We start from the raw sequence: 50843 nt of genomic DNA on the forward strand, positions 1-50843 counted from the left end.
GGGGCCGCCTCTCGGCGGCCTTGCGAAAAACAAATCCAAGTTAGACCATTTCAAATGGTTCGATGTCTGCCCGGATGCGACACATCTGGTGTGTCCATCCTCGCAGTATCCGGTTCTCAAGGTGCACGCCCTCGCGGCTCATCCGGTTCGACCGGGCCGCGCGGCAAGGAGATATATTGCCAGACCGGAGGGGCGCCGGGGGCGGGAATCTGGGCGTACACATTTCCTACACATCTTTGAATCCGACTAACGTTTGCCAGCCGTTACCTACCGCTCGCCGAGCATCTCTTTATATAAGGCAGTCTCATGGTTAAAGCGGATACGTCCCCCTAGCTAAAGCACAGCCAGCATCGAGCAACTCATCACGTTCTTCCACCGAGAACCCCTCGGCGTAGACGCGCACCACTGGTTCGGTCCCGCTAGGACGGACCAGCAGCCACGTGTCATCCTCGAATGCCAAACGCAAGCCATCCATATGACTAACGTTTTGCGGCACCTTGCCACAAATCGACTTGGGGTTTACGCCCGGCAGCAGGGTTCGCAACGTTTCGGCATCTTCGGCCTCAAGGCGCAAATCCCGTCGACCGTAACTCGTCTTACCAAAACTGTCCTCGAGTTGGTCGACCAGAACGCCCAAAGGCGCGTCCGTCTTAGCCATAAGCTCACACAGAATCAGACAGGCGAGGATTCCATCGCGCTCGGGCATATGCGCGGCGATGCCGATACCACCGGCTTCTTCACCGCCTATGAGGACGCCGCCCTTCTTCATCTCCGCCGCTATATATTTGAAACCGACTGGTTTGACGGTCACGCGGCAGCCAAGCGCCTCGGCAATGCGACGCACGAGCGTCGAGCATGAAAGATTGACGACGACGCGCCCCTCCAAATTACGAAATTGAACCAAGTCGCCCAAAACGAGCGCCATGATCTGATGCGGATGTATATATCTGCCGCGCTCGTCAACCGCACCGATACGGTCGGCGTCGCCGTCGGTCACCAGACCAGCGCAAGCTCCGTCATCGATAACCGTGCGCTCGCAAGCGTCCACCCAAGGCTCAACGGGGTCGGGGCAGATATCTTCTTGGTCAGACGCCTGCCCGGCGTGAATCTCGTGCACCTCAACGCCAAGCTCGCGCAGCAAGTCGGCTAGATAACCCTGGGCTGCGCCGCCCATGGGATCGACAACCACGCGCAGGTGCGCGGCGCGGATGGCTTCGGCATCGACAAACGATGCCACCGCCTGCATATAGTCAGGAATGATATCCGCGGTGCGATATTGCTCCTCGATCCCCATTGGCTCGGGAGCCATGGTCTCTTCGAGCTCTTCGATGACATCCTGGTTGGCGGTTGAGCCGTCACCCATGCGAATCTTGAGGCACAGATAACCCTGCGGATGATGGGACCCCGTCACCATGAGCGCGCCGCACGCCTCACCGTCATAAGCCGCCGCCCACGTAAGGGCAGGGGTCGGGACAGGTCGCGAAGCGAGCACGGCGTCTAGCCCGTGCGCTGCTAGCACACCCGCCGCAAGCTCAGCGAACTCGCGCGCCAGGGGTCGGGTGTCGAACCCTATATATACCGTTTTGCCCGGATTGGTCTTTTGCCACAATTCGCCGACGGCATCGGCGATACGGGCAACGTTATCGGCAGTGAAGTCCTCATCGACGCGAGCGCGCCAACCGTCAGTTCCAAAATGAATTATCGCGCACACGCGCAGACACCTCACAGTGTTTGGATCATGGTACGCATGAGGTATACCCGCGATACACACTCGGCAACCTGCCGGCACCAGCATTCACCATTTGGGCAAATGCTGCCGAGGACATGCAGGCAATAAAAAAAACCGCCCCGTATGGAGCGGTTTTGCCCTTTATATATCGAGCGCCTCGGCCATCGCTGCCGTAGTGATTGCCGTGGTTCCACAGCAACTGCCCACCATTGCGGCACCGGCATGTCTCCATTCGATGCATGCGCGCGCGAAAGCTTCGGGGTTCTCGTGCCATACGGGGCCATCCTGAGTCTGGACCGGATCGCCCACGTTGGGACGCACCGTGACGGGAGTAGTCGCCGATGCAACCATCCTGGGCACCGCCGCGTTCGCGGCCGCAAGCGAACAGCAATTAACACCAACCGAGTTTGCGCCGTGTTTTTCGGCGTACAAAACGGCTGCCTCGATGTTGAGGCCATCGCCCAACAGGTCGCCTTTGTCATCAACGACAAAACTCACCAGGACAGGCATGCCGTCAGCGGCATCTCGAGCGCCGGCAAGCATGGGCTGCAAATTACGGATAGACGTCACCGTCTCGATCAGCAGACCATCAACACCAGCATTGAGTAAGGCGTGCGCCTGTTCGCGCGCAATGCCTCGGATCTCACGAAACTCGGCAGAGTCCTCGGCAAACCACTCAATACCGATCGGACCCATCGAGCCCAGCAGCAGCTGAGGGTGCGCCTGGCGGGCATCGTCGACGGCCCCGCGATTGACCTCCGCCACGGACGGCGCAATCTGGTCGTGCTTGAGGGCATAGCTCGATGCCTGAAAGGTATTGGTAATGAGCACCTGCGCGCCGGCGGCGACATACAAGCGATGGATACGAGAAACGGTCTGCGGCTCTGCCAGATTCCAAAACGCCGGTGGAATGTCGGCGGCATCGTACTCACTCAACAGAACACTGCCCATGGGGCCCTGCGCCAACAAGGTCTCGCTCGACAAGCGGCGCGTAAGTTCCTCGGCACCAAAGCGGTTGTAATAACTCGTATCCATATATATCCCGCTATTCCTCGACGCTGATTCCCTGCTTTTCGAGATAGGCGAGCCAGCGGCTCATCGTGTCCTCGGATAGCGCATGCTCCATCATGCAGGCCTCGGAATCGGCTCGCTCAAATTCGACACCGAGCTCCTGAACCAAAAACGTGCGGATGAGGCGATGACGGTACCAGATAGCCGTGCCAACCTCGCGGCCGCGATCGGTCAGGATCACCTTGCCGTAGTGCGATTGCTCGACAAGCTCGGATGCCTTGAGCGCCGAAACCGCTTTATTGACCGATGCCTTGGAGACGCCAAGGCGCTGCGCGATGTCGACCGATCGCACGCCGTTGGTTCCCCCTCTTCGCTTTCAATGCGAACCATGCACTCCAAGTAGTCTTCGTTCGCCACCGTCAGATGTAGTTCGCGCGAGCTATTTGTCGTATCCATGATCTTCCGTCCCTTCTGCATTCAATGGCTGATTCTACCCCATCCAAGCGTCGTGGTATGCCGTGGCATACCGTGCTAGAGTTCTTGTTGCACACGACGACCAAGATTGGAGCGGTCTTTATGGAAAACACCACCACGAGCCCCGATGTCCTCGAACGCTTTTTGCGCTACGTCCAGATCAACACGCAGTCCGAGGATGCAAACTGCGACCAGGTACCCTCGAGCGCCGTTCAGTTTGACCTTGCCAACGTGCTGGCTGAAGAGCTGCGCGAGCTTGGTGCGGAAGATGCCCACGTGACCGAGCACGCCTATGTCTGCGCGCATATCCCCGCAAGTGCGGGCGCTGAGGACAAGCCCGCCCTGGGCCTGATCGCCCATCTCGACACCACCGAAGTTGCACCGGGCGCCGGCGTGAAGCCGCACATCGTACACTACGAAGGCGGCGACCTGGTCTGCGGCACGGTTGACGGTAAGCCCGTTGCCATGGGTACCGCCAAGCTTCCCGCCCTGAATGACCTCGCGGGTGAGGACCTGGTCTGCAGCGATGGCACCACGCTGCTGGGCGCGGACGACAAGGCGGGCGTCGCCGAGATCATGTCGCTTGTCGCGCGTATCGCTCAGGACCCTTCTCTGCCCCATCCCGCACTCGGCATTTGCTTCTGCCCTGACGAGGAGATCGGCCACGGAGCCGAGCTGTTGGATATCGATACCTTTGGCTGCAAGTACGCCTACACGGTCGACGGCGGCCCCATCGGCGAACTGGAGTGGGAATGCTTTAACGCCGCCGAGGCGACCGTCTGCTTTGAGGGCCAGTCCATCCACCCGGGCGACGCTAAGGGCCGTATGGTCAACGCAGGCAATCTGTTCTGCGACTTCAACGCGTTGCTCCCCTACGTACAGCGCCCGGAGTATACGGAAGGCTACGAGGGCTTTTATCACCTTGAGGGTGTATCTGCGACCGTCGATCACGCCACAGCGCGCTATATCGTCCGCGACCATGACGCCGCCAAGTTCCAGCAGAAACTCGACCTTATTGATGCCGCTGCCTCGATGCTCAACCAGCGTCTGGGTGAGGAGCGCGTGACGGTCGAGATTAAGCAGCAGTATCGAAATATGGCCGAGATCGTTCGTGACTATCCCGAGCTTATTGATGTTGCCAAGGAAGCCTACCTTGCCTGCGGCGTTGAGCCCCAAGTGCTGCCAATTCGTGGCGGCACCGACGGCGCCCAGCTGTCGTTCCGCGGTCTGCCCTGCCCCAACCTTTCCACCGGCGGCTATTGCTACCACGGCGTCAACGAGTTCGTCCCGGTCAGTTCGCTCGTCAAGATGACCGACGTGCTCCAGGAGCTCGTCGCCCGCTTTGCATAGGGAACTCGAACAATCTAGGTAAGCAAAACCGCCCCGTCCTCAAAACCGAGAACGGGGCGGTTTTTGGTGCAAGGGGAGTAGTCAGCACCGCAGGTTGAGCCAACGTCAGCGAGCGACGTCCAAGGCGAACAAGTTGGCATGAAAAAGGCAGGGCATTGACCTTCTGGTCATGCCCTGCCTTTTGAATGACAAATTGTCGCCTTGGGCGGCGCGCAGCGTCGAGCCGTTACGGCGTTTGGTAAAACGCCGTAACTTAGTAGTTGGCCTCGTAGCCGTTACCGTCGCCGGTGGGCTCTTCGTAGTAGTCCGAATCGCTCGAATCGCCTGAGTCATCGGAATCGTCAGAGCTGACCGATGAAGTTGCGGTACCGTTTGCGTAGTCGTCAGACGTGTTGTTGTTCAGGTCGCCGATCGTAGAACTGGAACCGTCGGAAAGACCCATGGTGTTGGGACCCTTGGGATCCTTGCCGGCATCGACGCGCTCCATCATTTCCTTGAGCTCGTCCTCGTAGACAAAGACGTAGCTCACACCGTCGATCATGGTGCTGTCGTCGGCGTACGAGGGCAGGTTGGCCGAGTAGATACCGTCGACATCCATACCGCGCATGGCGTTGACCGTAGCCACGATATCCTGAACGCTCATATCGGTTACGAGCATATCGGACAGCGAATTAACCAGGCCAAAAATCTTCGTGGCATCGAAGTTATTGAGAATCTGGTTGGCAAGGGCGCCAAGCACCTGACGCTGGTGGCGCATGCGCGTGTAATCGCCGTCGGCATAGGTGTAGCGGCAGCGGGCATAGGTAAGGGCGGTGGCACCGTCCATATGCTGCTGGCCAGCGGTAATCTTAATATCCAGGTGCTCGGGGTCGTCAACATCATCGGTTGCGTTAATGTCGATACCGCCAACCGAATCAATCAGCGCCTGCATACCGTCGAAGCTGACCTCGGCATAGTGGGAAATCTGAACACCGCACAGCTCGTTGACCGCCTCGACCATGGCCTCGGCGCCGCCAACGGTATGGCAGGCGTTGATCTTCATGGTCTCGCCCTTGTACTCGACCTTGGTGTCGCGCGGAACGGAAATGAGCGTCGCCTGCTTTTGCGTGGGGTCGATGCGTGCCAGGATAATCGAGTCGGCACGATACGTATCCTCGCCCGGACGGCCGTCGGTGCCAAGAAGCAGCACGTAGAACGGATCCTTTGCCTCATCGGTGTCAACCAGAACCCGACGCAGATTATCGGTAATGACATTAGAATCGCCGAGCTTGCCCATAATGGTAGCAAACCACAGGCCGGCAGCGGTAGTGGCACTCAGCAGCACACCAAGCACGACAATGAGCGCGACGTGACGAATCGTGTGGCTACGACGACGTTGACGAGCGCGCTCGGAATAGCGAGCCACGTTATCGCGACTGTAGATCTTGGCCTGCGCACCAGTTGAGGGTCTTCGGGCGGTGGTATCCGCGAGGGGCTTTTTATTAAACATAGGCAACCTGTATTAGTAGATGACGGGATCGGGGACGGAAGCATGCTCGACATGCGCGCCGAGCGCCTGCAGCTTTTCGACAAACTGCTCGTAGCCGCGCTTGATGTGATGGATGGCCGAAACCTCGGTCGTCCCGTCGGCGATCAAGCCCGCTACGACGAGGGCCGCTCCGCCACGCAGATCGGGCGAGGTAACCTGTGCACCCGAGAAGCCCTTGACGCCATGAATCATGGCATGATGGCTCTCGATACGAATGTCGGCACCCATGCGCACCAGCTCAGAGGCAAACATAAAGCGATTCTCGAAGATGTTCTCGGTAATAACGGAACTGCCGTCGGCAAGGGCGGAGAGCACCATAATCTGCGCCTGCATGTCCGTCGGGAAGCCGGGGAACGGAAGCGTCTGGATGTCGACCGGCTTGATACGCTCGGCACGGTTTACATGGACGCCATCCTCGACGCGCTCGCAGTCGATACCCATGAGCTCCATCTTCTTGAGCACCATGCCCAAGTGAATGGGGCAAAAGCCCGTGACATCGACACCGCGATCGTCGGCCATCAACGCACCGGCAACGATAAAGGTACCGGCCTCGATGCGGTCGCCCACCACGCGATGGGTAACGGGATGCAGCTCTTCCACGCCCTCGATGGTCACGACGGGCGTACCCGCGCCGACAATCTTGGCGCCCATCTCGTTGAGCATGTTGGCGAGATCGACGATCTCGGGCTCGCGGGCGGCATTGTCGATAACCGTGGTGCCCTGCGCGCGCACGGATGCCATGATGAGGTTCTCGGTCGCACCGACGCTGGCGAACTCGAGCGTGACGGTGGTACCGCGCAGACCTTGGGGCGCATTAGCGTTGATGTAGCCGTGGGCGGTATCGAACTCAACGCCCAGGGCCTCAAGACCAAGAATGTGCATATCGATCTTGCGAGCACCCAGGTTGCAGCCGCCCGGCATGGCGATCTTGGCGCGATGGAAGCGACCCAGCAGGGGTCCCATCACGGCGGTGGAAGCACGCATCTTGGCAACGAGCTCGTAGGGGGCCTCCCAAGAATCGACCTGAGAGGTATCAATCTCGAGCGTGTGCTCGTCAAGGACATCGATTGTGGCGCCCATACCCTTGAGCAGCTTGCCCATCACGTGGACATCGGAAATATCGGGCACGTTCTGCAGCGTCGTCTTGCCCGGCGCCAGAAGCGTTGCCGCCATGAGTTTGAGCGCGGAGTTCTTGGCGCCCGAAACGGGCACAGAGCCTCCGATGGCGTGGCCACCCTCAACGCGGATAATATCCAAGGTCTACCCTTTCAAAAAGCATGCCCGGGATGGCTGGGCCATCCCGGGCATGATGTGTTCGCAAATGGTCGAACGCTAAATCGTTTGACTATTGGGCAAGCTTGAGCTTACACCATGCGATTTCATTATAGAGGTAGGCGCGGCGTGCATCATCCTCCGACAAATTACCCAGCTTCTCTTCAAAACCTTGAATATCAGCTTTAAGCTTGTCGGCATCGACGGTCGCCAAATCGCAAGCGCGCTCGGCGAGAACGGTCACGACATCGTCCGCAACCTGGGCATAGCCGCCGGCCACGGCAAACGTGTGGTCGACAGTGCCCATGGCCTTATCGGAAACGCGAACGTAACCGCGGTCGATCGTGCAGATCTCGCTGGAGTGAGCAGGCAGAACGCCAAACTCGCCATCCGTGGACGGAATCGACACAAACGCAGCGTCGCCCTCATAGGCGCAGCTCACGGGGCACACGATGCGGATACGCATAACCTACTTCTCCCCCATCTTGCGGGCGCGCTCGCGCACGTCCTCAATCGTGGAAGCATAGCGGAAAGCCTGCTCGGGCAGGTCATCGGCCTTGCCGTCGACAATCTCGGCGAAGGAGCGGACGGTATCCTCGACGCGGACGTAGACACCGGGGTTGCCGGTGAACTTCTCGGCGACGTGGAAGGACTGCGAGAGGAACTGCTGGATCTTACGGGCACGGTTGACCGTAAGGCGCTGCTCCTCGGACAGCTCGTCCATACCCAGGATGGCGATGATGTCCTGAAGGTCGGAGTACTCCTGCAGGAGCTCCTGGACCTTGACGGCGACACGGTAGTGCTCCTCGCCAACGATCGAGGGATCGAGAGCGTCGGAGGAAGACGCGAGCGGGTCGATAGCCGGGAACAGACCGAGCGACGAAATGCTACGCGAAAGAACCGTAGTGGCGTCGAGGTGCGTAAACGTCGTTGCAGGCGCCGGGTCCGTCAGGTCGTCTGCGGGGACGTAGACAGCCTGGACGGAGGTAATGGAGCCCGTCTTGGTCGAGGTAATGCGCTCCTGGAGGTCGCCCATCTCGGTTGCCAGCGTGGGCTGGTAACCAACGGCGGACGGCATGCGGCCCAGCAGTGCGGAAACCTCGGAACCCGCCTGGGAGAAGCGGAAGATGTTGTCGATGAACAGCAGAACGTCCTGGCCGCGATCGCGGAAGTACTCAGCGGTGGTAAGGCCGGCCAGACCGATGCGCAGACGCGCTCCGGGCGGCTCGTTCATCTGACCATAGACCAAGCAGGTCTTGTCGATAACGCCAGACTCGCTCATCTCGAGGAACAGGTCGGTGCCCTCGCGGGTACGCTCGCCGACGCCGGTGAACACCGAGGTGCCGCCGTGCTCCTGGGCGAGGTTGTTGATGAGCTCCTGAATCAGAACGGTCTTGCCGACGCCGGCGCCGCCGAACAGGCCCGTCTTGCCGCCACGGATGTAGGGCTCGAGCAGGTCGACGGCCTTGATGCCGGTCTCGAAGATCTCGGTCTTGGTGGTGAGCTCGTCGAAACGGGGCGCTGCATGGTGGATGGGGTAGAACTCCTCCACCTCGGGCATGGGCTTGCCGTCGACGGGCTTGCCCATAACGTTCCAAATTCGGCCGAGCGTCTTGGGGCCAACGGGCATCTTCATGGGCTCACCGGTATCGGTGGCGATGAGGCCGCGCTGCAGGCCGTCGGTCGAGGACATGGCGACCGTGCGGACGACGCCGCCCGGAAGCTGGCTCTCGACCTCGAGGATCGTGCTCAGATGACCGATCGGGGTCTCGGCCTCGACCGTGAGCGCGTTGTAGATCGGGGGCACCGCGCCGTCAAACTTGACGTCGACGACAGGGCCGATGATTCGCACGATGCGACCATCACCGGCAGTCGTCTTCTTGGTGGCTTCCTCGACCGCAAGCTTTACGGTGTTATTAGCCATTACTGTTCCTCCAATGCTGAGGCTCCGCCGACGATCTCGTTGATCTCGGTCGTGATCGAAGCCTGGCGCACGCGACTATACGTGCGGGTAAGGGTCGAGATGATCGCGGTGGCGTTTTCCGTCGCGGAGTGCATGGCCTTGCGGCGTGCACCCTGCTCGGCAGCCGCCGAATCAATCAGGGCCTGGTAGATGACCGTCAGGATATAAGACGGCACAAGCTTGCCGAGAACATGCTCGGGAGAGGGCACGAACTCGAACGTGGACGAGATGCGCTTAGGGGCGTCGGTCTCGTTCTTACGCGGACCGTGGGCCATAGCGATCATCTCGGGGTCGAGCGGCAACAGATGCTCGACGCGAAGCTCCTGATCCACGCGGTTCTTGGCGTGGTGGTAGACAAGCTCGACACGGTCAAGCTCACCGGCACGATACGCATCGCAGATATGAGAGGAGATCATGCGGGCCTGATTGAAATCGGGCTCAGAGGAGTTGCCCTCAAAGTGCATGACGACGTTTTCGCGGTCACGGAAATACGTGGCCGGTTTGCGCCCACACGTGATGATCTCGCACTCGATGCCGTCGTTCGCCCAAGAAGCGGCGAGCTTTTCGGCCGTGCGCTCCACCGTCGTATTGAAACCGCCGGCAAGGCCGCGGTCCGAGGCAATAACGACAATCAGGCCATGCTTGACGCTCTCATGCTTCTGCAGCATGGGATCGGTGCCCGAACAGGAGGCGTCGCCGGCGACCGTCAACATGACGTCGGTCAGCGCCTCCTTATAGGGCTCGGCCTGCTTGGAGCGATCGAGAGCACGACGGATCTTGGCCGTAGAGACCATCTCCATCGTGCGCGTGATCTGCTTGGTCGTGGTAACCGAGGAGATTCGCTTCTTAATGTCGCGAAGGTTGGCCATGGGGCTTAGTTCTCCTCTGATCCAGAAACATCCGAATGGTGCTTGGCCATGAACTGCTGCTTGAAGTCGCCGATGACGCGCAAGAGCTCAGCCTTGGTGTCATCATCGATCTTCTTGGCGCGAACCTTGTCGAGCAGCGAGCCAAAGCCATTGTCCATGTACTCGATGAGCTCGGCACGGAAAGGCAGCACGTCGGCAATCTCCAGGTCATCCAGGAAGCCCTCGTTGCCAGCGAACAGCGTAACGATCTGCTCGCCAACCTCAAACGGCTTGTAGCGCGGCTGCTTAAGGAGCTCGGTCATGCGGGCACCATGGGTCAGCTGCTTCTGAGTAGCCTCGTCAAGGTCGGAGCCAAACTGCGTAAAGCCAGCGAGCTCCTGATAGGAAGCGAGGTCCAGACGGAGGTTGCCGGCGACCTGCTTCATGGCCTTGGTCTGCGCATCGCCACCGACGCGGGACACGGAAATGCCCACGTCGACTGCCGGGCGCTGGCCCTGGAAGAAGAGCTCGGACTGCAGGTAGATCTGACCATCGGTAATGGAAATGACGTTGGTCGGAATGTAGGCCGAGACGTCGCCGTCCTGGGTCTCGATGATCGGCAGAGCTGTCATGGAGCCGTAACCGTTCTTCTTGGACATCTTGACAGCACGCTCGAGCAGACGAGAGTGCAGGTAGAAGATGTCACCAGGATAGGCCTCGCGTCCGGGCGGACGATGCAGCGTCAGCGACATCTGACGGTAGGCCACAGCCTGCTTGGACAGGTCATCGTAGATGACGAGCACGTGACCGCCGGGGTTGGTCTCGCTGGCGGGCTTGCCGTCCTCGCCGTTGTACATGAAGAACTCGCCGATAGCGGCACCGGCCATAGGCGCGATGTACTGCATAGGGGCGGAATCGGCAGCGGTGGCCGAAACGATGATGGTGTAGTCGAGCGCACCGTGCTGAGCGAGGGTCTCGCGGATGTTGGCAACCGTGGAGGCCTTCTGGCCGATGGCGACATAGATGCAGACCATGCCCTTGCCGCGCTGGTTGAGGATAGCGTCGATGGCAATGGCGGTCTTACCGGTCTTACGGTCGCCGATGATGAGCTCTCGCTGACCGCGACCAATAGGCACCATGGAGTCGATGGCCAACAGGCCGGTCTGAACCGGCTCGCACACCGGGGTACGGTCGATGACGCCGGGGGCCTTGAACTCAATGGGACGACGGTGCGTGGCGACGATGTCGCCCAGGCCGTCGATGGGCTGGCCGAGCGGATTGACGACGCGGCCGAGCATGGCGCGGCTCACAGGGATATCCATAATGCGGCCAGTGGTGCGGCACTCGTCGCCTTCCTTGATGGAGTCGACGGCACCAAACAGAACGGCGCCGATCTCGTCACGGTCAAGGTTCTGGGCAAGGCCGAAGACGGTCTCACCGGTATCGGAGCTCTTGAACTCCAGAAGCTCGCCTGCCATGGCGCTCTTGAGGCCGGAGACGCGCGCGATGCCGTCGCCTACCTCGTCGACCGTTGAAACCTCATGCGTATCGACCGTCGCGGAGAGGCTCGTGAGCTGCTCCTGCAGTTTCTTGGCGATATCCTGGGCATTGAGGGTTTCGGACATTAGGCTTCACCTCCGTACGAATTAGCAGAGTTTGCGAGGGTCTCCTGCGCGATGCGCAGCTGCGTCTTGACGGTAATGTCACGACGCTCGCCGCGGGCCTCGAGCACCAGGCCGCCCACGATAGACGGGTCGACCTGCTCGATAAGGAATACTTTGCGGCTGAAGTCCTGCTCGCATTTCTTAGTGATGGTTTGACGCAGCTCGTCGTCGAGCGGGATCGCCGTGGTGACGGTCACGCCCACTACATCCTCGTCTTCCTCGGCAACATACTTAAAGGCAGCTGCCACCTTGGGAAGAAGGTCGAGCTGGTCGCGCTTGGACATGGTGTCGAGCACGGCGATGATCTCGGGGTTGGCAGAAGCCAAGCGCTCGATCATCTCGAGGTCCTCGAACACATGGTTCTCGGCCTTGGCGGCTTCCAGAAGGGAGCGCGCGTAGGTCTCAAGCACTTTGTCCTGATAGCGGCTAGTCGGCATTCAGGCTACCTGCTTCCTGGATGTAGCGCTCGATGAGCTTCTTCTGCTCGGCCTCGTTCTCGAGTGCCTCGCCCACGATCTTGGTGGCGACGGCAACGGACAGGTCGGCGATGGAGTTCGCGGCACCGGCGTAGATGGACTTGCGCTCGTCCTCGACGGTCGTATGGGCCTTGGCGATGATCTCCTCGGCCTCCTTGTGAGCAGCCTCGATGATACGGGCGCGCTCGGACTCGGCGTCCTTACGGGCCTCGAGAACGATGTCGGCAGCCTGACGACGGGCGTCGGTGACGATCGAGTCGGACTCAGCGCGCTTGGCGATAGCCTCCTGCTTGGTCTTCTCGGCCTCGTCGAGGCTCTCCTCGATCTTCTTGCCGCGCTCCTCCATGGTTTTCATGATGCCCGGCAGGGCGACCTTGGCCAGCACGATCCAGATAATCAGGAAGGCGATAAGCGCCGGGATGAACTCCGCCATCTTAGGGATGAGGATGTCCGCACCGGCGGCGCCGTCCTCGGCGAACGCGGAAACCGGCATGAGCAGCGCGGCCGCGGACGCGGAGAGTGCGATCGCGCTCTTCTGGGATGAAAGATTCATACTTGACGCTCCGTGCTATTTAACGATCAGCGCGACAACGAAGCCGATCAGAGCCAGAGCCTCGCCGAAGGCGGAGCCCATGATGAAGACGGTGAACACGCGGCCCTGGACCTCAGGCTGACGGGCCATAGCACCCGTAGCACCCAGAGCAGACAGGCCGATAGCAAGACCAGCGCCGATAACACCGAGACCGTAACCGATAACTCCCACGATTCCTCCTTTGTCGTGCGTGTCTTATTTCACGCAGGATAACCTTTTTATAACTGCCGGGCTCCATGGGTACGGGCACCGGCGGTTTAACGAATTGCCTTACCTTTACGGCGCGAACGGAAGACTACTCCTCCTCCGCGACCTCCTCTGCCTCGGAGACATACACGGCGGTAAGGACCGTGAAGACGTAAGCCTGGATGGCGCCGACCACAAGCTCGATCGCATAGATCAGGATGAGGATGGCAAGCCAGGCCAGCGAAGGCAGGGCGCCGACGGCGTGGGCCGCGGAAACCTGCTGAAGCAGCGGCTGCATGAACATGCTCGCCATGATGGCGAACGAGCCCATGACCACGTGTCCTGCAAACATGTTGCAGAACAGACGGACGGCGAGCGTGATGAGGCGCAGGAAGGTCGAGAAGAGCTCGACGACCCACACGAGCACGTTCATCGGGAAGCTCACGCCCTGCGGGGCGAGGCTCTTGATGTAGCCGATCACGCCGTGAGCCTTGCATCCGTAGTAGATGAAGTACACGAAGGCGAAGATGGCGAGCGCGGCGGTGGAGCCGATTGCGCCGGTGCCGGGCTTCATTCCCGGGATCAGGCCGATCATGTTGTTGATCAGAATGAACAGGAAAAGCGAGCACAGGAACGGGAAGTGCTTCTTCCAGTTCTCACCCACGACGCCCTTGCCGATATCGTTCTCGACGTACTCGATGATGTACTCGAAACCGTTGACGAAGAAGCCCTTGGGAACCAGGGTCTGCTTCTTCTTGAACACGGCCAGGACGATCAGGAGCACGATCGTGGAGACGATCAGCCAAAACGAGTACTGCGTGATGCCGCAGCTCAGATCGCCCACGACAGGGGTGGAGCTGAACTCGCTGACCAGATGATTAATCTCATCAGGCAGCTTTTCAAAAATTTCCACGACTTACCTTTCGACCTCATGAGGATCTCGCAGCGCCTTGGCGACGCGAACCGTGCAGGCGGCCATAAAGGCCACGAAGCCGATCGCCTCGCCCAGGAGGAACATGCGAAATGCCTCTCCGAACAACACAAACACAACCAAGGTAAAGACGAGCAGGGCGATTGCCGAGACCGCCAGACTCACCATACCCTTGAGCATGTCCGCATTCTGTTTATCGTCAAGAACCGGCTTGAGCGTAAAGACAAAGGGAAGGAAGGCAATTGCGCCCGCGATGGCGCCTGCAACGATAGCGAGCAGATCGGCTATCTGAAACACTGGCGTCCTCACTTTCCTTTTTAACGCTTCACAGAACAGTTCCCGCCAAACATTGGTGACTATTGTACGAGCCAATCGCCAAAGTACAACCGAAAAACAAACGGTTAATACGCACCTGTACGTTTTCTTAAGACCTTCTTTATGCCGCAGTTACGGTAATACGTTTTTTCGAACTCTGCAGAGCAAAACGTCCATTAACAGAAGCGCGCGCAGGCGTCTTCTGCTTGCCCGCGCGCACCATTTCTTCGTAATTGCGGCCGTGGCCGACAGGGCTCAGCGACTAGAGCGTGCCGAAGATGCGGTCGCCGGCATCGCCCAGGCCGGGAACGATGTAAGCGGCCTCGTTGAGATGGTCGTCAATGGCGCACGTATAGATATGCACGTCGGGGTCCTTCTCGGTCAGCGACTTGAGGCCCTCGGGCGCAGCGACGATGCACAGCATGCGGATATCTTTGACACCGCGCTCACGCAGGTAGCTGATGGCCATCTCGGCCGAGCCGCCCGTGGCGAGCATGGGGTCGACAACCAGGCAGATGCGCTGGTCGATATCCTTGGGCATCTTGCAGTAGTACTCGTGCGGCTCGTGGGTGACCTCGTCGCGCTCCATGCCGATGTGGCCCACGCGAGCGGAGGGCACCAAGTCGAGAATGCCGTCGACCATGCCAAGGCCCGCACGCAGGATGGGCACGATGGCGAGTTTCTTGCCGGCGAGCCGTTTGAACGTGGCGGTAGTGATGGGGGTCTCGACCTCGACGTCTTCCATAGGCAGGTCGCGCATGGCCTCGTAGCCGTCAAAAAGCGCGAGCTCGCGCACGAGCTGGCGGAACTGGTTGGTGCCGGTGTTTTTGTCGCGCAGGATCGACAGCTTATGCTGGACGAGCGGGTGATCGACAAGCGTCACGCGGGACGCATCGTAGGTGACGGTCATGGGTTGATTGCCCCTTTCGTTGCGGCCGCAAAACGGCCTTGCTGACAAGGCGCGCAGCAATGTTGCCGCCGCACGCCATGCATTAGTTTAGCGGTTTGTTGTATCGAGCAGCCCATCGCAGCCCTACTGTGAGGTGCTGAGCGAGCGCCTGACTGCATCACGCCAGCCCGCAAGGTTTTGCTCGCGGCGCTCGGCGGACATGTGGGGAAGGAAGGTCCTAACGATCTGGGCATTTTGCTCCAGCTCTTCCAGGTCTTCCCAATAGCCGACGGCAAGACCCGCCAAGTACGCGGCACCGATTGCCGTGGTCTCCACCGTCTCGCATTGCAGCACGGGGATATCCAGCAGGTCGGCCTGGAATTGCATGATGAATTCGTTGCGCGAGGCACCGCCATCGACAGACAGGCGCTCAATCGAAAGCCCCACGTCCTGCTCCATGGCGCGCAGCACGTCGTAGCTCTGATATGCCATGGATTCGCAGGCGGCACGTACGATGGTCGCACGGCTCGAGGCGCCGGTCAGACCGCACACGATACCGCGGGCATGCGGGTCCCACCAGGGAGCGCCCAAACCCGCAAAGGCGGGAACGAAGTAGCAGCCCTCGTTGTCGCTAATCGAAGCGGCGAGTTGTGCCGACTCGCTCACGCTCGAGATGATGCCCATGTTGTTGCGAAGCCAGTTCATGGTGGAGCCGGCAGCAAAGATGGAGCCCTCGAGTGCATAGCTGATCTTGCCGTCCGCGGCGATACCGATGGTGGAGACCAGACCATTCTTGGATTCGACAATCTCGTCGCCGGTGTTCATGAGCATAAAGCAGCCCGTGCCATAGGTGTTTTTGGTCTGGCCGGGACGGAAACAGCAGTGGCCGAACAGCGACGCCTGCTGGTCACCCGCCACGCCCATGATGGGTGGCATGTTGGTCATGATGTCGCTCGCGACGCGGCCGTAGTCGCCCGAGCTCCAGCGAACCTCGGGCATCATGGAACGTGGAACGTCAAAAAGTGCCAGCAGGTCGTCGTCCCAATCGAGCGTATGGATATTAAAGAGTGCCGTGCGGCTGGCATTGGTGTAGTCGGTGGCAAAGACCTGGCCGCCGGTGAGGTTGTAGATGAGCCAGGTGTCGATGGTGCCAAACATGAGGTCGCCCGCCGCCGCGCTCTCGCGTGCGCCGTCAACGTTGTCGAGAATCCACTGCACCTTGGAGGCCGAGAAATACGGGTCGAGCGTGAGTCCCGTGCGGGAGCGCACCAGCTCCTCGTAACCCTGTTCAACCAACGCGTCGATTGCCGGCGCGGTACGGCGGCACTGCCATACGATGGCGTTATAGATCGGCTGACCGCTCACGCGGTCCCAGACCACCGTGGTCTCGCGCTGGTTGGAGATGCCGATGGCGGCAATGCGGTCGGAGTGGATACCGCTCTTAAACTGGACTTCCATCATGACGGCGATCTGGCTGGCAAGGACCGCCATGGGGTCTTGCTCTACCCAACCGGGACGCGGGAAGCTGGTTTTGACGCTACGACGTGCCTGCGCGACGATGCAGCCGTACTCGTCGACGATGGTCGCAAGTACCGAGGTGGTGCCGCAGTCGAGCGCCATGATGTAGGAACCGCCAAAGTTAAACGAGGCATCTTCCATGCCCAGGCTGCCCAGATTCAACGACATCGCTTACACCTTTCTATTGCATCGGGTCGGACAGGACCCGTTCGATCTCTGATGCGGGAAGTGCGCCTTGGCGCAGGATCTGGAGCCCGCCGTGCTGAAACGACACGATGGTCGAGGCGTCGCGACACGGGGTCTCACCGGCGTCGACGGCAACATCAACCCCCTCCAGGATGCGACCCTCGACGGCGGCAAAGCTTGCCGGCGAGGGCGCGCCGTGCGTGTTGGCGCTCGTGCAGGCAAGGGGACTGCCGCAGGCGCGGATGAGCGCCTGCACCACAGGCGAGGCCGACGCGCGAAGAGCCACCGTGTCATCGGCGGCGCGCATAAAGGTCGGCACGCAGGGGGCTGCCTTAATCACGATAGTCAGGGCTCCCGGCCAGCATCGTCGCGCGAGTACGCGGGCCTCGTTAGGGATATCCACGCCATAGCGGTCGAGTGCTTCGACGCCATCGACCAGCCAAGCGACGGTTTGCGTGAGTTCACGTTGCTTGAGAGTGAAGATACGGCGATAGCCGGTGCCGAGCGCAGGAACTGCGGCGCCATTGACGGCAGCCTGCGGATCGCGCGGCCACGATGGGAATTCGCTTGTATCTTGGGGCACGGCGTCCGAGAAGGCGTTGACTGCCACGGCGACACCGTAGACGGTCTCGGTCGGGATCAAAGCCAGGCCGCCGCGGCCGAGCACCTCGGCCGTGCGCTCGACGGCAAGCCGATGCGGCTCGCGCGTTCCCTCGTATACCCGATAGACCGTCTGCATGTGTATGCCAGCCCCTTACGCTCTGGTGCAAGTTTGTTTACTGTGGGGCATTCTCGCACGAAACGTTCAACCTATTTGCCCAGAGCGCATGTTGGTTTGGTGAGCGGCTCTAGTAGTCGGTGAAAGTGAGGGGGTTATTGGACTGCGACGAACTTCTTTGGCCTGCCGGCGTGGCGTTCTTGGGCGGCGTAGCGCTCGATGCTGTCTATCGTTATCATCCGACGGCCGTCGACGAGTTCAACATCGAGCTTTCCGGCTTTGACCAGCGCGGTAATCCGCGGAGCGGAGACTTTGAGGTCCAGCGCTGCGTCTTTAAATGTTCGGCACGCCGCTTCCCGAGCGTCCTCGTGGTCGATTTCGACTGAAAGGGCCACGACCTCGGCCGAGCGTTCGTACCCCGCCGGAGTCAAACCGTTGTTGAGGTCGTCGGCCAAAAACGCCATCAGTGCCTCGGTGGCATGGGCAATCGCGTCTTCGCGCGTATCGCCATCGGCAAAGGCGCCGGGAATCTGCGGGAAGCTGGCGCAGTAACCGTCGTTTTCTTTTATGAGAACGCAGTCATAGGTAAATCGCTGCCTCATTTTGCCTCCAACTACCGTCCAGCTTGGCGACGAATACTTGCCCACGTGCCCTTCTTTGGTCGATCACCACCAGAGCCGTTCACGGTGACAACACGATCGCTAGAAACATACTTAGCATGACTACCGACTTGCGCGACCTTCACGAATCCATCGTGCTTGAGTAGGGCAATGATTTCCCGAAAGGTAAGAGGTTGCATGGACCGACCTCTTTCAGCCGTCCTAATTATAAACTAATTTATAATTTTTGTTAACCAGTTAATAAATATTACTGGCGCTGCTTGGGCTCGGTGACGATGGCTCGGACGATGCGGGGGCGATCGGTAAGGTCATGGACGATACGCACGTCCGAAAGGCCTGCCTGGCGACAGAGCTCGGCCGCGGCATCGAGGGTACCCTCGTAGAGCTCGCAGGCAAACAGGCCGCCGGTGCGCAGCATGTAAGGCGCCGCGTTGAGCAGGCGGCGGAAGATATCGAGGCCGTCGGCGCCGCCCTCGAGCGCCAGGTCGGGCTCAAAGTCCTTGACCTCGTGCGGCAGCGAGCGCATGACGTCGGTCGGGATGTAAGGTGGGTTGGAGACGAGCACATCAAAGGTGCCCCACTCTTCGCGGGGAATGGAGCTCACCAGGTTGGTGAGGCTAAAGGCAACCTCATCTGCCGTGAGGCCGAGGGTGTCGCGGTTTTTGGTGGCCAGATCGATGGCGCGCGACTCGATATCGGTGGCGGTGCAGGTAACGTGGCCGCGGCGCTCCCAGGCAAGGGAGAGCGAAATGCAGCCCGTGCCGCAGCCGACCTCGAGAACGCGGGCAGTGCAGGGCTCGGCTGGGGCAGGCGCAGCGGTATCCTGAGCTAAAGCCGTCTCCTGGTCGGCACCCTCGATGGCGACGCCGTATTCGTCGAGCTCGGACTCGGCGGCTTCCGCGGCTTCGGCTTCTGCTGCCTGCGCGGCGGCTTCCTCGGCCTCGCGATCGGCCAGTTCCTCGGCATAGGCACGGCTGCCCAGTACGTCGCCGCCTAGCGCCGCCTCATCGGCAGCCGTCAGATTAGCGGCACGGCGCTCGGCAGTCGCCCGTTCGTCTGCCAGCGCGGCCTCGGCCTTGCGTGCCTCCTCGACCTCATCGTTCCAAGGCAGCTCAACACGCTGACGGGCAGCAGCCTCGGGGCTCAGCACCTCGGTATCCAGATAATTGAGGACTTCTTCGACGAGCATCTCGGTCTCGGGGCGCGGGATGAGCACGCCGGGGGCGCACGCGACGTCGATCATGCGAAACTGCGTGCTGCCGGTGATGTACTGCAGCGGCTCGCCTTTGGCGCGACGAACGACGGCCGCGTGCATGGTCTCGAGCTGGGCCGCATCGAGCGTCTCGTCCATGCGCATATATAAGTCGATGCGCGCCAGACCCGTAGCTGCGCACAGCAGCCACTCGGCAGAAAGACGGGGGTGCTCCTCGCCGCGCTCGGCTAGGTACTCCTTGGTCCACTCGAGACAACGCTTGATGGTCCAGATCTCGTTTGCCATGGGGCCCTCCCCTCTTAAGCGCCGGGCGGCGCGCTAATGTCGGAGCAGATTGTAAGCGAGGCCAGCGCTTGGCAAGGGACGATTGAAGGCGATTATCGAGAATCAGCCCAGAATTTTGCACCGGGCTCGCTCAAAGTGTTCATTCGCCGACGTCTAGATTTGCATTCGTCAAGCTTTTGGCAAGGTTGCCCCAAAACTGACCAATATCTAACCAAGAACTTGCCAAATCACTTGACGCGCGACCCATCAAAAATCGCCCCGCGACTTCTTGGACAATTTTTCGAGCAATATTTTCGATAGCAGATATATGCCGTCAATTACCTTAAGCAGGTAAGCAGCTCAAATGACATCACAGCCGACTGAATAAAATATCAAGGCAATGTCACCAATGACTCCCTACGGATCATTTGACAACCAAGGAAACGCCAATGTTTTGGCAATGTCAGCGAGCGACGTCCAGAGCGAACAAGTTGGCATGAAAAAGGCAAGGCATAGACCTTCTGGTCATGCCTTGCCTTTTGAATGACAAATTGTCGCTCTGGACGGCACGCAGCGTCGGCTGGTCCGCCGTTCGGTAGAACGGCGGAACTTAGACTGCCTGTGCTAGCTTCTCGGCTCGCTCGGCGGCGGCGAGCGCCTCGATGACGGTGCCGAGCTGGTCGCCCAGAAGGACGCCGTTATAGGTGGAGTTGAAACCGATGCGGTGGTCGGTCACGCGGTCCTGAGGCTGGTTGTAGGTGCGGATCTTCTCAGAGCGGTTACCGTGGCCGATCTGGCTCTGGCGCTCGGCACCAAGCTCGGCCTGCTGTTTCTCGAGCTCCATCTCATACAGACGGGCGCGCAGCATCTGCATGCAGACCTCGCGGTTCTGGATCTGGGAACGCTGCTCCTGCGACTGCACCACGGTGTTGGTGGGCAGATGGGTGATGCGCACGGCGGAGTAGGTGGTGTTAACGCACTGACCGCCAGGACCGGAGGCGCAGTAGGTGTCGATGCGCAGGTCGGACTGGTTGATCTGGACGTCGATCTCCTCGGCCTCGGGAAGCACGGCGACGGTGGCCGTAGAGGTCTGGATGCGGCCCTGGGACTCGGTCTTGGGAACGCGCTGGACGCGGTGCACGCCCGACTCGTACTTCATGACGGAGTAGACGCGATCGCCCTCGACCTTGAACTCGATGGACTTAAAGCCGCCGGCCTCGCTGGGGCTGGAATCGAGCACGGTGGTCTTCCAGCCGCGCGACTCGCAGAAGCGCTGGTACATCTTGTAGAGGTCGCCGGCAAAGATGGCCGCCTCGTCGCCACCGGCGGCGGAGCGGATCTCGACGATGGTGTTCTTGTCGTCGTTGGGATCGCTCGGGATGAGCATGTACTTGATGTCTTCCTCGAGCTGGGGAAGCTTCTCCTCGTTCTCGGAGATGTCCATCTGGAGCATCTCCTTCTCGTCCGCATCGGTGGTGTCGCGGAGCATCTCCTTGGCGGCCTCGATGTCATCGAGCGCGCCGATGTACTCGCGCGAGGCGGCGATGAGGTCGGACTGGTGCGCGTACTCCTTGTTGAGGCGCGTGAACTCCTTGATGTCGGAGGCGACGGCCGGGTCGGAGAGCTTCTTCTCGAGCTCCTCGTAGGCCTTGATGATCTTTTCGAGCTTGTCGCGCATGGCGGAACTCCTTTATATGCGTGAAGGTGAAAATCGGCAGAGTTGATGGGGCGCGCGGCGCCACTGCGGGGGTAAGCCCGGCTAGAACATGTCGATCTTCAGATACATGCGCATCCCTTCGCGTATGGGGTACATAGTTGCGGTCTAACCCATACATGATAGCGTGCGCAGGCAAACCTGCATATAACCCGCACGGAATGATTGGTGCAAACTAGCCTGACCCCATTGCACCAAAGGCTTGCTTTTTGGCTATAACGTCTGGAGTAGGGCGACGAGGAAGCGGATGCCCTGGAGGTAGGCTCGGCGGGTGATGCGCTCGTTGGTGCCGTGGACACCGCGGTCGCACTCGTCATCGTCCACCACAAAAGCCGAGAAACGAATGCACTCAGGGCAAATGCGCTGGTAGTTAGCAGCGTCGGTGGCGCCGATCACGGTCGAGGGCACGATTGCCAACGGCTCGGATGATCCGTTTTCCTCCGTCGGCTTGGGATCACGGAAATAGCGGGCGGCGATGGCGCGGACGGCCTCGAACCCCGGACCGCCCACGCGCGGGGACGGCGAGGGTTCGGAGCTACCGGGGCCGAGCTCCACTTCGACACGGCCGGCGAGCCCCGCCGCGGCAACAGCCTCGCGACAGCGCGCCACGACGTCGGCCACGCTCGTGCCCTCGAGCATGCGGAAGTTGATGTTGGCCCACATGTCCTGCGGCATTACGTTGGCTCCGGTGCTGCCGCCCTCGATCTGGGTCGGCGCGCAGGTGGTCGTTACGAGCGGATAGAGCTTTTTGCTAGCGAGGCAATCGCGTACGATGGCGTCCTTGTTGGAGGCGATCTCGTCGACCGTGTAGAGCCCCAGCTCGCCAAGCTGTGCGGCAAGCAGGTCGGTCACGCGCGTCGGCCACTCGATATCGCAGATCGACGCGATGGCGCGGCTGAGCACCTCGAGAGACGTGCCGCCGTAGGGATTGGACGAGTGCCCACCTTCGCTCTTCGTCTTGAGCACAACGTCGGCATAGCCCTTCTCGGCCAGGTCTGCGTGCATGAGCCAGCCCTCGCCCGCAGCATATTCGGCAGCCGGAACGATGCGGTAGTCGCCCTCGTCGATCAGGTACTCAAGCTCAATACCGCGCTCCTCGAGCACGCGGCCGATGGCACCCGCGCCGTACTGTGTGGTCTCCTCGTCCTGGCCAAAGGCCAGCAGCAGGGTGCGCTTATGCTCCCAACCGTGCGCCAGTGCATACTCCACCGCCTCGAGAATGCCCGCGACCTGGTCTTTCATGTCGATGGCGCCGCGACCCCAAATGTAGGTGTCGTCCACGTGCCCGCTAAAGGGAGCGTGTGTCCAGTCCTCCTCGGTGCCCGGCACCACGGGGACCACGTCCATGTGGCCCATGAGCATGACGGGATTGAGCGCGGGGTCGGAGCCGGCAAGCGTCACCAACAGCGAATGGTCGATAAGCTCAACCTCGCCCGCCGCGAACACGCGCGGCCAGGCCTGCTGCATATAGGCACGCAAATCGGAAAACGGCTGCCAGTCCACCGCCTCGGCATCCATGCTCGAAATCGTCGGAAACGACAGGACGCGGCCCAAGCGCTCGCACGCACCAGCCTCATCCAAATCGGCAAAATCGTCCTCATGCGCAAAAAAGCGCCAAACCTCGGCCATGACATCCTTTCGATTGTGACAACGAGGGCCGCCCCACCGGAGCGGCCCTGTCGTTCACGTGTTTGCGGTCGGTTACTTGTCCTCGAGATAGCGAGAGAGGAACTCGCGGGTGCGCTGGTGTTTGGGGTTGCCGAAGAGTTCGGCCGGTGCCGCGTCCTCGAGCACCACGCCCTTGTCCATAAAGACCACGCGGTCGGACACGGTGCGGGCAAAGGCCATCTCGTGCGTGACGACAACCATGGTCATACCGTCGGCGGCGAGCTTGCGCATGACCTCGAGCACCTCGCCCACGATCTCGGGGTCGAGCGCCGAGGTCGGCTCGTCAAACAGCATGATCTGCGGATTCATGCACAGGGCACGAGCGATGGCCACACGCTGCTTTTGACCACCGGACAGGCGACCCACGGCGGCGTGCGCGAACTTTTCGAGTCCCACGCTCGCCAGATGCTCCATCGCGACCTTCTCGGCCTCGGCCTTGCTCATCTTTTTGAGCGTGACGGGCGCGAGCGTGCAGTTGTCGAGCACGTCCATATTGTTGAACAGGTTGAAGCCCTGGAACACCATGCCGATGTCCTCGCGCAGCTTATTGATATTGCAGCGCTCGGCCGTAAGGTCCTGGCCGTGGAACCAGATGTGGCCCGCGTCCGGGGTCTCGAGCAGGTTGAGGCAGCGCAGGAAGGTCGACTTGCCCGAGCCCGAGGCGCCGATAATGGTGACGACCTCGCCGGGATTGACGGACAAGTCGATACCCTTGAGTACCTCGAGTGAGCCAAAGCTCTTGCGCAGGCCCTCGACGCAGATAAGCGGCTCTTGGTTTTGCACGGCTGCCGCAGTGCCGGTAATGGCGGTATCTGCCATGATGATTCTCCTCGTCTTAAGCCTAGTTAGAGCTGGGCAGCGTGGCAGGAGCCTCGGCGCCGAGCTTTTTGCCAAAGGCTTCGAGCAGGCGGCTCGCCACGAGCGTCAGGATCAGGTAGACCACGAGCGCCACGCAGTAGACCTCCATCTGGCGGTAGTACACGCCGGCGACCGTGGTAGTAGCGTACATGAGGTCGAACACGCCGATGACCGAGAGCACCGACGAATCCTTGATGTTGATGATGAGCTCGTTGGTGAGCGCCGGAATCGCGTTTTTAATGCCCTGAGGGAACACGACCTTGCGCATAGCCTGCCACTGCGACAGACCCAGCGAGCGCGCTGCCTCGGCCTGGCCGGGGTCGATGGACTCGATGCCGCCGCGCAGGACCTCCATCATGTAGGCGGTGGAGTTGAGCGAGATGGTGACGAGGCCGGCGGTGAAGGTACTCCAAATCTGGTTGGCCTGGGCAGTCTCGAAGCCCATGCCGCGCAAAACGGTGAAGCCCGCGTAATAGATGAGCAGGCCCTGGACCATCATGGGCGTGCCGCGCACGATGGTGGAGTAGACGGTCGCAAAGCCGCGGCCGATGCTCTTAAAGAAACGCACCAGGTCGTTATCCACGCGGTCGAACGTCTGAATGCGCAAAAACACAAAGAGCAGCGCCAGGAAGAATGCGATGACGGTGCCGAAGGTGGCAAGCGCGATGGTGATCTCGATGCCACGGATGAAGAAGTCGCCGCTCTTGTAGGTCATGTAGACCAGGCTCGACAAAAAGTCGCTGGGGTTGGAGTCCGAGACAATGCTCACCTGCACCAGATCGATAAACGACATGACGCAACGGTCGATAAAGAAGATCGCCGCGATGGCGACCACGACATAGCTGCCCAAGCGCGCGCCGCGACGGAAGCGCTCGGAAGCAAACGGCGACTTTTCGCGATAGTCGCTCCAATGCATGAGCTTGGTGACGAGCGCCGCCGCCGACACGACGAGCCAGGCCCAAAGGATTACCCAGAGGCAGTCTTGGAACACGCCCGTGGGCGCCAAGAAGCTCAGCGGCGTGGGGTTGCGCTGGCTAAACGCCAGGCCGAGCGCCGCGATAACGCTCGTGCCCAGGTATACATAACGGTGGTCTGCCTTGATAAAGGAGGCCAGGCGATTGATGGTTTTCATGCTGCCTCCCTATGCCGGCTGACGGTCGAGGCACGCGTCCCACATTTGGTCGCGCTCCTCTTGGCTAATGCCCTTGAGTGTCTTGTCGATGAGTTTAAGCAGCTTGTCCGAGCCCTTGCGGCAGCCGACGTTTGCCGTGACCTCCTGCTTGAAACCCTCGCCCTCGGCAAATTGAATCGGCACGATACCCGGGTTTTGCGCCATATAGCCCTTCTCGTTCTCAGTGTTGTAGGTCACGGCGTCGCACGTGCCCTGCAGCAGATTCGAAAACACCGTGGGGACCGAATCGACCGGGTTTTTGTGCACAACGCCCGGGATCTCGTCAATGACAGTGTCGAGCATGGTGTCCTTTTGACCGAGCACCGTGGCACCGCTAAAGTCGCTGAGCTTGGTGGCGTTTTGGTAGGGCGAGCCCTCTTTTACGAACAGGCCAAAGTAACCAATGAAGTACGGGTCGGAAAAGCCGACGGACTCCTCGCGCTCGGGCGTGGCGCTCATGCCGGCGATGATGAGGTCGATCTGGCCGTTGTTGAGCGAATCGATAAGGCCCGAGAAGCTCTGCTTGACGGCAACGGGCTCGCCGCCGAGGGCCTTGCAGACGATCTTGGCGATCTGCACGTCGTAGCCATCGGCATAGGCGCCCTGCACGTTGTCGATGGGGATCGTGAACTCGCTGGCCTCAGAAACCTGCCAGTTGTACGGGGCGTAGGCCGCCTCCATGCCGATGCGGATCTTGTCCTTGCCGATAACGGAATCGGACAGGTCGTCGCGACCGCCGCCCGTCGTGGGCTGGACCACCTTGAGCGTGGACGGGCGCTGGCAGCCGGCGAGCGCGCCGGCGACAACGGTAGCGCTCGCAGCAAGCGCACTGCCTAAGAAGATACGACGGCTGCACACCGGCTGGGTATGCGCGTCGCGTTGATGGGGAGAATGCATAATCTGCCTTCCCTGTTGAATTGTATGCTGACGACTTAACAGGATATACGCCAGCGACCAGTAGCGCAGCACAAGCTCGAAAAATTAATAGACACGCGGTAGTCATTGGGAACGTCGATGTTTTGGCAATGCCAGCGAGCGCCGTCCAGAGCGAACAAGTTGGCATGAAAAAGGCAAGGCATAGACCTTCTGGTCATGCCTTGCCTTTTGAATGACAAATTGTCGCTCTGGGTGGCGCGCAGCGTCGACCGACCCGCCGTTCATCAGAACGGCGGAACCTAAGGGCGCAGCGTCGACCGGTCCGTCGTTCGTTAGAACGGCGGAACCTCTAGAGCAGGGTGACGCTAAAGGAACGGATGTCGGTAGCGCCCGGTGCCAACGTGATGGTGTTGACCTTGTGCTCAAAGACATCGTCCTCGGTGTCCATGGTGGTGTGGCCGGTCCAGGGCTCGAGCGCCACAAACGGAGCGTCGTTGGCGGCAGACCACACGCCGATGTACTTAAAGCCCTCAAAGTCGATCTTGACGCCGTGGCCCGACTTGCGGCCGCGCAGCGTGAGCGTGGAGCCCGGAGTATCGGTGAACATGATGGCATCGTTATCGAAGCTGCGGTGCGTGATGGGCAGCACGTCCGAGTTATCGGGAGCCTTGTAGCTACCCTCGAACGTCATGAGACCGTCGGGCGTGATGATGGGAGCCTCGTTCGTCCAGGCCTCGGTAAACGCCAGCTCGTAATCCTCGAATACCTCGTCCTCGGCACCGGGGGCGGGCACGTTAAATGCGGGGTGGCCGCCCACCGAGAACGGCAGGTCCACGTCGCCGGTGTTCGTAACGGCAAAGGTCTGGGTAAGCGTGGCGTCGCCGGTCAGGGCATAGGTCATGTTGAGCTTAAAGTGAAACGGAAAGGCCTTGAGCGACTCGGGCGTATCGGTGATCTCGTACGTTACCGAGGAGCCGTCCTCCGAAACCTCGACCAGCTTGTGCTCGACGATGCGCGCGAGTCCGTGGCGCGGCATCTCGCAGGTGCCGGCCGCAGACGTTGCCGTGTTGTTGCGCAGCGAGCCCACAATGGGGAACAGGATGGGCGCATGCTTGCCCCAAAAGGTGGGATCGCCCTGCCACAGATACTCGTTGCCGTTGAGGGCAAGGCTCGTGAGCTGGGCACCCATGGAATCGATGGCCGCGGTGAGGCCGCCGCGCTTGATGGTAGTGACGGTGGACATACTACTTCCTCCAATAGTAAACAACGGTGTCGAGGGCTATTGTCCCACTCTTGGCGGCGGGGTTGAGCGACAGGTGCAGTTATTGAGCAATAGCGTAAAGGTCAAACCCGCCCTGCGGCGTGCTATCGACCGTATCGGGCGCCTGTGAATTAAAACTCACCGGAACCATGCGCTTTGAGGCACGGTAACGCGTGCCGTCGGTGGCGACGGGCGGCTCATCGACCGTGAGCTCGTAGTCGCCGGGCTTGAGCTCGATGCCGTCACCTTCGGAATTGACGTATTGGTACTCGTCGATCGCTTGCCCCTTGAGCGTGCGACCCACGATATGGACGAGCATCTGGCTGTCGCCGCGCGCGGTGTCCCACGTCGCGCCGTCCTTGACCTCGACCGATACATGCACCGAGCGCGTGCGGCTGAGCGATTGTTCGACGGACATCTCGACCTTGGCGGCGTCTTTTCGTTGTTGTTCAACATGGCTCCAGACGTTTCCAATTACCGAGCATGCGATAACGCCGGCCATGAAGGCGATGAGGATGGGGCCGAGCGGAGAGCGACGGCCCGCGTCCTCCTCGCGAGCCAGGTCGGGGCGACGTGTGGGCGCGGGTGCTTGGGCACCCTGCGAGGGCACGTCGAGAATGCTGAAGGATGCCGTACTGCCGGGGTCGATGTTATGGCGCGGCTGCGGGATCTTGGCCGGCGAGATGGACATGTCCGCCGGCTCACCGAGTGTGGCCGTGGCATCGGCCTTAGCTTCATCGGCCTCGGCTTGGGCCCAGGCCTGCTCAAAGGTCAGGGGCTCGGCGGCATCGGAGGCGGCGTCAGGCTCGACAGCAGCATCGTTGCCGGCCTCGTCCTCGTCGCTCGACACGTCACGCGGCGCGGGCTCGTCCCACTCCTCGTCCGGAGCCTCGCCCTCGCTATACCACCATTCAAAGTTATCGATATCCATACGGGGCGCCCCTTAAGCCTCGCAAATAAACACTTGCCAGCCTTATACCCCCAGATGGCACGGGAGCTCGCCGGCACAGACAGGAAAAGCGTCACAACATTCGACGCTTTTCCTCGTTTTCGAGATTTTCATCAAATGTTGTGACGGTTTGGGCAGCAGCCACACCACGAATGTGACAAAGGGACTGTCCCTTTGTCACATCTGGAGGGTAACAGGGATTTGGATGCAGCAAAAGTCCTCTTGGTGGGACTCGTCGTAGCTCGTGGTATCGAGGTAGCAAAAGTCGAAAGCGTTGCCAACGGGCTGGAGCGCGTGCTCGTCCATGCAGGCAACGATGGCGCGGATGCCCTCGGGCTCGTACGGCATACCCCAGCGGCTCATGCACAGGTATGTGCCCTCGGGCAGCACTTCGATGCCGATCTCTGCCAGCTCGGCGGGATCGCTCGGCAGCAGTTCCTCGGCACCGCGCGGCAGCACGGCAAAGGAGCCCGCGCCGGCGATAGGGTCGTCGGAATGCAGCGCCTCACGACGCAGCATGGCACCCCAGCCGCGCATAGGGCGCGTGCCCGTCAACGCACGCATGCGCAGGATGGCCCGCATGAGCGTGGGGTGAAGCATCGAGCGGCCGCGCTCGATATCGCCTGGAAACTCCTCAAAGACCACGTAGCGACGCTCAAACTGCTTGAGCTCCGGCCTGCCCTCGCGCTCGCGCCAGTAAACCGCCTCGTCGTAAAAGCTCAGGCGCTCCTGCACGCTCGCGCGCTCAGCTTTGAGGCCGGCGATCTGTTCATCGAGCGCTTGCACCCGCGAGCGCAGGTGATCGGTCATCTCGCCAATGTCGAACGTCGAGGTCAGGCGGTCAATCTCGTCGAGTTCGAGCCCTAGGTCGCGCAGCATGCAGATCAGACGCATGAGCGGGATCTGCGTGGGCGAATAGAAACGGTAGCCCTTTTCGTTCACCACGGCGGGCTTAAACAGACCGATCTTGTCGTAGTAAATGAGCGTTTGGCGCGAAACATTGAACAAGCTCGCCATCTCGCTAATCGCATACATGCCCGTCTGCATAGATCCTCCCGACACATCCTTTGACGCGAAAAGCCCGCCGCCCACAGGGGCAGCGGGCTCAAACACTCCTCGTATCCTACCCTAAAGACGCCTATGACCAGCGCTTATAGTTTGCACATGACACGCCGACGGCCTCGAGCGCCTTGGCGGCGATGTGATGCACCGCGTCATCGAGCGTGGCGGGGCCGTTGTAAAACGTGAGCATGGGCGGCATGAGCATGACGCCCGGTACGCGCGCCAGGCGCGCCATGTTGTCGACATGAATGGCGCTGAAGGGCGTCTCGCGCACCATGAGCACCAGGCGGCGCTGCTCTTTCATCTGCACGTCGGCCGCACGCAGCAACAGATTGTCGCTGTAGCCGCTCGCGATGCCGGCGAGCGTCTTCATGGAGCACGGGGCCACGATCATGCCGTCGACCGGATAGGTGCCGCTTGCGATGGCGGCGCCGATGTTCTTGTTGTCGTAGACCACATCGGCATGCGTGGCAAACTCGTCGAGCGTCATGCCGAGCTCCTGCTCGATGGTGATCTCTCCCCCGCGCGTGACGACAAGCGCCGACTCGGCACCGGCCTGACGCAGGCATTTGAGGCACTCAAGGCCCAGCGCGGCACCGCTGGCGCCAGACACGCCAACGACAATGCGACGGGGACGGACAGAAGACTCAGGCATGACGGCTCCTTAACTACTTGGTAGGGCTACTTACTAGAAAGCAATCTCCTTGGCCCACTTGTCTGTGTCGATCTCCATGAACTGCGAGCGAATGAAGTTCTTCTTGAGGTCGAACGGGACCGTGCAGTCGAAGATGGCCTTGCAGGCGATGCCGTGCTCGCGGATCGTGGGGTCGAACGCGGGGTCGTTGGACGGATCGAGCACGTGGCAGTGGCAACCGGGGATGGTGATGAGGTCCACGTCGGCCTGGAAGCGCGTGGTCATGGCCCACATCACGTCGCTCATATCAAAGATGTCGACATCCTCGTCAACCAAGATCACATGCTTGAGCTCGGAGAATGCCGAGAAGGCGAGCATGGCGGCGTTGCGCTGACGGCCCTCGTCATTTTTGCTCGACTTCTTAAACTGCATGATGGCAACGAACTTGCCGCCGCCGCAGGGTGCAGCGTGGACGTTGAGCAGGCGGCCCGGGATAGCAGTCTCGACCATCTTGTAGATGGAAGCCTCGGTGGGGATACCGGCCATGGACACGTGCTCGTGCGAAGGACCGATGCAGCTCTCCATAATGGGGTTGACGCGCGTGGTAACGGCGGTGATCTTGATCACCGGGCAGACCTTGGCGCCACCGGTGTAACCGGGGAACTCGGGCATGGCGTAGCCGTGGCCGTTGACGTCCTCGTTGATGGTCTCGTCGTGCATGAGGTAGCCCTCGAGCACGTACTCGGCATTGGCAATGCACTTCTGCGGAACGGTGACGCAGTCGGCAAGCTCGACGGCGTGGCCGCGCAGGGCACCGGCGATCTGCAGCTCGTTGAAGCCGAGCGGCGTGGTGGGAGCCTCGAAGCCGCAGCACATGTACACGGCGGGGTCCAAACCGATGGAGATGGAGATGGGCATGTCTTCGCCGCGCTGGCAGTACTCGTCAAAGAACGCGCCCAGGTGACGGCTGCCGGGGGTAATCCACATGGCAAGCTTATCCTTGTCGACGCAGGAGAAGCGGTGGATGGTCACGTCGGACTGGGAGCCGTCGGGGCTCGTGCCGTAGGCGAGGCCCATGGTGATGTAGGGGCCGCCGTCGACGGGCGTGTTGGTAGGAGCGGGAACGATCTTGCGCAGGTCAAAGCCCTCGTCGGTCGCCTTGTACTCGACCTCCTGACAGTCGACGTGCGCACCCTCGGCGATCTGCTCGGGCGCGATCAGGTTCTCGAAGCGCTTGCCGATCTCGAGGCCCAGGTGCTCCTCATCCAGGTCGAGCAGGGCGGCAACGCGCTTGCGGCTGGCAAGCATGCCGATGCAGACCTTGGCATCGTCAAAGCCCTTGACGTTGTTGAAGACCATCGCCGGACCCTCTTTGGTCGGGCGCATAACGGTGCCGCCGGCGCCGACGTGACGGTAGACGCCCGAGACCTCGGCATCGGGATCGACCTGAGTGTCGGTCTCGAGCAGCTGGCCCGGCATCTCGCGCAAAAAGTCGAGCGCGGAGCGCAGGTCGTGGATCTGGGAAGCATCGGTAGTGGACATAGCATGCTCCTTTCGGGAGAGTGCCCGGCGGCGAGGATGCCGCCGGGCTTGGTAACGTAATGGGGCCGCAGCGCTCATAGATGGGGCGCTCGGGCACTCGCAGTTCAAGCACTCGGCTAATTACAGCCAAGCACTCGACTGCTTACATCAGGCCAAAGAGGTGGAACCAGGCGGCCTCGACCAGCACGACGATAAAGACGACCGCGGTGAGGGGAATACCCATGCGCATGGCCTCTTTGGAGGTGTAGCCGCCGGCGTCCTTGCCCTCGCCGATAAGGATCGGCAGGTTGTGGAACGGCAGGATGTAGTGGATGTTGATGGACGTGAAGACGATGAGCGCCACGGCAAGCGGGCTTACGCTGGAGCCGGCCGCGAAGCTGATGAACGCCGGCACGCACACACCGAGCACGGCCATGACCGAGCCCATGAACATGTGGATGATCATGGAGAGCGCGGCGACGAGCAGGGCGAACAGGAAGATGTTCTCGGGCACGGAGCTGGGAAGCACGACGTCGGCGATCCAGGCGTTCATGCCGGTGGCGCCGCCCACGGAACCCACGGCCATGGCGGCCGTCAGGAACATGAGGGACTTGATGTCGACAGCGTTCCAGCTGGCAGGAGTGAGAACCTCGCCGATGATGGGCATGGCGAGCGCGACACCGATGGCAAGTGTCACCCAGCCGATGTAATCGCCCGAGACGGTAAGCCACAGCGCGATGGCGATGACAAGCCACACGATGGTGCGGATCTCCTTGACGGAGAGCTTGCCGAGCGCGGCCTGCTTGGCCACGATCTGCTCGCGATCGTAAACGAGCTCCCTGCTGGGCTTAAAGAGGAAGAGGCCCAGGAACAGGGTGCACAGCAGCGCGACCAGCATAGGCACGCTCATGTACAGGAACCAGTCGACGAAGGACGGGCTCATGCCGCCGGCCTCGACGCTGTACTGCGCGACGAGCGGGTTGAGTGTGGAGTCGCCCGTCAGGAAGAACATGGAGCCCGGGGCAGCAGCGGCAAACACGAGGAAGCCGAGCTTACCCTTGTCGTCGTCACCGTAGCCGGCGGACTCGGCGATGACCGAGACGACGGCGAGGATGAGGAAGGCGCGGGGGAACGGATGCGGGATCAGCAGCGACAGCACAAAGGTGAGCGCGAAGATCGAGATGATGAGCGACTTGGCGTCGCGCACGAACTTGAGCATAAACGCATAGGCGATGCGCTCGCCCAGGCCCGACTCCTTGACCGCGCTGGCGATGAGGTAGGCACCAATGACGAGCCACATGGTGGCTTTGGTCCAGGAGCTAAACGTGGAGGCGACTGTCGCCGAGATGCTCGCGGCGCCCGTGTCGTCCACGCACACCTTGAACAGAACGAGCAGCGCGCAGTAGAGCAGGCCCACAAAGCCCGGCTGCGCCACGCCACATGCCCAGAACACCACCGTGGCGAGCGTCAGTGCCAGACAGGTCTGACCGCCGACCGTAAGCTCGACCGTCGAGCTCAACTCCGCCAAAGGAAGAAACTTCACCAGCAAAAAGACAACGATACCCAGCACAAAGCCAATTTCGCGCTTGGTGATCTTAAACGCCTTCTTTTCCGCTTCCATCTCCCCACCTTTCTTGTTGGGGGCGCTCCGGATTCGCAGCCACGTTGCCACTTAAAAAGGGGCGCCCGTTATCGGACACCCCTTACGTTGCGCTGTGTTGCGGCAATACAGTCAAGCGGGATTTTTGGATGAGAAGCGATCCTCTGGGCAAAAACCGTCACAACATTCGACGCTTTTCCTCGATTTCGAGATTTTCATCGAATGTTGTGACGGTTTGGATGTGGCAAAGGGACTGTCTTTTGTTTCACATAGCGAGATCCGTACGGATGGATGGGTCGCTGAGGGCCTCGCGGAGCCAGGGGGCCAGCTGCTCGGGGTGACCCTGCAGGTAGCCTTTAAGCTCGGACGGGGCCACGCGGCGCACTTCCGAGATCTCCTCTTGGTTGATATGCAGCTCGCCCGGCTCAACATGGGCAAGGTAGACCTCGCACCATTCGCACTCGCAGCGGCCGTCGCCGTGGTCCTCGCGGTACACCACGTGTCCGAGGTGCTTGAGCTGATCGGGCTCGCGCATGATGCCAAGCTCTTCGTTGATGCGACATGCCGTGGCGGCCGCGACGTCTTCCCCGGGGAGCGGATGGCCGGCACAGCTATCGGCCAGCACCCCGCCCCACAGACGTTTGAGCGGACTGCGACGACAGAGCAGCAGGCGCGCGTCTTCGCCCTGGCCCTCGACCAGAAGCGTCAGAAATGCCTGATGCAGGATTCCCTCGCCGGTATGGGCCTCGATGCGGTCGACGGGGCCAAGCGCCTCGCCGGTCGCGGCATCGACCGCCACGACCTCGGCGCCTGCGCCGCCCTCATCCCAGCCGGCGCGCAGAATGCGGGCTGCGGCCTCCTCGAGCGCGGCGATGAGTTCCTTGGTGGTATCGAGCATGCGCCGCAAGTCGTCCGCGGTCGCGTTCTCCACATGAAAACCCGTGCTTGCAACTACCGGCACGCCAAAGCGCGTGGCCAGCGCCGCCGCAATATCGTGCGCCGGAATTTCGTCTCGATGGCACGGAACGGCCAGGATGCTCACCGTCGCCGTACGGCCGGGCTCGGGGCGAGGAATGGCCTGCGCCGTGGCGCCCAGGTGCGCAAACTCCGGCGAGCAGGCGTACACCGCCATGCCTCGCGGCGTCACCGTCAACTGGGCCTCGAGCGCAAACTTGCCCTCGCCCACTACAACCTTTGTCGTGTGCATACCCATGGGATCTCCTGTCGCCCGCAATGTACCTGAGACCATCTTCGCCTGTATTGCGACTATACAGGCAAGCGCAGCCTGCGACAAAGGAGGCAGGCACCTGACACATTCTGTTAGAGTTGCAGGGATTGAATCCCGCTTATTCATGCGACATTGGAGTGACAACCTTGACCGCCGCAACCACGCCTAAAAGTAAGTCAACCGCCGCCGCGCTCTCCCCCGCGCGCACCAGGCTCTGCCTGGCGCTGCTCGTGCTGCTGGGATTCTCGCTCGGCTGCTCCGAGTTCGTGGTCATCGGCATCGAAAGTGACTTGGCGACGGAACTCGGCATATCGCTTGCCGCTGCGGGCCAGCTCATCAGCGTTTTTGCACTGGTCTACGCCATCGCGACGCCGGCGCTTGCGCTCAGCACGGGACGCTTCCGCCGCTACCAGCTGCTCGTGTGTTACAGCATCGTCTTTGTGCTGGGCAACTTGGTTATGGCGCTGGCGCCCAACTTCCAGGTGCTGTTCGCCTCGCGCATCATCTTGGGCTCCGTCTCGGGCGCACTGCTCGCCGTGGGCGTGACGTATATCCCCGAGCTGCTGTCCCCGCAGCAGACCTCGCTTGCCATCTCGGTGGTGTATGGCGCATTCTCCGTGGCGATGGTCTTTGTGACCTCGATCGGCAAGTTTGTGGCCGATACGCTCGACTGGCACGTGGCCATGTACGGCGCGCTGGCCTTTGCCGTTTTGATCTGCAGCGCGCTCGTGGCGTTTATGCCGCGCGCCGGGCAGACCGATGAACCCGCCACCTTCCGCGAACAGGCGGGGCTGCTGCGCGAGCCGAGTATTATCACCGGCATGCTCATCTTTTTGTTTGGCGTGGGTTCGGTCTATGTGTTCTACGGCTACGTGACGCCCTATCTGGAGCAGGTGCTAGGCATGGGCACGGTCGAGGCCAGCACCACGCTTATGGCCTACGGCATGTTCTGCCTGATCTCGAACATCCTGGGCGGATGGATCGATGCGCGCTTTGGCATGAAAGCGCTGCTCGTGACGTTTGTGCTGCAGGCCGCGGCGCTGTTTGGGCTGTTTGCCCTGGGCGCTGCCATGCCCCTCGCGCTCGTTTTGTCTTCAGCCTGGCGCTGCTCATGTACCTGTTCTCGGTCTCGTGCATCACGCACTTTATGGACGTGGCCCGCAGCCGCCATCCCAAATCGATGGTGCTCGCGAGCTCGGTGGAGCCCATGGCGTTTAACGTCGGCATCTCGTTTGGCACCGCGGTGGGCGGCGCGGTAGTGAGTGGCATTGGCATTGCCTACGTGGGCGCAGTTGGTGCCGCGTTCTCGCTCGTAGCCTGGGTGCTCACGCTGGTGACGATCAAGCTGGCGCGCTGGGAGCGCAAGCGGGCAGCACAATCTTCGATGCAGGCATAGGGGTGGGATCGAGGCAGGCGCAAGTACAGCTCAGCGCGGCGGGCGTCCGATGAAAACCACACCATACGAGCAGTGTTTATCCGCCCGCAGGCTCCAGCAATTCAATTTCGTGTACTTGAAATGCACGTTTTTCCACGATTTCGTGTATTTCAAGTACACGAAATCGTACTAAACTATGTACTTGAAGTACACGAAATTGGAAAGGCGGCCCCATGCGCAGATCAATCGAATCCGTTATCGAATCATGGGCGACAAAGGACGCCTCGCGCCCCCTCCTCATCCGTGGCGCACGACGCGTGGGCAAAACGTACGCTGCCGAGGAAATCGGCAGACGAATCGCCGGCGATGCGTTTGTCAAACTCGACTTTCAGACCGATCTTGAGCTGATTGCCCCGCTGTTCGACTGCCCCACCGACGACGTTGACACCATCGTGGCACGAATCTCAGACTATAAACGCACCCCCATTCGCAAAGAAACCGCATTCATCCTGTTTGACGAGGTTCAGCTCTGTGAACGGGCGCTCAACTCGCTTCGCTTTTTCTCGGGTTCGGGCTGGCGCATATGCGCGACCGGCAGTCAGCTCGGCGTCGCCACGCGCAAGCGCAAGCTGCCTTTTCCCAGCGGCGTCCGCCAAGAGACCATGCATCCCATGTCGTTCGAGGAGTTTCTCTGGGCGCTCGGCGAGGAGCAGATGGCCGATGCCGTTCGTACCCACGCCGACACGCTCGAGACCTACGCCGCACACCAAGCCGCGCTCAACCTGTTTCATCGATACCAAATCGTGGGCGGCATGCCCGCCGCCGTCAACGCATATCGCAAGACGCTTTCCATCGAAGACGCGCGCGTCGAGCAGCGCGAAATCGACGAGACCTACACCGCCGATATGACCGACCCCGAAAACGGGATCAGCGGCGTAGCAGCGCGCAAGGTCTGGCGCTCCATTCCATCCCAGCTGCTACGATCCTCAACCAAGAAATTCAAGTACTCCGAGGTCGAACGCGGAGGCCGACGCTCAAAGCTCATCGAGCCACTCGACTGGCTCGAGGGCGCCGGCATCATATCGGTCAACAACCTGACCGAAGGCATCGAACCTCCCCTCGTCCCCTTCGACGACGAAGACGGGAGCTTCTTTAAGGTCTATCTTCTCGATACGGGCCTCATGTTCTACAAACTCGGTATCAACCCGCGACTCTGGCTCGACCTCAAAGAGGATTCCGCCATTGCGCTGTCTTCCGACTTTCGAGGTGCCTTGGCGGAGAACTCGGTCATGCAGGCATTTTCGGGCAATGGTTTGCAGACGTATTACTGGATGCCACCGTCGTCTTGGAAAACGAACGGCGAGCTCGATTTTCTACTTCAGACCGACCGTATGGAGATCGTTCCCGTCGAGGTAAAATCCGCACGCAACGTGCGCGCGAGAACGCTCGGGTCGTTTATGGAAAAAGCCTGGTCGCCGTATGCCTACATATTGTCCGAGAACAATTTTGCCCGCAGCGAAACCGATGACGGACGCGAGCTGCGCCATCTCCCCTTGTACGCAGCGGGCTTTATCGGAGCAAACTGCCTCAAGGGCAGTCTGTAACCCCCGCGCGACCGCCCAGAAAGGAACCATCATATGCAGCACGTACTGTTTATTTGCCACGGGAATATCTGTCGCTCGACGATGGCTGAGTCCGTGTTTGCCGAGCTGGTGCGCCGTGCTGGGCGCGAGGCGGAGTTCGTCATTGATTCTGCCGCGACCTCGACCGAGGAGATTGGCAACCCTCCGCATCATGGCACCGTCGCCAAGCTGCGCGAGGTCGGGATTCCCGTCGTTGCGCACCGCGCGCGCCAGGTTCGTCGCGCGGAGTATGGTGACTGGGACCACATCGTCTATATGGATGCCGAGAACGCGCGCGGCCTGCGTCGCATCTTCGGCGACGATGCCGACGGCAAGATTTCGCGGCTGCTGGATTGGACCGATCGCCCCGGCGACGTCGCCGATCCCTGGTACACCGGCAACTTCGATGCCACCTACCGCGATGTGCTCGCCGGCTGCACGGCCATGCTCGAGCAACTGTAGGCGCCCGGGCGGCGCGGATGCGTGAGCCACGCCATCGGCATAAAATGAGCGTGGATAATCTCCCGCATACAAATTGAGCGTGGATTTTCTCCCACTTTGAGCGTAAAACCACGCTCTAAACGGGAGATTATCCACGCTCATTATCTTGGCGGGCGAAAATCCACGCTCGATTACTCGTCGACGATCTCGGCGAGCCAGACGTTCAACGTATCGACCTCGGGGCAGCAGAACTTTGCCGTGCCGGGCTTGTTGCCAGGCACGGTGCCGCCGTAGCGCAGGATGTCGATATAGGGAAAGCCCACGTGGCAGGCCATGGAGCACATCTTGCCGCGATCGCGGTCGAAGTCGAAGACGTCGCCCGGCTTGTGCCCATGGTGGCAGCGACACGTACCCAGCTGGTCCACGCAGCTAATGCGAATACGCGGGCGCTTGCCACGCGGCGCACCGAGCGGCTTGTTCTCGCTCGCGGGCTCGGGGATGCTTTCGCCGGCGCTACTCATGGTCGATCACATCCAGGCAGGCCTCGATGGGCAGGCCGGCGGACTTGTCCTCCTGGTCGGCGTTGCGCTCGATAAGCTCTGCCACCACGCGCATGGCATCGGCCGTTGCACGCTGCAGACTCCAGCCGGCCATCACGCGACCGACGAGCACCGCCGAGAACGTATCGCCCGTACCCGGGAAGTAAACCGGGATCAGGTCAAAGGGAATCGTGAAGTACTCCCCCGCCACGTGGTCGTAACCGATGACGGCGTTCGTGCCGTCGACCACAGCGCTCGTAATGACCACCGACTTGGCGCCCAGTGTGCGCATGGCGTCCACAAGGACGCGGCCCTCATCGGGCGTGATGTGCTCGGCGATGGGCGTGTCGGTGAGCAGGCAGGCCTCGGTGTAGTTGGGCACCGCATAGTCGGCGCACTCGAGCAGATGCCTCATGAGGCCGATCGTGGACTCGGGAACACCGGCATAGAGCTTGCCGTTGTCGCCCATGATGGGGTCGATGAACACCTTGGTGCCCTTTTGCGCGCGACGGTGGCAAAAGTCCGAGATGATACGTGTCTCTTCCTCGGTCACGATAAAGCCGGTCGAGATGGCGTCGAACTCAAAGCCGAGCTCTTCCCAGATGGCAAGGCTCTGGCGCACGTACTCCGTAGTGTCGTGGATGTAGAACTTGGGATAGTTGAGCGTATCGGACACAAGCGCCGTCGGCAGGTTGTGGATACGGTAGCCCATGTGCGACAGCACCGGCAGCATGGCGGAAAGCGCGACCTTACCGTAGCCGCACATATCGTTGATCAGCAGCAGCTGAGTGTTCTTCATGAGTGTCCCCCTTGGGTCGGGCGCGGCGCGGCAGCGCCATAGTGCGACTAAGTGTAGCGCAGGGGGCGTTGCGAACAGGCGCCAGGGCCGCGAAGAGCGCATTGTTGCGGAAAGGTTTCGGAAAATGATCCCTTTTCCTCCGTCCCCAAGGGATCACTTTCACCAATCCCTGGACCAAACTACTTTGGTACCTTGACAATTATTTCTTACACTCCTAGATTAGTTAGGCACAAAACAATCCCACTACCTAACTAAAGAAAGGAGCGATACGAATTCATGTGCGATGAACCCCTTAACCTTCGTCCGCACGAGCCCGGCGGCGATCCTTCGCAGCCGGCAGACGTGCCCGAGGCGATCAGCGCCGAAGACAAGCTCGCCAAGCGCATCCTCAACGGCCTTGGCTTTTGTGGCCACTACATGCACTTTCACGGCGGCGGCGTGTCCGGCAAGGCGCCCATCGTCTGCCTGCTCGCCAAGCAGGAAAACGGCGAAATGTCGCAGCAGGAGCTCGGCATGCACTTCGACCTTAAGCCGGGATCGCTTTCCGAGATCTTGTCCAAGCTCGAGTGCGCCGGCATTATCGAGCGCAGCCGCAATCCAAAAGATCGCCGTCAGCTCACCATTCGCCTGACCGAGATCGGCTGGGAGAAGGCCCGCATCGACCAAGTCTCACGCATCCGCTTTAGGGAGCAGGCCTTTAGCGCGCTCACCCACGACGAGCGCGAACAGCTTGCCGAAATGCTCGAGAAAATCCGCGTAACCTGGGAGGAACTGGATGATTAAAACCCTTATGGGCAGCATCCGCGATTACAAGAAGGTCACGATCGCCACGCCGCTGCTGGTGCTTGGCGAGGTAATCTGCGAGATGATGATCCCGTTTATCACCGCCGACATGATTGACGCCATCAAGGACGGCGCCGCCGTTGCCGAGATGCTGCCCACCGCCGGTCTTCTGGTGCTCATCGCGCTGACGTCGCTCGCCTTTGGCGCCGCTGCGGGCATCACCTGCAGCCATGCCAGCTGCGGCTTTGCCAAGAATCTGCGTCGCGACCTGTTCTACAAGATCCAGACGTTCAGCTTCGCCAACATCGACGAGTTCTCGAGCTCCTCGCTCGTCACGCGCCTCACCACCGACATCAATAACGTGCAGCAGGCCTTTATGATGCTCATCCGCATCGCCGTGCGCTCGCCGCTGGTGCTGATCTTTGCCTTTACCATGGCCTACGCCATGGGCGGCAGCGTCGCCATGGTCTACCTGGTCATTATTCCGCTGCTGGGCTTTGGCCTGTTCTTCATCATCTATAAGGTGCGCCCGATCTTTGCCCGCGTATTCCACAAGTACGACGCGCTCAACGAGTCGGTCGAGGAAAACGTCACCGGCATGCGCGTGGTCAAGAGCTACGTGCGCCAGGACTACGAGAAGGAGAAGTTCGCCACCGCCGCACGCGACGTCCAGATGGACTTCACCCGCGCCGAGAAGCTGCTCGCCTTTAACAACCCCATGATGAACATCTGCGTCAACGGCGCCTTCGTCGTCATCATCTACCTGGGCTCCGAGCTCATCATCACGAGCCAGGGCACCCTGTTCGACGTGGGCCAGCTCTCCTCCATCTTTACCTACGGCTTCCAGATTCTGATGAGCCTGATGCAGCTGTCGATGATCTTTGTCATGGTGACCATGGCCGATGAGTCGGCGCACCGCATTACCGAGGTGCTGGCCGCCGAGCCCACGATCGCCAATCCGACCGAGCCCGTGCACGAGGTTGCCGACGGCTCCATCGACTTCGATCACGTGAGCTTTAAGTACTCCGAGCATGCCAAGCGCCAGGCGCTCGACGATATCGACCTGCATATTAAGAGCGGCGAGACCATCGGTATTATCGGCGGCACCGGCTCGGCCAAGTCGACGCTCGTGAATCTGATCGCCCGCCTGTACGATGTCACCGAGGGCACTGTGCGCGTCGGCGGCGTGGACGTTCGCGACTACGATCTGGACGCGCTGCGCCACCAGGTGGCCATGGTGCTGCAGAAAAACGTGCTGTTTAGCGGCACCATCGCCGAAAACCTGCGCTGGGGCGACCCGAACGCCACCGACGAGGAAGTCCGCGAGGCAGCGCACCTGGCCTGCGCCGACGAGTTTGTCGACGGCTTCCCCAAGGGCTACGACGCCTGGATTGAGCAGGGCGGCTCCAACGTCTCCGGCGGCCAGAAGCAGCGCCTGTGCATCGCGCGCGCCCTGCTGCGTCGCCCCAAGATCTTGATCCTGGACGACTCCACGAGCGCCGTCGACACCAAGACCGACGCCAAGATCCGCGAGGGCCTGGCGAGCTATCTGCCTAACACGACCAAGCTCATCATCGCCCAGCGCATCAGCTCCGTGCAGGACGCCGACCGTATCATCGTCATGGAGGGCGGCCGCATCAAGGACATCGGCAACCACGACGAGCTGCTCAAGACGAGCGAGATCTACCGCGAGACCTTTACCTCGCAGAACAAGATGAGTGCCGAGGGCGAGGAGGCGGCCGAGACCGCCGCAGCCGACACCGAGGCATCCGCACCGCAAGCCCAGACCCAGGAAGGAGGCGAGGCACATGAGTAAGGCCGCTACCGCCGAGCGCGCGCGCAACCGCAAGGGCGGCACCATGACGCGCCTGATCAAGATGCTCTTTGGCTTCTACCCGGTGCTTTTGCCCCTCGTCGTCGCCGGCGTTGTGCTCTGCGCCATCATCAACTCCATCGGCGCGACGTTTCTCCAGAGCGCGCTGCAGGTCATTAGCGAATCGTGGCAGTCGGGCGACTGGACGGCCGCGCAGCCCAAGATTCTGAAGCTTGTGACTACCCTCGGCTGCATCTATGCCGTGGGCGTCGCCTCGTCGCTGTTCTGGAACCGCGCCATGGCCGTCATCACGCAGGGCTCGCTCGAGAAGCTGCGCGAGAAGATGTTCAACCGCATGCAGGACCTGCCAATCCGCTACTTCGACACGCACCAGCGCGGCGACATCATGAGCCACTACACCAACGACATCGACACGCTGCGCCAGATGATCAGCCAGTCGCTGCCCAACCTGCTCATGACGATCATCGTCATCGTCACGGTGTTCTTCATCATGCTGTACTACAGCGTGTGGATGTGCCTGGTCATCATCGCCGGCGTCGCCTTTATGACCTTTATGACCAAGCTGCTCGGCTCCAACTCCGCGCGCTTCTTCATCGCGCAGCAGACCGAGCTCGGCGTGGTCGAGGGTCATATCGAGGAAGTCATGAACGGCCAGAAGGTCGTCAAGGCGTTCTGCCACGAGGCCGCCGCCGAGGCCGATTTTGACGAGCGCAACGAGAAGCTCTTCGAGGTCTCGCAGAAGGCCAACATGTACGCCAACATCCTCATGCCGATCCTCATGAATCTGGGCAACCTGCTCTACGTGCTGGTCGCGCTGGCCGGCGGCATCTTCCTGGCGCTGGGCGTGCCCAACCTGAGCATCTCGGGCATGGCGCTCTCCATCGCCGTCGTGGTGCCGTTCCTCAACATGACCAAGCAGTTCTGTGGCCAGATCGGCCAGATCTCGCAGCAGATCAACGCCGTGGTCATGGGCCTCGCCGGCGCCGAGCGCATCTTTGAGCTGCTCGACGAGGAGCCCGAGGCCGACGAGGGTTACGTGACGCTCGTCAACGCCCAGGTGAACCCCGAGACCTGGCAGCTCGAGGAGGCCGATCACCACACCGGCATGTGGGCGTGGAAGCATCCGCACCGCGCGACCGGCGAGATCGAGTACGTGCCGCTGCGTGGCGACCTGGTCATGGACAACGTGGACTTTGGCTATACGCCCGACCACGAGGTGCTGCACGGCGTGTCCGTGTACGCCAAGCCGGGCCAGAAGGTCGCGTTTGTCGGCGCCACCGGCGCCGGTAAGACGACCATCACCAACCTCATCAACCGCTTCTACGACATCGCCGACGGCAAGATCCGCTACGACGGCATCAACGTCAACAAGATCCGCAAGGCCGACCTGCGCCGAAGCCTGGGCGTCGTGCTGCAGGACGTGAACCTGTTCACCGGCACCGTGATGGATAACATCCGCTACGGCAACCTGGATGCGACCGACGAGGAGTGCATCGCGGCGGCCAAGCTCGCGGGCGCGGACGACTTTATCACCCGCCTGCCCGACGGCTATGACACCATGCTCACCGGCAACGGCGCCCAGCTGTCGCAGGGCCAGCGCCAGCTGATCTCGATCGCCCGCGCTGCCGTCGCCGATCCGCCGGCAATGATTCTGGACGAGGCAACGAGCTCCATCGACACCCGCACCGAGGCCATCGTGCAGGCGGGCATGGATAAACTCATGGAAGGCCGCACGACGTTTGTCATCGCACACCGCCTGTCCACCGTGCGCAACTCTGACGCGATCATCTGTCTGGATCACGGCCGCATCATCGAGCGCGGCAACCACGACGAGCTGATCGCCAAGCGCGGGTATTACTACCAGCTGTACACGGGAGCGTTTGAGCTGGAGTAGGAACGGTTACTGACGGAGGGTTCCCCGGGGCGTCGGGGTAATTCCTCCGTGCTCAAACATTCTCGCTTCGCTGCGAAACTGCGCGCGGAGGAAATACCCCGCCCGTCCCCGGGGCACCCTCCTGTACGCGATTAGCCCGTCATTTAAAACGGAATAAAAGTTAGTGAGGCCCTGACCGTTTGGCCAGGGCCTCGTTTTGTGTAAGCTACTTGAGGAGTTGGGCCATGGCGTTGACGAATTTTTGGACTTGGAGGGTAGGCTCGAGCGGGTAGTGCAAATAGACTGGCACCTCGCGGCCGCACAGGAACGGCACGCCCACAAAGGCAGGGTGCACGCCCGACCATGCGCCGCAGGTGAGCACCGCGTCGCCCTTTTCCTCCGCCTCGTTAAAAAGCGCAAAGTCAAAGCTATCCACGTCGATCACGTCCACGCCGCCGTCGGCCAAAAGGTCGATGCGCAGGCTGTCCATGGCGTCGTTGCCGTGACGGAGCACGCGCAGGCGCATGCCCTCCAGGTCGGCAACTGTGATGCGCGTCTTGCGCGCAAGCGGGCTCGTGCGCGGCACGTCGATATAAAACGGCACGGTAACGATGCGGAGCTTTTGGCAGGCGTCGCCCCAGCGCGGGGTCGAAAAACTCGACTGCACCACATCCACCTCGCGCCCCAGACTGCGCATGACGGTCTCGCGCTCATCGTAAAGGTCCCCCACCGGCACAATCTCAAAACGCAAGCGCGGCTCCATGTCGTGCACCTGCGGCCACAGCGCGAGCGTGTGGCGCCCCGGGCACATCATCGATACGCCCAGGCGCACCGCACCGCCATCGCCCGCCGCTCGCCGGGCGCGGCGCAACGCATCCTCGGATTGGCGCATGATCGAGCGCGCGTCGTCCACCAACAGCGCGCCCGCCGGCGTCACCTTGACGCCCGAGTGCGACCGCTCGAACAGCGTGATGCCGAACTCGGCCTCGAAGCCCGAAACCTGCTTGACGAGTGCCGGCGTCGACACGCGCAGCTTTGCCGCCGCGCGCGAGAAACTTCCCAGCTCCGCGGCGGCCGAAATAGCGTCAAGTCGTCGATCGTACACGTCAATCTCCCGTTTTCGCACGCGCGGGCGCACAGCACCGCAGGGGGTCGTTTTCGCAGGTCACGCGCTCAATTGAGAACAAACCTCAATGCATAGTATAAACCTATGGTTAATGCCATTCTAACAAATATGCAATTCACCTGCGCAAACGCAAAGCATACGATAACCAGCGAAAACCACGTGGGTCGGTTAATGGGAGCGACCCACAGGGAGGCACAAGAAGGGAAGTTCCTATGAGCAATTGGCTTAAGCTCGAGGGCGATGTCTGCGCCGTGACTGGCGCACTCGGCGGCATGGGCGCCGAGATCTGCCGCGAGTTCGCCCGCAATGGCGCCAACGTCGTCATGCTCGACCTGGACGAGGAAAAGGTCAAGGCCGCTGCCGCCGACCTCGCTGCAGAGTTTGGCATCCACGCCGAGGGCTACAAGATGAACGCCACCGACGAGGCCGAGGTTCAGGCCGCCGTCGACGCCACCATCGCCAACTTCGGCCGCGTCGACGTCCTCGTCAACACCGCCGGCATCCTGCGCTTCGCCGCTATGGAGGACCTGCCGCTGAGCGACTGGGAGCAGGTGCTCAACGTCAACCTCACCGGTTACTTCATCACCTCGCAGCGCTTTGGTCGCGAGATGATCAAGGCCGGCCAGGGTCGCCTGGTGCACATCTCCACCGTCGCCAGCCACTCCCCCGAGACGTTCTCGGGCGTGTACAGCTCCACCAAGGCCGGCGTCAACATGATGTCCAAGATGCTCGCTGCCGAGTGGGGCCCGTATGGCGTGCGCTCCAACTGCGTCGAGCCTTGCTTCGTCAAGACCCCCATGTCGGCCAACTTCTACGCCGACCCCGAGGTCGAGAAGAGCCGCAGCCGCCTGATCGCCACGCGCCGCATCGGCGAGGTCAGCGATATCGCCAACGCCGTCATGTTCCTGGCATCCACGCGCTCGGACTTTACCACCGGCGACGCCATCAAGGTCGATGGCGGTTTCTCCAACATGATGGGCGACCTCACCGCCAAGCCCGGCGGCCGTCGCGCATACGCCGACAACTACCTTAAGAACAAGGGTGTCGAGCTCTGGTCCGATGAGTCCGGCGTCGCCAAGCCGACCGACCAGTAAACCCGCCCGGTAGAGAGGGGTGCGGGACAAGTCCCTCCCCTCCCCACATCGATTAGAAAGAGTCCAATGGCTTCCACCAACTCCAACAAGGGTCGCGCCGTCGTGCTTTCCGCCGCGTGCGTCACCATGTTCTTCATCAGCTCCATCGCGCTGTATTCCGTCGTGAGCAAAAACCTGCTCGCCGTCTACCCCGAGTGGTCCAGCGCCCTTACCTGGGCCTTCCCGGTCTTCCAGACCATCATGGCCGTAACGGGCATCTTCGCCGGCCGCATCTCCGATAAGATCGGCCCCCGCAACGTTGTGATCGCCGCCGCCGTGTGCTACGGCGTGGGCTGGTTCATGTCCGGCACCGTCACCGAGCCGTGGCAGTTCTACCTGTGGTTCTCGCTCGTCGCCGCCGTCGGCAACGGCCTGGGCTACAACCCGGCGCTCACCACCGGTCAGAAGTGGTTCATCGACAAGAAGGGCCTCGCCTCCGGCATCACCCTGGCCGCTTCGACCGCCGGCCCCGCTGTGCTGTCCCCGGTGCTCGCCTCGCTGCTCATCCCGAGCCTTGGCATCTTTGGCGCCCTTAAGGCGCTCGGCGTCATCTTCTTTGTGATGATCGCCGCCTCCGCCCTGTTCCTGAAGGCCCCCGAGGCCGGTTGGCTGCCCGAGGGCTTCGAGGCCCCCAAGGGCGGCGCGCACGCCGGTACCTTCGGCGACCTCACCCCGGGCGAGATGGTCAAGACCCCGCGCTTCTGGGTCCTCATCATCACCTTCGCCTTTGCCGCCACCGCCGGCACCCTGCTCGTCGGCAAGGTTGCCTCCATCGCCGCCGTCCAGCTCTTCGCCGACCCCACGAGCGCCGCTGCCGTCGCTCTCGGCGGCGTAGTCGTCTCCGTCAACACCTGCGCCAACCTGGTCGGCCGCCTGTCCTTTGGTCAGATCATCGACAAGCTCGGTGCCTACAAGTCGCTGCTCATCAGCCTTGTCGTCACCATCGTCGCGCTCGTCATCATGTCGATGAGCTTTACGCAGAGCATGTTCTTTGTGGCGCTCGCCCTGCTCGGCTTTAGCTTTGGCGCCCTGCTCGTCATCTACCCGCCGCTCACCGGTGGCGCCTTTGGTACCAGCAACATCGGCGTCAACTACGGCATCATGTTTTTGGGCTACGCCGCTTCCACCTGGATCAGCCAGCCCATCACCGCTGTGCTGTATCACGCCGAGGCCGGCAGCGCCGCCTACCAGCAGTCCTTCTACGGCGCCATCGTAATCGCCGCCATCGCCGTCGTGCTCACCGTCTACATGATGGTCTCCGACAGCAAGAAGAAGTCCGCTTAGTAATTGCCAATGTGACAAAGGGACTGTCCCTTTGTCACATTCCATCGCCACCAGTATTAAGGAGTCGAAATGTCTGAGCTCAACCCCGTCCGCATTGCCGTTATCGGCGCCGGCGCCATGGGCCGCAACCACATCCGCTTTGTCACCGAGGAGCCCGAGGCCGAGCTCGTCGCCATCGCCGACGCCTTTGAGGGCGCCCGCGCCACGGCCGAGGCCGCCGGCGTGCCGTTTTACACCGATCCCGCCCAGATGATGGACGAGGTCAAGCCCGAGGCCGTCATTATCGCCACCCCCAACGACCTGCATCTGGGCGTTGCCCGCGAGGCCGTCAAGCGCAACATCGTGCCGCTGGTCGAAAAGCCCATCTCCAACGACCTCGAGGATGCCCAGGCCTTCGCCGCCGAGGCCGAGACCGCCGGCGTGCCCGTGCTCGTTGGTCAGCACCGTCGCCACAACCCCTTTGTCAACAAGGCCAAGGAGATCATCGAGTCCGGCGAGCTGGGCAAGCTCACCGTATCGAGCTTCCACTACATGATCTATAAGAACGACGAGTACTTCGATGTCGAGTGGCGCCGCAAGAAGGGTGCCGGCCCGATCCTGGTCAACCTGGTGCACGACGTCGACCTGCTCCGTTACCTGCTGGGCGAGCCCGTTGCCGTCCAGGGCATGCAGTCCAGCGCCGCCCGCGGTTTTGAGACCGAGGACTCCGCCGTGGTCAACGTCCGTTTTGCCGATGGCGCGCTTGCGAGCATGACCATCTCCGACGCCACCGCCAGCCCCTGGAACTGGGAGGCCACCGCTCGCGAGGATCCGCAGTACCGCCCCTTCGACGCCGACGCCTACTTTATCGGCGGCACCAAGGGCGCCCTGTCGCTGCCCCGCCTGCACCAGTTCTCCTACGATGGCGCCTCCAACTGGCACAAGCCGCTGCAGATGGAGATCCCGGCCGTTGACCCAGCGCTGCCGCACAAGATGCAGCTCAAGCACTTTGTGAAGGTTGTCCGCCGCGAGGTCGAGCCCGTCGTGACCCCCGCCGATAACGTCAAGACGCTCACGCTTCTCAACGCCATCAAGGAGGCCGCCGAGACCGGCAACCTCGTCGAGCTGTAAAGCCCGAGCGGGCTGCGGCAAACCCCTATGCCGAACCCCTTGGCCCGTCACAAATAAGCCCCTCTTCTTCGCCCCGCGAGCAGCCTCCTGCCCGCGGGGCTTTTTGCTGCAGGGTAGTCGCGGATGGTATCCTTGGTAGCCCTGTGCTGCAAACGCACCTCAAACGCAAGGAGTCCCATGGATCTTATCGCCCAGCTTGCCCGCGAGCTCAACCTTAAGGCCGCCAATGTCGAAGCGGCCGTCAAGCTCATCGACGAGGGCAACACCATCCCCTTCATCTCGCGCTACCGCAAGGAGGCCACGGGCGGCATGGACGACGTCGCCCTGCGTGCGCTCGACGAGCGCCTGTCCTACCTGCGTAATCTTGAGCAGCGCAAAGACGATGTCATCCTGCTCATCGACGCCCAGGGCAAGCTCACGCCCGAGCTCGAGCAGCAGATTCGCGAGGCCACGCAGCTCCAGCGCGTCGAGGACCTCTACAAGCCCTACCGCAAAAAGCGCATGACCCGCGCTCAGAAGGCTCGCGAGGCCGGCCTGGAGCCGCTCGCCAACATGATCATCATGCAGGCATCCGCCAAGGGCAGCGCACTCGATGCCGCCGCAGCCTACGTCAACGAGGAGGCGGGCTTCGACACACCCGAAAAGGCGCTTGCAGGTGCGGCCGACATCGTGGCCGAGACGGTGGCCGAGGACCCCGAGAACGTCGCCGACCTGCGCGCCTTTACGCAAAACACCGCCGACATCGTCGTCGAGGCCACCGACCCCGCCGAGAAGACTCCCTACGAGCCCTACTACAACTTTGACGAGCCGCTGCGCCGCATCCCCAACCACCGCGTGCTGGCCATCGACCGCGGCGAGCGCGAGGGCAAGCTCCGCGTACGCGTGAACGTCGACGGCGCCGCCGCCACGGCGCGCCTCGGCAGTCGCTGGCCCCGCCGCCAGGGCGTCTTCGCGCCCGTCTTTGACGCCGCCATCGCCGATGGCTACAAACGACTGATGGCTCCCTCGCTGGAGCGCGAGGCACGCGCCAAGCTCACCGTCCGCGCTCAGACCGAGGCCATCAACGTCTTTGCCAAGAACCTTGAGGGTCTGCTCTCGGCACGCCCCGTCCGCGGCGCCCGCGTGCTCGCGCTCGACCCGGGCTACCGCACCGGCTGCAAGGTCGCCGTCATGGACGAGACCGGCAAGCTGCTTGACCACGGCGTGGTCTACCCCACCAAACCGCGCCACGACGTCGCCGGCACCAAGCGCGAGCTCGCCCGCCTCGTCAAAAAGGACGGCGTCAACACCATCGTCATCGGAAACGGCACCGCCAGCCGCGAGACCGAGGAAGTTGTCTCGGAGTTCATTGCCGAGCAGGCGCCCAGCCTTCGCTACACGATCGTCAACGAGGCAGGCGCGTCGGTGTACTCCGCTTCCGAGCTCGCGAGCCAGGAGTATCCCGACCTGGATGTCACCGTGCGCGGCGCCATGAGCCTGGGCCGCCGCCTGCAAGACCCACTGGCAGAGCTCGTCAAGATTCCGCCCCAGTCCATCGGCGTTGGCCAATACCAGCACGACCTTGACCAGGCCGAACTCTCGCGCACCCTGGGCCACGTGGTGGAAGACGTCGTCAACCGCGTGGGCGTCGACGTCAACACCGCGAGCGCGAGCCTGTTGGGATACGTATCGGGTATTACGCCGAGCGTGGCCAAAAACATCGTGGCCTACCGCGAGGAAAACGGCGCCTTTACCGATCGCCGCCAGCTTAAGAAGGTCCCCAAGCTGGGACCCAAGGCATACCTCAACGCCGCGGGTTTCCTGCGCATCAGCGGCGGCAAGAACCCGCTTGACGCGACAAGCGTCCACCCCGAGAGCTACGAGGTAGCCACGGCCGTCCTGGAGCGCGCCGGCGTTGCGGCAAGCGAGCTCAGCCGCGGCGGCGTGCCCGACATCGAGCGCCGCCTGGGCAGTATCTCGGCGCTGGCAAGCGACCTGGACTGCGGCACTCTCACGCTCATCGACATTGTCAACGAACTCAAGAAGCCCGGTCGCGACCCGCGCGACGATGCACCCGAGGTGGTCTTTAGCCGCTCGGCGCTTTCCATCGACGACCTGGAACCCGGCATGGAACTCAAGGGCACGGTGCGCAACGTTGTCGACTTTGGCGCCTTCGTCGACGTGGGAGTGCACCAGGACGGCCTCGTACATATCTCTAAGCTGGCCAACCGCTTTGTCAAGCACCCCAGCGACGTCGTGCGCGTCGGTGACACGGTCAAGGTGTGGGTGGAAAAGGTCGATCGCGACCGCAAGAAGATCTCGCTCACCATGGTGCAGGGCAAGTAAACCGCCAAAGCAAGGGTACCCCCTGTAGCGACGTGCAAAATCGCGAGTATTCTGCAGTTTCCGCCGTTCCGAACGCCCCACAGAGACAATAACGCCAAAAACAGCCCCCGTTTTAGCGAAATTAAAGCCAAAACGGGGGCTGTTCCATGCTTCGGTTGGTCGCGCGCGCAGACGTGGTGTAAGAGTGTCCTGAGGTCCGTCGCTGCAAGTCCCGATGTTACTCCTTCTTGAGACCGCGCTTCTCGACTATCTCGTCCACTATCTCCCTGGCGCGCCGCCCGAGCGCGCGGCGCCTCCCCTCCGTCGGGGC

General features: G+C 61.5%; 46 protein-coding genes and 1 pseudogene. 12 read left to right on the forward strand and 35 right to left on the reverse strand.

What is annotated here, in order from left to right:
• Nucleotides 1–310 precede the first annotated feature (310 nt).
• From AB5Z14_RS07590 to AB5Z14_RS07600, 3 genes and pseudogenes are all read right to left on the reverse strand, one after another.
• Complete coding sequence (locus tag AB5Z14_RS07590; protein ID WP_368130951.1) at nt 311–1711, reverse strand: phosphoglucomutase/phosphomannomutase family protein; 1401 nt, start codon at nt 1709–1711, stop codon at nt 311–313.
• Between the two features lie 159 nt (nt 1712–1870).
• The gene (locus tag AB5Z14_RS07595) at nt 1871–2764 is read right to left on the reverse strand and encodes a homocysteine S-methyltransferase family protein (RefSeq protein ID WP_055252635.1); all 894 of its coding nucleotides are present in this window, start codon (nt 2762–2764) and stop codon (nt 1871–1873) included.
• A gap of 10 nt (nt 2765–2774) precedes the next feature.
• Nucleotides 2775–3196 (reverse strand): annotated as a pseudogene (locus AB5Z14_RS07600) (metal-dependent transcriptional regulator).
• A gap of 120 nt (nt 3197–3316) precedes the next feature.
• Between AB5Z14_RS07600 and pepT the strand changes: the two are divergent.
• Nucleotides 3317–4564 (forward strand): peptidase T, encoded by a 1248-nt coding sequence (gene pepT / locus AB5Z14_RS07605; RefSeq protein ID WP_368130952.1) that lies wholly within the window; start codon nt 3317–3319, stop codon nt 4562–4564.
• Nucleotides 4565–4817: 253 nt separating this feature from the next.
• On the opposite strand, the gene AB5Z14_RS07610 is transcribed toward pepT, so the two are convergent.
• From AB5Z14_RS07610 to AB5Z14_RS07750, 29 genes are all read right to left on the reverse strand, one after another.
• Nucleotides 4818–6053 carry an LCP family protein gene (locus tag AB5Z14_RS07610; protein WP_195363612.1) on the reverse strand — a complete coding sequence of 412 codons (1236 nt, stop codon included), beginning with the start codon at nt 6051–6053 and terminating at the stop codon, nt 4818–4820.
• A gap of 12 nt (nt 6054–6065) precedes the next feature.
• Nucleotides 6066–7349, reverse strand: a complete 1284-nt coding sequence (murA, locus tag AB5Z14_RS07615) for a UDP-N-acetylglucosamine 1-carboxyvinyltransferase (RefSeq protein WP_368130953.1) — start codon at nt 7347–7349, stop codon at nt 6066–6068.
• 88 nt (nt 7350–7437) lie between these two features.
• On the reverse strand, nt 7438–7830 hold the full coding sequence (gene atpC, locus AB5Z14_RS07620) for an ATP synthase F1 subunit epsilon (protein ID WP_006235718.1): 393 nt from the start codon (nt 7828–7830) through the stop codon (nt 7438–7440).
• A 3-nt stretch (nt 7831–7833) separates the two neighbouring features.
• Complete coding sequence (gene atpD, locus AB5Z14_RS07625) at nt 7834–9288, reverse strand: F0F1 ATP synthase subunit beta (protein ID WP_006235717.1); 1455 nt, start codon at nt 9286–9288, stop codon at nt 7834–7836.
• The gene (atpG, locus tag AB5Z14_RS07630) at nt 9288–10196 is read right to left on the reverse strand and encodes an ATP synthase F1 subunit gamma (RefSeq protein WP_368130954.1); all 909 of its coding nucleotides are present in this window, start codon (nt 10194–10196) and stop codon (nt 9288–9290) included. Before atpG ends, atpD begins: the two co-directional genes overlap by 1 nt.
• 5 nt (nt 10197–10201) lie before the next feature.
• On the reverse strand, nt 10202–11800 hold the full coding sequence (atpA, locus tag AB5Z14_RS07635; protein ID WP_368130955.1) for a F0F1 ATP synthase subunit alpha: 1599 nt from the start codon (nt 11798–11800) through the stop codon (nt 10202–10204).
• Nucleotides 11800–12276: a F0F1 ATP synthase subunit delta gene (locus AB5Z14_RS07640; protein ID WP_368130956.1), complete on the reverse strand. Its 477-nt coding sequence runs from the start codon at nt 12274–12276 to the stop codon at nt 11800–11802. Before AB5Z14_RS07640 ends, atpA begins: the two co-directional genes overlap by 1 nt.
• Nucleotides 12266–12868, reverse strand: a complete 603-nt coding sequence (gene atpF, locus AB5Z14_RS07645) for a F0F1 ATP synthase subunit B (protein ID WP_022094261.1) — start codon at nt 12866–12868, stop codon at nt 12266–12268. Before atpF ends, AB5Z14_RS07640 begins: the two co-directional genes overlap by 11 nt.
• Before the next feature lie 15 nt (nt 12869–12883).
• On the reverse strand, nt 12884–13078 hold the full coding sequence (locus AB5Z14_RS07650; RefSeq protein WP_022094262.1) for an ATP synthase subunit C-like protein: 195 nt from the start codon (nt 13076–13078) through the stop codon (nt 12884–12886).
• A gap of 124 nt (nt 13079–13202) precedes the next feature.
• Nucleotides 13203–14006 carry a F0F1 ATP synthase subunit A gene (gene atpB, locus AB5Z14_RS07655; RefSeq protein ID WP_022094263.1) on the reverse strand — a complete coding sequence of 268 codons (804 nt, stop codon included), beginning with the start codon at nt 14004–14006 and terminating at the stop codon, nt 13203–13205.
• 3 nt (nt 14007–14009) lie between these two features.
• Complete coding sequence (locus AB5Z14_RS07660) at nt 14010–14321, reverse strand: hypothetical protein (protein WP_022094264.1); 312 nt, start codon at nt 14319–14321, stop codon at nt 14010–14012.
• 280 nt (nt 14322–14601) lie between these two features.
• Nucleotides 14602–15249, reverse strand: coding sequence for a uracil phosphoribosyltransferase (upp, locus tag AB5Z14_RS07665; protein WP_368130957.1), 648 nt, complete (start codon nt 15247–15249; stop codon nt 14602–14604).
• 123 nt (nt 15250–15372) lie between these two features.
• Nucleotides 15373–16914, reverse strand: coding sequence for a glycerol kinase GlpK (gene glpK / locus AB5Z14_RS07670; RefSeq protein ID WP_368130958.1), 1542 nt, complete (start codon nt 16912–16914; stop codon nt 15373–15375).
• Between the two features lie 13 nt (nt 16915–16927).
• On the reverse strand, nt 16928–17671 hold the full coding sequence (locus AB5Z14_RS07675; protein ID WP_368130959.1) for an L-threonylcarbamoyladenylate synthase: 744 nt from the start codon (nt 17669–17671) through the stop codon (nt 16928–16930).
• Nucleotides 17672–17805: 134 nt separating this feature from the next.
• Complete coding sequence (locus AB5Z14_RS07680) at nt 17806–18297, reverse strand: type II toxin-antitoxin system HicB family antitoxin (RefSeq protein WP_368130960.1); 492 nt, start codon at nt 18295–18297, stop codon at nt 17806–17808.
• Nucleotides 18264–18449, reverse strand: a complete 186-nt coding sequence (locus tag AB5Z14_RS07685) for a type II toxin-antitoxin system HicA family toxin (protein WP_117779405.1) — start codon at nt 18447–18449, stop codon at nt 18264–18266. The genes AB5Z14_RS07680 and AB5Z14_RS07685 overlap by 34 nt, the downstream gene beginning before the upstream one ends.
• Nucleotides 18450–18517: 68 nt before the next feature.
• Nucleotides 18518–19768, reverse strand: coding sequence for a N5-glutamine methyltransferase family protein (locus AB5Z14_RS07690; RefSeq protein WP_368130961.1), 1251 nt, complete (start codon nt 19766–19768; stop codon nt 18518–18520).
• 589 nt (nt 19769–20357) lie between these two features.
• Nucleotides 20358–21425 carry a peptide chain release factor 1 gene (gene prfA / locus AB5Z14_RS07695; protein WP_118388533.1) on the reverse strand — a complete coding sequence of 356 codons (1068 nt, stop codon included), beginning with the start codon at nt 21423–21425 and terminating at the stop codon, nt 20358–20360.
• A gap of 249 nt (nt 21426–21674) precedes the next feature.
• Entirely contained in the window at nt 21675–23090 is a 1416-nt protein-coding gene (locus AB5Z14_RS07700; protein ID WP_368130962.1) for a M20/M25/M40 family metallo-hydrolase, read from the reverse strand.
• Nucleotides 23091–23162: 72 nt separating this feature from the next.
• Nucleotides 23163–23948, reverse strand: a complete 786-nt coding sequence (locus AB5Z14_RS07705) for an amino acid ABC transporter ATP-binding protein (RefSeq protein WP_368130963.1) — start codon at nt 23946–23948, stop codon at nt 23163–23165.
• A 22-nt stretch (nt 23949–23970) separates the two neighbouring features.
• Nucleotides 23971–25119 (reverse strand): amino acid ABC transporter permease, encoded by a 1149-nt coding sequence (locus AB5Z14_RS07710; RefSeq protein WP_368130964.1) that lies wholly within the window; start codon nt 25117–25119, stop codon nt 23971–23973.
• A 9-nt stretch (nt 25120–25128) separates the two neighbouring features.
• Entirely contained in the window at nt 25129–26055 is a 927-nt protein-coding gene (locus AB5Z14_RS07715; RefSeq protein WP_368130965.1) for a transporter substrate-binding domain-containing protein, read from the reverse strand.
• Between the two features lie 328 nt (nt 26056–26383).
• Entirely contained in the window at nt 26384–27277 is an 894-nt protein-coding gene (locus tag AB5Z14_RS07720) for an aldose 1-epimerase family protein (protein WP_271744993.1), read from the reverse strand.
• A 79-nt stretch (nt 27278–27356) separates the two neighbouring features.
• Nucleotides 27357–28226, reverse strand: coding sequence for a hypothetical protein (locus AB5Z14_RS07725; RefSeq protein WP_055252426.1), 870 nt, complete (start codon nt 28224–28226; stop codon nt 27357–27359).
• A gap of 195 nt (nt 28227–28421) precedes the next feature.
• Nucleotides 28422–29291, reverse strand: a complete 870-nt coding sequence (locus tag AB5Z14_RS07730; protein WP_195534636.1) for a MerR family transcriptional regulator — start codon at nt 29289–29291, stop codon at nt 28422–28424.
• A gap of 91 nt (nt 29292–29382) precedes the next feature.
• The gene (locus tag AB5Z14_RS07735) at nt 29383–29961 is read right to left on the reverse strand and encodes a UbiX family flavin prenyltransferase (RefSeq protein WP_055252424.1); all 579 of its coding nucleotides are present in this window, start codon (nt 29959–29961) and stop codon (nt 29383–29385) included.
• 33 nt (nt 29962–29994) lie between these two features.
• Nucleotides 29995–31482 carry a UbiD family decarboxylase gene (locus AB5Z14_RS07740; RefSeq protein ID WP_368130966.1) on the reverse strand — a complete coding sequence of 496 codons (1488 nt, stop codon included), beginning with the start codon at nt 31480–31482 and terminating at the stop codon, nt 29995–29997.
• Nucleotides 31483–31624: 142 nt separating this feature from the next.
• A complete protein-coding gene (locus tag AB5Z14_RS07745; protein WP_368130967.1) occupies nt 31625–33082 on the reverse strand; it encodes an SLC13 family permease in 1458 nt (485 codons plus the stop codon).
• A gap of 244 nt (nt 33083–33326) precedes the next feature.
• Nucleotides 33327–34274: an isopentenyl-diphosphate Delta-isomerase gene (locus AB5Z14_RS07750; protein WP_368130968.1), complete on the reverse strand. Its 948-nt coding sequence runs from the start codon at nt 34272–34274 to the stop codon at nt 33327–33329.
• 161 nt (nt 34275–34435) lie between these two features.
• Here AB5Z14_RS07750 and AB5Z14_RS07755 point away from each other — a divergent pair, with 161 nt between their 5' ends.
• The 4 genes from AB5Z14_RS07755 to AB5Z14_RS07770 all read left to right on the forward strand — a co-directional run bounded on the left by AB5Z14_RS07755 (nt 34436) and on the right by AB5Z14_RS07770 (nt 37748).
• Entirely contained in the window at nt 34436–35548 is a 1113-nt protein-coding gene (locus tag AB5Z14_RS07755; protein WP_368130969.1) for an MFS transporter, read from the forward strand.
• A complete protein-coding gene (locus AB5Z14_RS07760) occupies nt 35497–35685 on the forward strand; it encodes a hypothetical protein (protein WP_368130970.1) in 189 nt (62 codons plus the stop codon). Before AB5Z14_RS07755 ends, AB5Z14_RS07760 begins: the two co-directional genes overlap by 52 nt.
• Before the next feature lie 212 nt (nt 35686–35897).
• A complete protein-coding gene (locus tag AB5Z14_RS07765; RefSeq protein ID WP_368130971.1) occupies nt 35898–37268 on the forward strand; it encodes an ATP-binding protein in 1371 nt (456 codons plus the stop codon).
• A 33-nt stretch (nt 37269–37301) separates the two neighbouring features.
• On the forward strand, nt 37302–37748 hold the full coding sequence (locus tag AB5Z14_RS07770; protein WP_117747000.1) for a low molecular weight protein-tyrosine-phosphatase: 447 nt from the start codon (nt 37302–37304) through the stop codon (nt 37746–37748).
• A gap of 170 nt (nt 37749–37918) precedes the next feature.
• Here the strand turns inward: AB5Z14_RS07770 and AB5Z14_RS07775 are convergent, their stop codons facing one another.
• Complete coding sequence (locus AB5Z14_RS07775) at nt 37919–38248, reverse strand: TIGR04076 family protein (protein ID WP_195363460.1); 330 nt, start codon at nt 38246–38248, stop codon at nt 37919–37921.
• Nucleotides 38241–39065 (reverse strand): PfkB family carbohydrate kinase, encoded by an 825-nt coding sequence (locus AB5Z14_RS07780; protein WP_368130972.1) that lies wholly within the window; start codon nt 39063–39065, stop codon nt 38241–38243. The genes AB5Z14_RS07775 and AB5Z14_RS07780 overlap by 8 nt, the downstream gene beginning before the upstream one ends.
• Nucleotides 39066–39341: 276 nt before the next feature.
• Between AB5Z14_RS07780 and AB5Z14_RS07785 the strand changes: the two genes are divergently transcribed.
• Genes AB5Z14_RS07785 through AB5Z14_RS07795 form a run of 3 tightly spaced genes read left to right on the forward strand, consistent with a single transcriptional unit; the run spans nt 39342 to nt 43576 of the window.
• Nucleotides 39342–39848, forward strand: coding sequence for a MarR family winged helix-turn-helix transcriptional regulator (locus AB5Z14_RS07785; RefSeq protein ID WP_368130973.1), 507 nt, complete (start codon nt 39342–39344; stop codon nt 39846–39848).
• Complete coding sequence (locus AB5Z14_RS07790; protein WP_368130974.1) at nt 39841–41664, forward strand: ABC transporter ATP-binding protein; 1824 nt, start codon at nt 39841–39843, stop codon at nt 41662–41664. Before AB5Z14_RS07785 ends, AB5Z14_RS07790 begins: the two co-directional genes overlap by 8 nt.
• Entirely contained in the window at nt 41657–43576 is a 1920-nt protein-coding gene (locus AB5Z14_RS07795; protein ID WP_368130975.1) for an ABC transporter ATP-binding protein, read from the forward strand. Before AB5Z14_RS07790 ends, AB5Z14_RS07795 begins: the two co-directional genes overlap by 8 nt.
• Before the next feature lie 205 nt (nt 43577–43781).
• On the opposite strand, the gene AB5Z14_RS07800 is transcribed toward AB5Z14_RS07795, so the two are convergent.
• Nucleotides 43782–44660 (reverse strand): LysR family transcriptional regulator, encoded by an 879-nt coding sequence (locus AB5Z14_RS07800; RefSeq protein ID WP_117817035.1) that lies wholly within the window; start codon nt 44658–44660, stop codon nt 43782–43784.
• Between the two features lie 233 nt (nt 44661–44893).
• Here AB5Z14_RS07800 and AB5Z14_RS07805 point away from each other — a divergent pair, with 233 nt between their 5' ends.
• The 4 genes from AB5Z14_RS07805 to AB5Z14_RS07820 all read left to right on the forward strand — a co-directional run bounded on the left by AB5Z14_RS07805 (nt 44894) and on the right by AB5Z14_RS07820 (nt 50533).
• Complete coding sequence (locus AB5Z14_RS07805) at nt 44894–45775, forward strand: SDR family NAD(P)-dependent oxidoreductase (RefSeq protein ID WP_138375130.1); 882 nt, start codon at nt 44894–44896, stop codon at nt 45773–45775.
• Nucleotides 45776–45841: 66 nt separating this feature from the next.
• Nucleotides 45842–47098 carry an MFS transporter gene (locus tag AB5Z14_RS07810; protein ID WP_195534652.1) on the forward strand — a complete coding sequence of 419 codons (1257 nt, stop codon included), beginning with the start codon at nt 45842–45844 and terminating at the stop codon, nt 47096–47098.
• Between the two features lie 69 nt (nt 47099–47167).
• Nucleotides 47168–48208, forward strand: coding sequence for a Gfo/Idh/MocA family protein (locus tag AB5Z14_RS07815; protein ID WP_368130976.1), 1041 nt, complete (start codon nt 47168–47170; stop codon nt 48206–48208).
• 177 nt (nt 48209–48385) lie between these two features.
• On the forward strand, nt 48386–50533 hold the full coding sequence (locus AB5Z14_RS07820) for a Tex family protein (protein WP_368130977.1): 2148 nt from the start codon (nt 48386–48388) through the stop codon (nt 50531–50533).
• Nucleotides 50534–50843 lie beyond the last annotated feature (310 nt).

Source organism: Collinsella aerofaciens (assembly GCF_040910265.1).
GTDB classification, from domain to species: Bacteria; Actinomycetota; Coriobacteriia; order Coriobacteriales; family Coriobacteriaceae; genus Collinsella; species Collinsella aerofaciens_BK.

Bases quoted from the DNA above. Each gene is read 5' to 3' on its own strand.
- upp (WP_368130957.1), bottom strand. From the start codon at position 15,249: ATGACCGTCACCTACGATGCGTCCCGCGTGACGCTTGTCGATCACCCG.
- AB5Z14_RS07735 (WP_055252424.1), bottom strand. From the start codon at position 29,961: ATGCCTGAGTCTTCTGTCCGTCCCCGTCGCATTGTCGTTGGCGTGTCT.
- AB5Z14_RS07715 (WP_368130965.1), bottom strand. From the start codon at position 26,055: ATGCATTCTCCCCATCAACGCGACGCGCATACCCAGCCGGTGTGCAGC.
- atpC (WP_006235718.1), bottom strand. From the start codon at position 7,830: ATGCGTATCCGCATCGTGTGCCCCGTGAGCTGCGCCTATGAGGGCGAC.
- AB5Z14_RS07810 (WP_195534652.1), top strand. From the start codon at position 45,842: ATGGCTTCCACCAACTCCAACAAGGGTCGCGCCGTCGTGCTTTCCGCC.
- AB5Z14_RS07805 (WP_138375130.1), top strand. From the start codon at position 44,894: ATGAGCAATTGGCTTAAGCTCGAGGGCGATGTCTGCGCCGTGACTGGC.
- AB5Z14_RS07705 (WP_368130963.1), bottom strand. From the start codon at position 23,948: ATGGCAGATACCGCCATTACCGGCACTGCGGCAGCCGTGCAAAACCAA.
- AB5Z14_RS07820 (WP_368130977.1), top strand. From the start codon at position 48,386: ATGGATCTTATCGCCCAGCTTGCCCGCGAGCTCAACCTTAAGGCCGCC.
- AB5Z14_RS07740 (WP_368130966.1), bottom strand. From the start codon at position 31,482: ATGTCCACTACCGATGCTTCCCAGATCCACGACCTGCGCTCCGCGCTC.
- pepT (WP_368130952.1), top strand. From the start codon at position 3,317: ATGGAAAACACCACCACGAGCCCCGATGTCCTCGAACGCTTTTTGCGC.
- atpF (WP_022094261.1), bottom strand. From the start codon at position 12,868: ATGAATCTTTCATCCCAGAAGAGCGCGATCGCACTCTCCGCGTCCGCG.
- AB5Z14_RS07790 (WP_368130974.1), top strand. From the start codon at position 39,841: ATGATTAAAACCCTTATGGGCAGCATCCGCGATTACAAGAAGGTCACG.
- atpG (WP_368130954.1), bottom strand. From the start codon at position 10,196: ATGGCCAACCTTCGCGACATTAAGAAGCGAATCTCCTCGGTTACCACG.
- AB5Z14_RS07710 (WP_368130964.1), bottom strand. From the start codon at position 25,119: ATGAAAACCATCAATCGCCTGGCCTCCTTTATCAAGGCAGACCACCGT.
- AB5Z14_RS07685 (WP_117779405.1), bottom strand. From the start codon at position 18,449: ATGCAACCTCTTACCTTTCGGGAAATCATTGCCCTACTCAAGCACGAT.
- AB5Z14_RS07765 (WP_368130971.1), top strand. From the start codon at position 35,898: ATGCGCAGATCAATCGAATCCGTTATCGAATCATGGGCGACAAAGGAC.
- AB5Z14_RS07690 (WP_368130961.1), bottom strand. From the start codon at position 19,768: ATGGCAAACGAGATCTGGACCATCAAGCGTTGTCTCGAGTGGACCAAG.
- AB5Z14_RS07675 (WP_368130959.1), bottom strand. From the start codon at position 17,671: ATGCAGACGGTCTATCGGGTATACGAGGGAACGCGCGAGCCGCATCGG.
- glpK (WP_368130958.1), bottom strand. From the start codon at position 16,914: ATGTCGTTGAATCTGGGCAGCCTGGGCATGGAAGATGCCTCGTTTAAC.
- atpD (WP_006235717.1), bottom strand. From the start codon at position 9,288: ATGGCTAATAACACCGTAAAGCTTGCGGTCGAGGAAGCCACCAAGAAG.
- prfA (WP_118388533.1), bottom strand. From the start codon at position 21,425: ATGCGCGACAAGCTCGAAAAGATCATCAAGGCCTACGAGGAGCTCGAG.
- AB5Z14_RS07770 (WP_117747000.1), top strand. From the start codon at position 37,302: ATGCAGCACGTACTGTTTATTTGCCACGGGAATATCTGTCGCTCGACG.
- AB5Z14_RS07730 (WP_195534636.1), bottom strand. From the start codon at position 29,291: ATGCAGACGGGCATGTATGCGATTAGCGAGATGGCGAGCTTGTTCAAT.
- AB5Z14_RS07815 (WP_368130976.1), top strand. From the start codon at position 47,168: ATGTCTGAGCTCAACCCCGTCCGCATTGCCGTTATCGGCGCCGGCGCC.
- AB5Z14_RS07725 (WP_055252426.1), bottom strand. From the start codon at position 28,226: ATGGATATCGATAACTTTGAATGGTGGTATAGCGAGGGCGAGGCTCCG.
- AB5Z14_RS07745 (WP_368130967.1), bottom strand. From the start codon at position 33,082: ATGGAAGCGGAAAAGAAGGCGTTTAAGATCACCAAGCGCGAAATTGGC.
- AB5Z14_RS07720 (WP_271744993.1), bottom strand. From the start codon at position 27,277: ATGTCCACCGTCACTACCATCAAGCGCGGCGGCCTCACCGCGGCCATC.
- AB5Z14_RS07610 (WP_195363612.1), bottom strand. From the start codon at position 6,053: ATGTTTAATAAAAAGCCCCTCGCGGATACCACCGCCCGAAGACCCTCA.
- AB5Z14_RS07785 (WP_368130973.1), top strand. From the start codon at position 39,342: ATGTGCGATGAACCCCTTAACCTTCGTCCGCACGAGCCCGGCGGCGAT.
- AB5Z14_RS07700 (WP_368130962.1), bottom strand. From the start codon at position 23,090: ATGGCCGAGGTTTGGCGCTTTTTTGCGCATGAGGACGATTTTGCCGAT.
- AB5Z14_RS07760 (WP_368130970.1), top strand. From the start codon at position 35,497: ATGGCGTTTAACGTCGGCATCTCGTTTGGCACCGCGGTGGGCGGCGCG.
- AB5Z14_RS07640 (WP_368130956.1), bottom strand. From the start codon at position 12,276: ATGCCGACTAGCCGCTATCAGGACAAAGTGCTTGAGACCTACGCGCGC.
- AB5Z14_RS07795 (WP_368130975.1), top strand. From the start codon at position 41,657: ATGAGTAAGGCCGCTACCGCCGAGCGCGCGCGCAACCGCAAGGGCGGC.
- AB5Z14_RS07780 (WP_368130972.1), bottom strand. From the start codon at position 39,065: ATGAAGAACACTCAGCTGCTGCTGATCAACGATATGTGCGGCTACGGT.
- AB5Z14_RS07750 (WP_368130968.1), bottom strand. From the start codon at position 34,274: ATGGGTATGCACACGACAAAGGTTGTAGTGGGCGAGGGCAAGTTTGCG.
- AB5Z14_RS07775 (WP_195363460.1), bottom strand. From the start codon at position 38,248: ATGAGTAGCGCCGGCGAAAGCATCCCCGAGCCCGCGAGCGAGAACAAG.
- atpA (WP_368130955.1), bottom strand. From the start codon at position 11,800: ATGTCCGAAACCCTCAATGCCCAGGATATCGCCAAGAAACTGCAGGAG.
- AB5Z14_RS07595 (WP_055252635.1), bottom strand. From the start codon at position 2,764: ATGGATACGAGTTATTACAACCGCTTTGGTGCCGAGGAACTTACGCGC.